Raw genomic sequence first — 57,671 nt, 5'->3', positions numbered from 1 at the left:
ATGGAAAGCCTCGCCCGCATCAACCAGTCGGTCAACGGCGGCGCGGATTCCATCGGCAGCATTCTTGACGGCGGTATCGAGCGCTTTGAGTCTGCCCTGTCGGATCAGTCACTGACACTGGCGACGACCCTCGGCACGACGCAGGACTTCATCGAGCAGACTATCAGCGGCAAGACGGCTGAACTCAGCGATGCCATCGGCAACGCGCATGTCCGCATCGACAGCGTATTGCAGGAACGCTCCGGCAGCCTGATGGGCGCACTGACAGCGGCGCAGGACCGGCTTGAGAACGGCTTCGCCCACCGCGCGATCTCGCTTGAAACAGCCCTCACCGAAAGCCAGCAGCGGCTTGCCGAAACGCTTGACGCCCGGACCAGTGCGATTGCTGCAAGCAACCAGCAGCTTGCTCAAAACCTGGATACGCACACGACCGGCTTCATCGACGGCCTGCAGGCGATCCACGGCCGTATCGAGGAGACACTGACCAACCGCGCCGACGAAATCACCACGTCGATCGCCGCCAGCCAGTTGCGGCTCGACAACACACTGTCCGAGCGCACCGTCGAACTCTCGAGCCTGCTCGCCGCAAGCTCGGAATCCATCGACAGCGCCTTTGAAGGCACCGCAGAGCGGATCGATACCATCCTGTCTCAGCGTACAGGCGCCCTTGCAAACGTCCTGTCCTCTTCGACGGCAGCCATCGACGGCGCATTCGATGGCACGGCAGAACGGATCGACACCATCCTGTCACAGCGCACCGGCGCCCTCGCAGACGTCCTGACCTCCTCGACAGCGGCAATCGACGGCGCATTCGATGGCACGGCAGAACGGATCGACACCATCCTGTCACAGCGTACAGGCGCCCTTGCAAACGTATTGTCGTCGTCGACAACGGCGATCGACGGCGCATTCGATGGCACGGCAGAGCGGCTTGATACCATTTTGTCGCAGCGTACAGGTGCCCTCGCAGACGTCCTGTCTTCATCGACAACGGCCATCGACGGTGCATTTGATGGCACGGCAGAGCGACTTGATACGATCCTGTCTCACCGTACCGGCGCGCTTGCCAACGTTCTGACCTCCTCCGCTGGAGCAATCGAACAGGCCATCGGCGGCACCACCGAGCGCCTGGATAGCTTGATGTCCGAACATGGCCGTGCGCTTGGCGACACCCTCGCTACCCAGACGGCCAGCCTCGACACGCTTCTGTCCGAACGCTCGGCTGAAATCGCCGGCACGATGTCTGCGCGCGCGACCGAAATGACGGATACGCTCAGCAGCCATACAGAAGAAATTGCCGACAGCCTGTCCTACCGGGCCAGCGCCATTGCCGAAACGATGGCCGACCGGGTTGGGGATATCGAAAAACAGCTTTCCGGCCGTGTTGCCGAGATCGCCGAAAATCTGTCCGGCCGTGTCAGCGATATCGCAGGCACCATGACCAGCACATCTGCAGAGATTGCCAGCGCCCTTTCCGGCCATGCTTCCGAACTGGCGCTCGCCATGACCGGCAGGGCCGCCGATATCGAGCAGACACTTGCCGGCCGCGCCGACCAGCTGTCGACATCGCTTGCATCCACGCATGACCAGATCAGGGCAACGCTCGACGACCGGATCAACGCGATCAATGTCGCGGTTGCCCACGGAACCGACCAGCTTTCGGACGTGCTGGCCGAACAGTCGATGTCGATCGCCACGACGCTGGCCACCAGCGCCAGCATGCTGGAAATGACGCTGGACGAGCGCCAGGCGGAACTTGGTGGCACCATAGACAAGAGCGCGCTCGCGCTTGAACAGCGCATGCTTGCCAGCACCAGCCACGTTGCCACTCAGCTTGGCGAGACGGCAGATCAGATCAGCCGCGCCGCCGACACGCTGACGCACCGGATGGACACCTCGCTCACCAATATCAACAGCAGTGTTGACGAGACCGGCGCACGCATCGAAAGCAGCCTCGGCGTGCTGGAAAGCCGCATCCGCGAAAGCGTTGGCGGCGTCAGTGAATTTGTCGACAATGCCGGCCAGAGGATCGCCGATACCCTGTCGGCCAAGGTCTCCGAACTGGATCAGGTCAGCGACCGCGCAGCCGCGCGCATCGCCGACAGCCTTGCCGGCCGCACCGACGAAATTGAACGTATCGGCGGCGTTGCCGCAGCACGTATTGCCGAGACACTGTCTGCCCATACGGCTGAATTCGATCAGATCAGCACGGCAGCAGCTGCCATGATCACCGATAGCCTTGCAGGCCGGACAGAAGAGATCGACCGTGTCGGCAATGCAGCCGCAGCCCGCATCGCCTCGACCCTGTCTGACCATACGACAGAACTCGACCGCGTCAGCACCCTCGCCGCCGACCGGATCGCCGGCAGCCTGACCGGCCGTACAGAAGAGATCGACCGCATCAGTGGCGAAGCAGCAAATCGTATCACCGAGACGCTGACCACCCACACGGCCGAACTCGACCGCGTCACGGCAGCCGCCGCCACACGGATCGAAGCCAGCATCGAAGGCGGTACCGGCCGCATCGAAGAACGTCTCGGCACCATGGACCGCGCCCTTTCGATCGGTCTCGACAATGTCAGCCGCACGATCGAGGGCAAGGCCGCAGGCCTCGTCACCAACCTGCGCGGCGCCGTCGGCGAAGCAGCCCAGGGCATCGATGCGGAAGCGCAGCGCTCTGCCGAACTGCTGGCCAAGGCTGGTGAAGACTTCGCTCAGGCGATGGCTGCACGGCAGGCCGATTTCCAGACGGCCGTGGAACAGACGGCCGCGACCGCAGCCATGCGCAGCGCCGAGCTTGCCCGTTCCGTCGGCGAAGCATCCGATGGCGCAGCGGCCCGAATTGCTCAGACACAATCGCGCGTCGCCGAACAGGCATCGTCGCTGACCCAAAGCCTTACGGACGTCGAGAAGGCCCTGGAGGCCCGTGGCAATACGATCCGCACCACGCTCGACGACAGCACCCGCGAGCTCAACTCGATGCTGGCCGGCCGCTCCGCCGAACTGTCCCGCATCATCGACGAACAGGCCCGCCCGATCATCGATCAGTACGCCGCAACCGGCAAGGAAGCGGCCGATCGGATCAGCGAAGTAGCACAGCAGAGTGCTGACCGCCTGCGCGCCGAAAATGCCACGCTGCTCGACAGCCTGACCGCCCGCACCGGCGAAACGCTGAATGCGATCTCGACCCGCGCCGAGGAGACGGCCAAGGCGATGAAGATGGTTGAAAACCGTCTGCAATCGACGGCGATGGGCCTGATCGACCAGTTGTCGGCAAGCAACAGCTCGATTGCCGGTGTCATCGAGCAGGCCAGCGCCAATCTCGGCGCCATGGATGAGCAGCTGGAATCGACGACTACGCGGTTCTCGGAATCCGCCAACCGCGCCTCCGACATGCTGTCGACCTCGACCCGCCTTCTCGAAGGCAAGGTTGACAAGCTCGCCGACATCTCGGGCTCGACCCTGTCGCAGATCGGCGGCATCGTCGGCCGCTTTGAGGATCACTCCAAGGTTCTCGGCCAGGCATCCGACCTTCTCGCTGCCGCCCAGTCCAATCTGGTCAGCACGCTGGAAGAACGCCAGGATGCGCTGCGCACGCTCTCCATCGGCCTCGTCAGCCGCTCGGAAGAAATCGAAAAGACCATGCACGCGCTTGAAGGCTTCGTCGATGGCGCCTTCCAGCGCGCCGAAGACCGCTCGGCCCAGGTCGCAGGCAACCTGCGCTCGGGCATCCAGTCGTCCTTCAGCGATGTCGGCCGCATTCTGAGCGAAGCCGAACAGCGCGCCGCATCGGCAGCAGAAGCCATGCGCAATGCCGTCGTCAAGGCCGGCGACGAAGCCAGCATGTCGGTGGAATCGGTGTTCGTGCGGGCAGAAGAACGCTCCAACGAGATCGCCAGCAACCTGCGTGCCGGCGTCCAGTCGTCCTTCGCCAATGTCAGCAAGACGCTGTCGGAAGCCGAAGCCCGCGCCGCGTCGGCCAGCGAAGCCATGCGCGCCGCCGTTACCAAGGCTGGTGAAGACGCCAGCCTCTCCGTCGAAGGTGCCTTCGTCCGCGCCGAGGAACGCTCCAAGGAAGTGGCTTCGCGTCTGCGTGGCAGTGTCGGCGCCTCGCTGTCGGACATCGACCGCCTGATGACCGAAACCAGCAAGAAGTCCGACGGTACAGCCGAGCACATGGGTGCAGCCATCCGCCAGGCCGTCGAAGAAGCGGTCAGCCGCTTCAGCGGCGCCACCGACGAGATCCGCCGCTCGGCCCACGAGATCCGCAAGGAACTCGACATGACCCGCGAAGAACTGAAGCGCGGTGCCTTCGACCTGCCGGAAGAAGCCAAGGAAAATGCCTCGGTCATGCGCCGTGCGGTCGCCGAGCAGATCAAGGCCTTGCAGGAGCTTTCCGACATCATCGGCAAGTCTTCCGGCCAGCTCGAGATCGCCCAACCAGTCGTCCGTCAGCAGACAGCGGCGCAGCAGGCGGTTCAACAGGCCGTGGCGCCCGCCCCGGTCCGCGCCGTCACCCAGCAGCCTGCCGTCGAGCAACGCCGCCCGGAGCCTGCCCTTCGCGGTAGCCTCGGCATCGAGCAGCCGCGTCCCGCCGCCCAGCAGCCTGCCGTCCAGCAGCCGGTTGCCCGTCAGCCCGAGCCACAGGCGGCCACCCGTCAGCGGACCGAAGAAGGCAGCGGCTGGATGCGTGACCTGCTGCGCGGCGCCTCGCGCGAAGAGGAGCCTGCAACCGCAGCACCAGTCCAGCAGCGTGCCGCCGAAGCGCAGCCTGCAGCCGCAACCAGATCTGGCGACACCCGCAACCCGCGCCACGTGATGGAATCGCTGAATTCGCTGTCGGTCGACATCGCCCGCGCAATCGACCACGATGCCTCGGTCGATCTGTGGCGCCGCTACCAGCGCGGCGAGCGCGACGTGTTCACACGCCGCCTGTACACGCTGAAGGGCCAGCAGACCTTCGACGAGATCAAGCGCAAGTACGATCGCGAGCCGGAGTTCCGCACGGCAGTCGACCGCTACATCGCCGACTTCGAAAAGCTGCTCGGCGACGTCGCCCGCAATGACCGCGACAAGGTAATGACCCAGACCTACCTCACGTCGGATACCGGCAAGGTCTACACGATGCTGGCACACGCCGCCGGACGCTTCAGCTAAGCCCGGGTACCGGGCCGTAAAAGCCAAAATAAAAACGCCTTCAGGCTGATAACCTGAAGGCGTTTTGCGTTTGTGACCTTAAGCTGATGCAGCGAGTTTATCGTGGTCAGAGGCCGAGAAACTGGAACAGTTTGGCGTCCTTGAACGAAGGGGTCGCGTCGCCCGAATAGGTGTGATCCTGGTTTTCGCCAAGGTCGAGTTTCTTGACCTTGCCAGTCTCGGCAGAAAAATCGATGGTTTTGAGATCGACCCAGAAGGTATTGGGCGTCAGCGCAGATTCGAAGAAGTAGAGTTTGCGCTTGTGATCGACGACAGTACGCCAACGGGTCGAGGAGATATTCGGCTCCTCTGGAGTATTCAGACCATAGGGGACCGAGACGTTGCGGATGACGCTGAAGACGCTGGCGAGCGCCCGGTTTGCGTCCTCCTCCTTGGGAATGGCATCGACATAGAAGGAAGCACGCGCAAACCGGTCCGCCGCGCGGTTGGTTCCGGGCAGCATCACGGTGCCGCCGATCTTTTTCCAGTAGGCATTCAGCGCAAGTTGCTCGTCAAACGTCGGAGAGTTTGTCATCACCTGATACTTACGGTCATGGTGGATGACCTGTTTGCCCTTGATGTACTCGATGATGGCGCTGTCGCCTGTCGCGTCCGACAGCGACAGATGCAGCGTCGTCAGCCGGTTTTCCCCGGGCACATTGTCGGTTACAATCATAAAAGGCTCGCGCTCAAGTGCCTCGACGGCCTCGGCCACGGTGGCGAAATTATCAAGCGCGTACTGTGCCCAGGCGGCAATCGTCAAGCCGGGTTTGCTCTGGCCGTCGAACTTGGGATATTCCGATTCGACCAGCCAAAGAACATTGGCCATCAGCCCCGCATCGTTGACGCCATCGGTTGTCGAAATATCATAGCCGGTCGCAACCACGCTGCCGTATTTCGCCTTCCATTTGATCGAGTTTTCACCGGCCTGCCCGCTTCGTTCGATACCGCGCGGCAAAATCCAGAGATTGGTGGCAACGTCGCTCTTCCAGTCCATGGAACGCGCCGTAATGATATTGCCTTCCGGCCCCAGGTAGACAAGCCGCGTGCAGGCTTCGGCGACGGGCGCCATTGCAAGCGTACCAGCTAGAACGGCAGACAGGATAGTGGTAATCAACGTTGAACGTCCATCGATCATGATCATCTCCGATCGTTATAAAAAACTAGAACTGCATGGAAAGACCGACCACGGGTCCATGCTGGGTAACATTCCAGCGGAAATGATTACCGGTGAAATCGTTGGTTTCGTAATCCTGATAAAGCACGCGATAGCCGGCGCGCAGGATGGTCGGCTGACCGAGCATCATTGTCCGGTAGCCGAGATAGCTCTGGGCATTGACGGTAAATTTCGATCCGACATCGAAACCACCGATATCTGCTTCGGTAAACAGGTTCCAGCGGTCGCTCAGATCGATATTGACCCTCAACCCGACGAACGGATCCCACCAGTCCGACTGCTTTTCCACTTTTCGTCCAAGCGCCTCGACCGTTCCCTTGAGCTGGCTCCAGCGCACACCGATCAGCGGTTCGACCGATAGACGCCGCGGCTGGCCGAACGCCGTATCACCGCCAAGCGCCGCCTCGTAAGCGCGGTAATAGATGCCACCTTCGACGGTGTTCATGGTTATGCCGAGATCCAGCTGTTGCGACTGGAGCTCCTCGCCCTGGCTCGTCTTCACGTGCTGGAGATCGATGAATGCACCCCACGTGCCGTTGGTCACCTCCACATTGCCCATGAAGGCTAAATCGAGGTGATTGAATGTGTCGGAGAATGGAACATCGACATCGGTGTCGAAACCGGCGAGCGAAGCATTGCCCGTGAGCGATGCGGCCCAGACATAGGGGCTGACGATCACCCGCCACTCCTTTTCATCCAGGAAACGCTGCTGGTCGAAATCAGCGGCCGCAAGCGGTGATGCAAGGAATCCTGCCGTGGCGGCGAGCCAGGAAGCGAAACGGAACAGTCGCACCAAAACCTCCTGCATCGGATATGGCCGCCACACTATCGCCGCTGCCCGTCTTTGCAACCTGCAATGCAAACCCGCAACCAAAAAGAAAAGGCCCGGTTCATCGAGTGAACCGGGCCTTTCGATGCAGTGCCGGATGACCGGCCGCCGATCAATGTTCCTTGTTGGCGTAGACCGACTTCTTCGTCAGGTAGATCAAGCCGGTGAAGATCAGCAGGAACACCATGACCATGAAACCGGTACGCTTGCGCGCTTCCAGGTGGGGCTCGGCAGCCCACATCAGGAATGCGGAAATGTCGCGCGAATACTGCTCGACCGTCTGCGGCGAACCATCGTCATAGGTGACTTGATCGTCGGAGATCGGCTTCGCCATGGCGAGCGCTGCGGCGTTGGCGAAGTATGGGTTATAGTGCGTGCCTTCGGAAATCTCGACCCCCTTCGGCGCGTCCTGGTAGCCGGTCAGCAGCGCATGGATGTAATCCGGGCCACCTTCCTGATACTGGGTGAACATGTCGAAGATGAACGTCGGAAAGCCGCGCTCGATGCCGCGTGCCTTGGCGATCAACGAGAAGTCCGGCGGAGCCGCACCGTTGTTGGCCGCGGCAGCTGCCTCGGCGTTCGGGAACGGCGACGGGAAATGGTCCGAAGGCACGGCCTTGCGGGTATACATCTCGCCATCGGCGTTCGGGCCGTCCTGGACTTCGTAGTTGGCGGCAAAGGTCTTCACCTGGGCCGGCGAATAGCCGAGGCCTTCCAGCGTACGGAAGGACACAAGGTTCATCGAGTGGCAGGCGGAACAGACTTCGGTGTAGACCTTCAGGCCGCGCTGCAGCTGGCCCTTGTCATAGTGGCCGAACGGTCCGGCAAAAGACCACTTTTCCTGCTCCGGCTTGTGGATCGGGTAATGTGGCGTAGCGCCAGCGTGCTCTTCCTCGGCGGCAGCACCAGCAGGCTTGGCTTCACCCGTTTCAGCGGCGAACACCATGCCTGCACCAAGTCCGGCGACGACTGCGAGCGAAAGAATGCCTGTAACAAGCTTTTTCATTGTTTTGGGTTCCTTGATCTTCGCAGACATCACGCAGCAACAGGCTTTTTCTTCGCAGCCTGTTTTTCCAGAACCGCCTCGGTAATGGAATTCGGGATGCGCTTCGGTGTCTCGATCAGGCCGAGAACCGGCATAATGACGAGGAAGAAGCCGAAGTAGTAGAGAGTGCCGAGCTGCGACATCACGACATAGAGACCTTCAGCAGGGCGCGAACCCAACCAGCCGAGCAGGATGGCATTGATCACGAAGAGCCAGAAGAACAGCTTGTACCAGGGACGGTAGACGGCGGAGCGAACCTTCGACGTATCGAGCCAGGGCAGGAAGAACAAGATGATGATCGCACCGAACATCACCAGAACGCCACCAAGCTTGGAGTCGATCGGGCCGACATTGAAGGTGATGGCGCGCAGCATCGCGTAGAACGGCAGGTAGTACCATTCAGGGACGATGTGAGCCGGGGTCTTCAACGCGTTAGCCGGAATGTAGTTGTCTGGGTGGCCGAGGAAGTTCGGCATGTAGAAGACGAACCAGGCGTAGAACAGCAGGAACACGGATACACCGAGTGCGTCCTTGAGGGTCGCATAAGGCGTGAAGGCAACCGTGTCCGTCTTGGTCTTGACTTCGACACCGGTCGGGTTCGTCTGGCCAACGACATGCAGCGCCCAGATATGCAGGACAACGACACCGGCGATCATGAACGGCAAGAGGTAATGCAGCGCAAAGAAGCGGTTGAGCGTCGGATTATCGACGGCAAAGCCACCGAGCAGGAACTGCTGGATCCATTCGCCGACAAGCGGGAAGGCCGAGAAGAAGCCGGTGATAACCGTGGCGCCCCAGAAGGACATCTGACCCCAGGGCAGAACGTAGCCCATGAAGCCGGCAGCCATCATCAGAAGGTAGATGACAACGCCGAGGATCCAGAGGATTTCGCGCGGAGCCTTGTACGAGCCGTAATAGAGACCACGGCCGATATGCAGATATACGGCGATGAAGAAGAACGACGCACCGTTGGCATGCATGTAGCGCAAGAGCCAACCCTGATTGACGTCACGCATGATCTTTTCGACGGAGTTGAAGGCAACCGTCGTTTCTGCGGCATAATGCATGGCGAGAACAACGCCGGTCAGGATCTGGATGATCAGCATGACCGAAAGCATGGCGCCGAATGTGTAGGCGTAGTTCAGATTGCGCGGAACCGGATAGGAAACGAAGCTGTCATGCACGAGCCGCGGCAGCGGCAGGCGCGAATCCACCCATTTCTCGATACCGGACGTCGGCGTATAGGTTGAATGATCACCACTCATAATCAGTATTCCCCTCAACCGATCTTGATGACTGTGTCGGTAGCGAACGCAAAGGTCGGTACGGCGAGGTTCTGCGGTGCCGGGCCCTTACGGATACGGCCGGCCGTATCGTAGTGAGAGCCATGGCAGGGACAGAACCAGCCGCCAAAATCGCCAGCCTGGCCGAGCGGAACGCAACCGAGATGCGTGCAGGAGCCGATCATGACGATCCAGTTTTCTTTTTCCTTGCCGGCGGAGCGATCAAGGTCTGTCGCAGTCGCATCGGCCGGGAGGTTGGCATTGCGCGCAACCGGGTCTTTCAGGTCGGCCAGCGCAACAGCATTGGCTTCCTCGACTTCCTTGTCGGTACGGTTGCGGATGAACACCGGCTTGCCGCGCCATTTCACCGTCAGCGACATCCCCGGCTGAAGGCTGGCAACATCGACTTCGATCGAAGCGAGTGCCAAGGTCGAGGCGTCAGGGCGCATCTGGTCGATGAACGGCCATGCAACGGCTGCCGCACCGACCGCACCGGCCATGCCGGTGGTCAAGTACAGGAAATCGCGGCGAGTGGGCTCGCCCGAGGTTTCGCTTGATATCTCGTGTTCGCTCACGGCTAAACCATCCTCTCACGCAATGTATGCGGAAACCGCACTGTCCCCGGCGTCGATCCGCGCCCCGTGCTGACACTTGAGCGAAAGAACAGCGCCAAATCAATAAGCCTCTATGCACGATTCGAAGAAAACTTTCGCCTTCCGCGCTCATGCACCAAAACCGGGCAAACCTTGCCCATCCCAAAAAACGGCAGATTCCCCCGGCATTCCGGCGCGTTCTATGCTTGATCGTTGGGGATGTCTAGCCTTGAGCGCAAGAGGTGAGCCACATTGTCGCGGGAAAACCGAAGCCAATGTTCGCAAACCGCTTTTCGCCGCCCGGCATGATCAAAACACGGCATCACAAGGCCGTCTGGCGACACCTGGGTGCGTTATTCGGCCGCAGCCTCGCGGGCGAGAAATCCGCCGGATTGCCGCAGCCAGAGATCGGCATAGAGACCGCCTGCCGCGATGAGCTGCTCATGGGTACCGTCTTCGACGATCCGGCCCTGATCCATGACTATCAGGCGGTCGAGTGCGGCGATGGTGGAGAGCCGGTGGGCGATCGCCAGCACGGTCTTGCCATGCATCAAACGGTCAAGATTGGACTGGATGGCAGCCTCGACCTCCGAATCGAGTGCCGAGGTCGCTTCATCAAGCACCAGGATCGGCGCATCCTTCAGCATCACCCGCGCAATCGCCACGCGCTGCCGCTGTCCGCCCGACAGCTTGACGCCGCGCTCGCCGACATGGGCGTCAAATCCCCAGCGGCCGCGCTGGTCTTGCAATCTCTCAATGAAATCCAGAGCTTCGGCCTTTTCGGCCGCCTCGCGCAGGCCGTGTTCGTCGGCATCCGGACGGCCGAAGAGGATATTGTCTCGGATCGATCGATGCAGCAGCGATGTATCCTGGCTGACGACACCGATCTGCATGCGAAGCGTTTCCTGCCGCACCATCGAGATGTCCTGCCCATCGATCAGAATACGGCCGGCTTCCAGGTCGTAAAAGCGTAGAAGCAGATTGACGAGTGTCGTCTTGCCAGCCCCTGAGCGGCCGACAATACCGATTTTTTCACCCGGCTTGACGGTCAGCGACAGGTTATCGATGACGCCCTGCCCTTTGCCGTAATGGAACCGGATATTGTCAAAACGGATCGCCGGGCTGTTGACGACGAGGCTTGGCGCATCCGGCTGATCGACAAGCTGCACCGGCTGGGAAATCATTTCGGCGGCGTTCTGGATCGTGCCGATATTGCGCATGATGCCGTTGAACTGCACCATCATCCGGCTCAACAGAAAATTCAGCCGTAGGATCAGCGCCATTGTGAACGCGACGGCACCCGAGCTGATCGCGCCGGACAGCCACAGGTCGATGCTCATCGCCGCCATGGTAACGATCATGATCCCCGACAGAAGCGCCATCGAGGCACGCACGCCGGTAATGAACCGGGTGAAGCGGATGATCGTATCTTGGAAGATATCGAAGCCCTGCCGCATGTAGCGGTCGTTTTCCTCGTCGCGGGCAAACAGTTTGAGCGTCTGCATGTTGCTGTAGGCGTCGACCATACGGCCGCTGAGCATCGAGGACGCTTCGGCCGTCTCCTTGGAGTGCTGACGGATACGCGGCACGAAATAGCGGGCAAGGAAGCCAAAGCCGACCAGCCAGAAGAACACGACAACCGCGAGCGACAGGTCAAGTTGACCAACCAGCACCAGTGTCGAGACCGAATAGATGCCGACGAACCAGACGCTTTCCATCAATGACGTGACGACATCGCCGACCGCCTGCCCGCCCGACCAGACCTTGGTGACGATGCGGCCGGAAAAATCGTTCTGGAAGAAAGACAACGATTGCCGCGACACATGCAAATAGGACTGCCAGCGCACCAGATTGTAGAAACCCGGCGTGATCACCTGCTGATCGACCAGGGACATCAGCAGCGATACGACGAAGCGGACGACACCGATCAGGACGAGCATGCCGAACAGCTCGGTGCCGTGTGCCGCAAGCAGCCCGCTCCAGCCGTCGCCAGGTTTGACGGTTGCAAGAATATCGACGACGCGGCCGACGAACCAGAACAGTGTCGCCTCGATCGCCGCCGTCATGCCGCCGAGAACCAGCATGGCAATGAACGGTGCCTTGGCCTGCCTGATATAGAACCAGATATACGGGATCAGCCGTTCAGGCGGCTGCAGGCTGTCGCGCGCTGCGAAAGGCTGTATCCAGTTTTCGAAAGTGGCAAACAGGGCGCGCAAGAACATATGTCCGATATAGGCGGTTTCGCGCGTACGGCAATCGCTAATCGGCCGCAGGCGCCGGTGATTTCGATTACAAATCCGTCATGTTCCCAAGGTGGGATTGAGGTCTGATTTTCCGTCGTCATCGTGGTCTGCACAAGGATAAAGGCAAAATTCGACTTCATAGCCAAGCGCTGAAACCAGCGCCATGGTCGAGGGTTTGAGGCCAAGGCACAAGGGCGGCACCGTCATACTGTCAAAATACACAGCGATGCGAATAGCGTGGCCATGTCCGAGAGCCCGCAGTGCCGAAATCTGGGCCGCATAGGCATCGACATGCAGCGCCACATACGTACGCGCACACGGCTCGCCGGTGGCCAGTTGCGGCGGTTCGGCGAGGAACCCGCCGTTCTTTCCGTAGCGGCATCCCCAGTCCGGATTGGCAGCGGCGAAGGCATCGAAAGCCTCCGTTCGCTCACCCTGGATCAGGATGTCAAATTCAAAACCGATATCGCTCACGCCGATCGTTCCGGGAGATACCATGTGGAAAGTTCGAAGGCGGCCTATTCGGCCGCCTCCTCCTTCTGGTTTGCCGCATCCCCATCCTCGGCGAGGAAGCCACCGGACTGCCGCGACCAGAGATCGGCATAAAGACCGCTATGGCTGACCAGCTCGGCATGGCTGCCGGTCTCGACGATCTTGCCGGCCTCAAGAATGACCAGCCGGTCCATCTCCGTCAGCGTCGACAGGCGGTGAGCGATCGCGATCACCGTCTTGCCCTTCATCAGGGCAAACAGGTTTTCCTGGATCGCGGCTTCCACTTCCGAATCGAGCGCCGAGGTCGCCTCATCGAGGATCAGGATCGGCGCGTCCTTCAGGAAGACACGAGCAATCGCGATCCGCTGGCGCTGGCCGCCCGAGAGCTTGACGCCGCGTTCGCCGACCTGCGCATCGAGCCCCCTGCGGCCCTGGTTATCCTCGAGCAACTCGATGAAGTCCCAGGCATTGGCCCGCTTGGCGGCGGCGATGATGGCTGCATCGTCGGCTTCCGGATGACCATAGGCAATGTTGTCACGGATGGACCGGTGCAGCAGCGACGTATCCTGCGTCACCACGCCGATCTGCGCGCGCAGGCTGTCCTGCGTTGCCTTGGAAATGTCCTGCCCGTCGATGCGGATCGTGCCGGATTCAAGATCGTAGAAGCGTAACAGCACGTTCATCAGCGTCGTCTTGCCGGCGCCTGAGCGTCCGACCAGACCGATCTTCTCACCCGGCTTGATAGCGAGCGAGAGGTTTTCGATCACGCCCTTGTTCTTGCCGTAGTGGAAACCGATGTTTTCGAACGCGATGGCCCCCTGCGGCGCCTTCAGCACTTTGGCATCGTCATTGTCGACGATGTCATGCGCCTTGGTCATCATGCTCATGCCATCATAGACGGTGCCGATGTTTTCAAACAGCGCCGAGACTTCCCACATGATCCACTGCGACATGCCGTTGATACGCATGGCGAGCGACACGGCAATGGCGATCGAGCCGACCGACATGCCGCTGGTCATCCAAAAATAGATGCCAAGCGCCGAGATCGCAAACAGCGCGATGCAGTTGTTCGTATAGACGAGAACGTGGAACAGCGTCACCTTGCGCATCTGCCGATGTACAGTCTGCAGGAACGCATCCATGCTTTCTTTGGCATACACCTCTTCGCGGCCGGCATGCGAGAACAGCTTGACGGTGGCGATATTGGTATAGCTGTCGACGACGCGGCCGGTCATCATCGAGCGCGCATCCGCCTGATCCTTGGAGATCTTGCGCAGGCGCGGCACGAAGTACGTGACGATGCAGACGTAGATGATGATCCAGATGACCAGAGGCGCAAGCAGCCGCCAGTCGGCCGCCGCAACGACAACAAGCATTGAGATGAAATAGGCAACGACATAAACGAAGACGTCGAGGATCTTCATCACCGTTTCGCGCACGGCAAGCGACGTCTGCATCACCTTGGTGGCGACACGGCCGGCAAACTCGTTGGCAAAGAAGGTCATGCCCTGCCGCAGCAGATAACGATGCATCTGCCAGCGCGCGATCATCGGATAATTGCCGAGCAGAATCTGGTGCATGATGACGGAATCGATGGCGACAACCGTCGGCAGGCCGATCAGGATGAGCGCGCCCATCCAGATCAGTTTGGTGCCTTCGCTTTGCAGGAACGTATCCTGCTTGGCCGATGACAACCAATCGACGACATTGCCGAGAAACTGGAACAGCGCCACTTCGCCGATCGCGATCAGCATGGTGCAAACCGACATGGTCAGCAACCAGGGGGCCGCCGGCTTGGTATAGTGCCAGCAGAATGCAAATAGCCCCTGAGGCGGAACCGTAGGCTCCTCGACGGGATAGGGATTGAGGCGGGATTCAAACCAGCCGAACATTATAAGCTCCTTCAGGAATCCAGTGAAGGAAGGCGGGAAGACCCGCATTCATCGATCAGAAATTAAAAACCGGAAAACAGCTCAATCTTGCACACGAGACGTGTTCGTCCGGAAAGCGGGCGGTCGTGCGCAATAGTGCAAAAAAGGAAAAGCGCGAAACCGGTCAGTCCAAGAGGACTGGAGGCACAGCCTGGAGGCTGTTGGTCATTCGAATATCCATGTAAGCCTCCTATGGTTCGCGTTGCAGATGCAGCAAGACATAGAGTGATTTGCGCCTGTACGCCAGATTGCCGCTGGCGTTTTTTTCGTCATTTTTGTCTCAATCAGGATTCTGTTGCCATTACGGCACAGATTGATTACGGCCATTGATGAACCCCATAAGACTTGTTGATATGTCGCCACATTCGCTCCGCATCGCCCTTTACCAGCCCGATATTCCCGGCAATACCGGGACGATCCTGCGCCTTGCCGCATGCCTGGGACTAGCCGTCGATATCATCGAGCCCGCGGGCTTTGATCTCTCGGACAAGAACCTCAAGCGCGCCGGCATGGACTATATCGCCGCGGTTACGCTGACACGCCACGTCAACTGGGAGCGGTTCGAAGCTGAGAGGCTCGCGCAGGGCCGTCGATTGGTGCTCGCCTCCACCAAGGCCGCCGAGCGCTACACCCGCTTTGCGTTCCAGCCGAACGATACCCTGCTTTTCGGCCGCGAAAGCGCAGGCGTACCGGATCACGTTCACGACAAGGCCGATGGACGCATTATCGTGCCGATGGTCGAGGGGCAGCGGTCGCTGAATGTCGCCATGTCGGTGGCAATGATCGCCGGTGAAGCGATCCGGCAGGTCAACGGTTAGACTTGCCGGCCTGACATCACGCCGCCACTCCGCTATAGGTGTTTTCGGCCCGGGCAGTCTTCAGCGCCCTCGCCCACCATTTCAGCCGCCGCAGCATCACCATCAGTCCGGCCTTGGCTTCCGCCGCCTTGAAGGGATTGCCGGCCGAATCAAACTGCGCCCAGACATTGGAAAAACTGACCGTGTCGCGGATGGTGACCGTATGCAATTCGGCAAAGACCTGGCGCAACTGCTCGACGGCCCGCAGCCCACCCGAGACGCCACCATAGGAAATGAAACCGACCGGCTTTGCGTGCCAGGGCTCATAGCAACTGTCGATCAACTCCTTGAGCGGAGCCGGATAGCCGTGATTGTATTCCGGCGTGACAATGATGAACGCATCGGCCTCGGCGATCTTTTCCTCGAGCGCTTCGGCGTTCAGCGCCGCATCCCCGGCCGTTCCCTTGAGCTCAAGAGGGTCGATGAGCGTGATGCGAAAACCGCTTTCGGCCCACAATTCCGTCAAGGTCCAGTTGACGACCGTGTCGCAGAAGCGGCCTTGCCGTGCACTGCCATAGACGACGGCGATGGTCATTTTCTCGTTCATGTCTGCGAAAGCTCCGTTGTAGATGCGATGGAGCACATGGTATAGAACCTCAACTAAAGTTGAGGTCAATAGACATGCCGGAAAAAAATCGTACCGATCTGCCGCGCCGCGAACTGACTGTGGGAGAGGTCGCCACACGCAGCGGCGTCGCCGTTTCGACGCTGCATTTCTATGAGGCCAAAGGTTTGATTCAGAGCATGCGCAGCCGGGGAAACCAGCGCCGCTATCCCCGCAGCGTCCTACGCCGCATCGCCGTCATCAAGATCGCCCAACGCACCGGTATTCCGTTGGCAGACATTCAAAAGGAGCTTTCCGCCCTGCCGAACGACCGGCAATTGCTGGCGAGCGACTGGGAGCACCTATCGCAACATTGGAAGACCGATCTGAACGAGCGCATCGCCAAGCTCACCGCGTTACGCGACCAGCTGACGTCCTGCATCGGTTGCGGCTGCCTGTCGATGCGCGACTGTCCGCTGCGCAACCCCTATGACGAACTGTCTGAAAAAGGTACCGGCGCCTATCTCATCGAGCATGCAGGCGAGGAGCAGGACGAAGCGGCGGCCTGCATCAAGGGATCACCAGACTGAGACGTCAATCGGCACTCGGCAGACGCCGCATAGTGAATTCGATCTGGCCGCCATCGAGTTGGCGCCAGCTCTCCACTTCGGTCCAATAGGCGGCCTTCGGCCAGGCATCGAACCATTCCTGCGCCTTCTGGCGCGCATCGGTGCGATCGAGCCTGAATGTCTCGCGGACAAACAGCCCGTCATTTCCGCGCGGATTGCCGCTGCGATGCCGGTCGATCTGACGTTTCAGGCCGTCGAGCGGCGGGCCTGCCGGGATCCTTGCCATGAGCTCACCTTTCACCAGTCGAGCCTCTATGATCAAGATAGGGAGATATTCCTGCTTTTGCGAGTCGGAATCACAACAGGGGCATCTGCGGCAGACTGCCCCGCTTATCTCTGCGCCGTTGCAGCCGTGGCAAAAATATGAACTGTCGGACAATATGCGAATCGGCGCGCTCTTTGCCGCTTCAGGCTCCGCCAAACAGGATTACTTTCATGGAACGACCCAACCTGCCGCAGGGATTGCCCGCGGATATCGAAGACAAGAAAGCCAGAGCCACCGCCTGGTTCCAATCCTTGCGCGATACCATCTGCACCGCGTTCGAAACCATCGAGGACGAGTTGACCGGCCCGCTCTCCGATCGCGAGCCAGGCCGTTTTATCGGCAAGGACTGGGTGCGCGACCAGGGTGCGGGCGGCGGCGGCCGCATGTCGATGATGGAAGGCCGCGTCTTCGAAAAGGTCGGCGTCCATACGTCGACCGTCTACGGCGAATTCTCGCCGGAATTCCGCAGCCAGATTCCCGGTGCCGAACAGGACCCCACCTTCTGGGCCTCCGGCATCTCGCTGATCGCCCACCCGGTCAATCCGAACGTCCCGGCCGTGCATATGAATACCCGCATGGTCGTCACCACTAGCCACTGGTTCGGCGGCGGTGCGGACCTGACACCTGTGCTCGACAGCCGCCGGACACAGACCGATCCGGATACGATGCTGTTCCACAAGGGCATGGAGATTGCGTGCAAGCGGCACCCGGTTGCCGACCACACCCGCTTCAAGCAATGGTGCGACGAGTATTTCTTCCTGAAGCACCGTAACGAACCACGCGGCACCGGTGGTATCTTTTACGATTGGCTGCATTCTGACGAGGAAAAGGGCGGCTGGGAGGCTGACTTGGCCTTCACCCAGGACGTCGGCAAGGCGTTCAGCCTGATCTATCCAAAGATCGTGCGCGCCAATTTCAACAAACCCTGGACCGAGGAAGACCGCGACGAACAGCTGGTCCGCCGCGGCCGCTACGTCGAGTTCAACCTGCTCTACGACCGCGGCACGATCTTTGGCCTGAAAACCGGCGGAAACGTCGATTCGATCCTGTCGTCGCTGCCGCCCGTGGTCCGCTGGCCCTGAGAGCAATATCCCTGCACAAACAAAAATCCGGCCGCGTAAACGGCCGGATTTTTTGTGTCTGGTGCGTGGGTGTCAGTCGCAGATCTTGATGCGGCGGATATGCAGGTTGCCCCACTTGTCCCAGCGCTTCACCTTCTTGATGTAGCAGGACGGTTCGTAATAACCGCCGCCGTAATAGCCACCACCGCCATAATAGCCGGTGTTGTAGAAGCCGATTGAAAAACCGCCGTGATGATGGCCGTGATGGCCGCCGGCCTGCGACGGTGCGGCAAACGAGACGGCGGCGAGGACTGCGACGGCGGCGGAGATGATGAGCTTGCGCATATTGATGTTCCCTCTGTTGGCTCCTGATGAGTTCGTCTCATCCAGTGACCCAACGATCTCACGCACCGCTTATCCGCGCTGTTTCGAATGGAACAGAGCTGAACAAAAGCGTTTCCGCTGCGTTATCGGCCAGTAGACGGATCGGAGAACGCAGCCATGGTTTTCAAGGAGCGCACTTTTTTCGGAAAAACCCCGGAGGAATTTTTCGAGGGAGATCAGGCAGACCTCGAAACACGGGTCGCCAATTGCCTGGCCACGGTGGACGGGCTCGATGCCTCGGATGTTGTGGTGGTCTCGAAAGGAAATACAATTGTGCTGAGCGGCGCTGTCGCCAGCATCGAGGAAGCCGAGCGCGCGGAAGAAGCGGCGCGAACGGTCGAAGGCGTGGCCGAAATCGTCAACCGGATCGCGGTTGCCTGATCAGATCGCCTTCAGCGTCCAGCCGACGATTTCGCCGGCAACCTGCGCAAATGCGCCATCAAGGGCAGCGACAAATGCCGGCGCTCCGCTACCACGAACAGGAACAGTCGCGCGGAACGCCTTCTGCGCGCCGACGGTGCCGTTGCGGTCGTTGAGGATTTTGGCGAAAATCTCGACAACGGCGGTATCCGCACCTGCTGTCGATATTTCGAAAGACCGGATTTCGGTGATCACCTGGTAGTCGATAGCAAGCCCCTCGCCCGGCTTTCCGACGCCACCGATCTTGCCAGTGTTCTCGAAAGCCTGGACAAGCTTTGCCTGCACCATCTTCGGCAGGCGGTCGCTCCATTGCGATTTGGCGAGATACTGGATTTCCGAACCTGATAGCCGGATCACCACCTGATCGCTGTCGAGCGCTTTCAGCGCGGTCGGCTCTGGAACAAGGATTTGCTTGCGGCTTGACGACGGACCTTCGATAACAGGCGACGTTGACAGGCTATAGGTGTCGTTGTTGGCCTTGCCGGCGCAGGCGGAAAGCGCGGCGAGGAGAAGGAATGCAAAACAGGCCCGGACCAAACCTGCCTTTCGACCAAACGACACACCGGGAAAATTCATTTCAAACACTATCCTTCGCCAATCAGCAGCAACGTAGAGGCTGACCCGGTCAAAACAAGCCAAAAAAGCAGTCACGCCAGCGCAGACACGGCAAAAAACCGCCCAGGCTTGCAGCCTTGCCACGCAAACATCATGCCAATGGAAGCAATACCCGATTCGCCAGCACCGGCAGCAGCAATTCCTGCTTCGGCTAACCGCGCCGCAGCTTTGATTTAGCGGCGCGTGCGTCCGTCATACTGTTTGACCGTTTCTCCACCGAACAACAGCCGCTGTGGATCCTTGTCGAAGGTCGAGATCGTCGTATCAAGCGTATTGACCGTCCGGCGCGTATCGCTGACCAAAGCCTCGATATCACGCAGGCCCGAGCCGGAGAAGCGCTTCAGGTTTTCGGCGATCGGGCCTATCTGGGCATTCAGGTTGTCGGCAACCTTGCGGAAGGATTCGAGCGTCGCGCGGGCATCAGCCGACAGGGACGGCGCATCGGCATCGCCGAGGAAACCGTCGAGCTTGACGAGAATCCCGTCGACGCGGCTGGACGCGGCATTCAGCTTGCTGGCCATCTGGGTGACGTCGGTGATGGTCTGATCGATATCATTCTGGCGGCCCTTGATCCGCTCGGCGAAATCGGCAACCGAAGCAACCGCCTTGCGAGCATCGGCGCTAGCGGCAGAAACGTCATTGACGACGCCGGTCACCTTTTGCGGGTCGATGGAAGCGATCAACGTATCGACTCGGTCGAGAGAAGCCGTTGCTTTTTCACCGAACCGCTCATAGGTTTCCGCCGTCTTCTTGAACGAGGCAATTGTATCGGCCACGCCCGTGGACGCAGCACTCAAGTCATTACTCATCTTTTCGACATTGCTGACGATATGGTCGATCTTCTTCGGATCGACCGATTTCACCAGAATATCTGCCGCGGACAGCGTCGAATCAAGCTTACCGGCCGCAGCTGTGATCGAAGTCGACAGCGCGCTGACGCTCTTCAGGAACTGATCGATTCCTTCGGAATTATCGGCCAGCGACTTGGTGAAACGGTCGGCATTGGAAATCGTATTGGTCAACGGCCCGCGAACATCCTTGACGAACCCCTGGATGTCGCCGATCGCATCATTGGCGCGGTCCAGAATCTTGTCGGCGGTGGCCAGAAGGCTGGTAACGCTGGATTGGTCGGCGGTCAGTTGTGCTGACGTTCCGGTGTCCAGTGCCTTGCGCAGAATATTCTCTTCACCCTTGTTGCCGCCGCTGAGTTCGATATAGGCGGCGCCGGTCAACCCCTGGATTTCCAGGGTCGCCGTCGTCGATTTCAACACCGGTGCATCAGCAGACACTTCGGTCACGGCAACCGAATAGCGTGGATCGTTGGAATTGATGGCCAGGCTGCGTACCGAACCGACGGGAATACCGTTGAAACGCACCGGAGACCCGACGCTCAAGCCATTGGCTGAACCCGGAATGCTGATGACAAGTTCCGCCATTTCGCCGCTGCGGCCATATTGGGACATCCAATAGACAAAGCCGAAAGCCGCGAAAATGACGGCGACCGTGAAAAACCCGACGATGGCGTAATTGGCTTTTGTTTCCATTGCTACCGGTACCCTTGGGGGACGCCGCCAACGCGGCTCCTTGCTTCAATCAAATTTTTCGTGCAGCGGCTGAGTGACTGAGCGCTGTCAGGAAACCAACTTTTCGTCGTCGCGAACGATGGAACGCGCACGCTTGCCCTGGAAGTAGGACGTCACCCACTCGTCGTCGCAGGCCAGCATGTCCGCGATCGTGCCTTCGACCAGAACCTTCTTCTTGCCGAGCACTGCAATCCGGTCACAGACCGAAAACAGGCTGTCGAGGTCGTGAGTCACCATATACACGGTCAATCCCAGGGTGTCGCGCAGTTTGGCGATCAGGTTATCGAACTCCGCCGCCCCGATCGGATCGAGCCCGGAGGTTGGTTCATCGAGGAAGACGAGGTCTGGATCAAGCGCCAGCGCACGCGCCAGAGCCGCCCTCTTGATCATGCCGCCGGACAATTCGGAAGGGAACTTGTCAGCCGCTTCCGGCGCCAGTCCCACCATGTCGATCTTCAGCCGCGCCAGTTCATCCATCAGTTCCTGCGGCAGGTTCAGATATTCCCGCATCGGCACCTGGATGTTTTCCTTGACCGTCAAAGAGGAAAACAGCGCGCCGTGCTGGAACAAGACACCGAGACGCATGTCGAGCGCCATACGCTCCTCTTCGCTGACCGCATCATATTCGACCCCAAGAATCTGGATCGAACCCGACCGGCGTGGCAACAGTCGCAACACGGTTCGCATCAGCACGGATTTTCCGGTGCCGGACGCGCCGACGAAACCGAGAATTTCGCCGCGATAGATATCGAGATTCAGCTTGTCGAGAACGATGTTCGACCCAAAACCGACGGTCAGATCCTTCACCGACAGGATGACTTCCGTGCCGTTTTCACCGGTTCCGCCCGCTGTCATGTCTTCCCTCGGATTCACCGGCAAAACCTCTTCCATCAGAAATTGATCGCCGCATAGAAGATCGCGAACAGGCCATCGACAAGAATGACCACGAAGATCGATTTCACCACAGACTGCGTCACTTGCTTGCCGAGCGATTCGGCGCTGCCACCCACCTTCAAGCCTTCGACGGCAGCGACGACGCCGATAATCAGCGCCATGAACGGCGCCTTGATCATACCGGCGAGAACGGACGAAAAATCTACCGCCTCCTGAAGACGCGCGAGGAAGGTGGAGAAGGTAATGCCGGAATAGCTCCAGGCCACCACGGCGGCTCCACTCAAGGCAGCAAAATTGGCGATGATGGTCAGAAGCGGCAATGCCACGGTCAGCGCCACCAGCCTTGGAAACACCAGCACGCCGATCGGGCTCAACCCCATTACCTTCAGTGCATCGATTTCCTCGCGCATCTTCATCGAGCCGATCTCGGCCGTGATCGCACTGCCGGAACGGCCAGCAATCATGATCGCGGTCAAGAGCACGCCGATTTCACGCAATTGAAGAATGCCGACCAGATCGACGACGAAGAGCTCCGCGCCGAAATAGCGCAGTTGGAACGCACCCTGCTGGGCAATGATCGCACCGATGAGGAACGACATCAAAAGGATGATCGGCACCGCCTGGACGCCCATGCGATCGATCTGGTTGACGATCGCCGCCGGCGACACGCCGCTATGGCGGCCAAGCTTCAGCTGCGCGCCGCGAACGGCGGACCCGAGAATGAACATGGCCGCGACAGTGTCTTCCCAGGCGGAGACGACCGAATTGCCGACAGGCGTAAAAATGCGCACGAAAAGCGAACCGGATTTCTTCTTGTCGGCCGCCGGTTCGGGCAGTTTCTCCGGCAATGCGTTCATCAATTCGAGATAGCGTGGCTTGTCGCTTGTCAGCTTCACATTGCCGACCTGCGTCATGAAACGCCGGATGACCCAGGCGCCCGCCGTATCCATGGCGGTGACCTCGCTCAGATCGACCTCGCCCGCTTCGCCACCCTTGGCTGCGAACGCATCCAGCTTCGGCGTCGCCAGATGAATGGATACACTGCGCCAATCGCCGCTGAACCGATAAGCCCGGGTGCTGCCATCGTCAGCTTCCGCGAGCTGCACGTCGGTTTCGGTTTTCACTTGGGAACGCGTCACGTCTGTTTGGTCTTCCGGAGATGGCTGCATTTGATAAAACGTCAGCGACTCATAGCCGCTAGAGCCCGGTCTGTCACCGATTGAAACGTTTCCGGATCAAACGGTTGGCTGCTGAGATATGGAAGCCACAGGAGAAAGCCATGACCCGCCAAATGAAAACCGTCGCCGAACATTTCCCGATCGCCGGCAGCTTTACGATTTCGCGCGGCAGCAAGACCACCGCCTCCGTGGTCACCTGCCAAATTTCGGACGGTGCCTTCTCCGGCATGGGCGAATGTGTCCCCTATGGGCGCTATGGCGAGACCATCGACAGCGTGCTCGCTGAGATCGAGACGATCCGGCCGCAGATCGAGGCTGGCATTGACCGCGAAAAACTGCGGCAAACCATGAAGGCCGGTGCGGCGCGCAACGCCGTTGATTGTGCGCTCTGGGATCTGGATGCGAAAAAATCCGGTAGCCGCGCCTTTGCGCTGGCCGGACTTGCCGAACCGGCGCCGCTCACCACCGCCTACACGATTTCGCTGGGCGAACCGGAGGCGATGGCCGCGCAGACAGCACAATATGCCCATCGGGCGCTGCTGAAAATCAAGGTCGGAACGCCCGACGACGCTTCGCGCATCCGTGCGGTGCGGGCAGCCGCCCCGAACAGCGCCATCATTCTGGATGCCAATGAAGGCTGGAGCGAAGCCAATCTGACTTATCACTTTGATGTCTGCGCCGAATCGGGTGTCGCCCTGATCGAACAGCCCTTGCCCGGCGGGCAGGACGCCCTGCTCGCCTCGGTCCATCGCCCGGTTCCCGTCTGCGCCGATGAAAGCGTCCACAAGACCGAAGACCTGCCAAATCTTGCGGGCCTCTACGATGCGGTCAACATCAAGCTCGACAAGACCGGCGGTCTGACCGAAGCCCTGAGCATGCGCGACGCGGCCCGGACGCTCAACCTCAAGATCATGGTCGGCTGCATGGTCGGCACTTCGCTCGGCATGGCACCGGCGGTGCTTCTGGCGCAAGGTGCCGATTTCGTCGATCTAGACGGCCCGCTGCTTTTGGCCCGAGACCGCGAGCCCGGCCTGCGCTACGCCGATTCGCTGGTCTTTCCGCCTCTGCCCGCCCTCTGGGGCTGAAGATGCCACGCAGCAAAGGCGGAACAGCAGCCAATGAAGGCAACGACGGACATCGAATAGAAGCCGTGAACACCGAACCAGGTGTAGAAATAGCCGGATGTGAAGGTGAAGATCGCCGAGAACACGCCAGTGTAGAAGAAATACAGCCCCTGCGCCGAGGATTCCTGCTCTTCCGGAACCCGCTGCACCAGAATGTTCTGCATGCCCGTATGCATGATGGCATAGGTGAAGGCGTGGAAACACTGCAGGGCGAAATAGCCGCCGAAGCCGAGATCCATCGGAAAGATGATCCAGCGCACGACCGCAAGGACGCAGCCCGAAAAGATCATCGTCCACAGGCTGAAGCGCCGGATGATCATCTTGGCGCAGAAGAACATCGCGACTTCAGCAGCGACACCGGCGCTCCAGAGAAGACCGATCTCGGTGCCGGTAAACCCGATATGCTGCCAGTAGATCGCCGAGAAGGCGAACAGCATCGCGTGGCTGCCGTTGACCAGCGTCACACCGATCAAAAGCAGTTGCAGATCGAGTTTGCGCAGGGCCTTCGGCGGCGCTTCTGTCAGCGTCGTCAGCGTCGAGGGCCGGCGCGGCTTGCCGACGCGCGGCGCGATGAAGGTCAGAGCAATCATCAGCAGGAAGCCGCCAGCCATCGCCGGCAGCACCATCGAGCCACCATAGAGGCCGATCATCACCCCGCCCAGCATCGTCGCCCCGATAAAGGCGACAGAGCCCCAGACACGCATGGTGGCATAATCATAGCCCCACCGCCGCACACCAGTTAGCGCGATGGCCTCGACGATTGGCACGTAGGGCGCATAGACGCCGCCCTGGATGGCATAGATGATCAGCACGAACCAGAAACTGTGGGAGACGAACAGCGCCAGCGCCGTCAGCAAGGACAGCACCGCCGACCAGATCAGCACTTCCGCCCGCTCGCCGATCCTGTCCGCCAGCAACCCGACCAGCGGTGCCGTGATGACGCGCACGAACATCGGCACGGCAAGGATGATGCCGATTTCGAAATCGCTCAGTGACAGAGTGCTCAGCCAGACCGGAAAATACGGCATGGCAAACCCGTTAACGACGAGCGGCGCGCAGAAGAGCAAGGCGATACGCGGCACGAAATAGCGCGGCGCTTCCTCGCGAAAGGGAGGCGGAGATGACGGAATCATGGAAGGACCTGACAGTTGCGTCCATGATTTATCACGGCAGCCAAGAGCAGCGCCAGCCGCTAGTTTTCCCTACACTCTTCAACCCCTGCGGTATTATGCCGCCTGTTGCGAAAGAGCCCGCGCCATCAACATTTCCACTTCGGCCGTGTCTTCGCGCACCGCAGGTACGTTGCTCAGTTCCCGCCAGGTAATCAGTTCCATCGTGCCATCGTGATGCTCGGCAATTGCCGTGCAGCTTTCCACCCAATCGCCGGTATTGATGTAGCGTATGCCGCCGATGTCTTCCATCACAGCGTGATGGATATGACCGCAGATGACCCCATCGGCATTTTCCCGGCGAGCTTCGTCAGCTACCACCCGCTGGAATTCGCCGATGAAGTTCACCGCATGCTTGACCTGCAGCTTCGCCCAGGCAGAAAACGACCAATAAGGCATTCCAAGACGGCGGCGGATGGCGGCCAGTCCGATATTGATGACGATCGCGGTATCGTAGGCCCAGTCGCCGAGATAGGCGAGCAGGCGCGCGTTGCGCACCACGACATCGAATTCGTCACCATGCAGCACCAGGTATTTGCGGCCGTCGGCTGCCTCGTGCATATGGCGCTGGGCCACCTCGATACCGCCGAAATGGACGCCCGGAAAGTCACGCATGAACTCGTCATGGTTGCCGGGGATGTAGATGATGCGGCTGCCCTTGCGCGCCTTGCGCAACAGCTTTTGGACCACGTCGTTGCAGGCTTGCGGCCAGTACCAGCTGCGCTTCAACCGCCATCCATCGATGATATCGCCGACGAGGATGATCGTCTCCGCTTCGCTCACCCGCAGGAAATCGAGGAGATAATCGGTCTTTGCGGCCTTTGATCCCAGATGAACGTCAGAAATGAACAGGGTCCTGAAACGCCGGGGTTCTTGCTCTTTCTCGGTCATGCTGCCTCGCAACGGTCTATCGCGCCTCTCTTATGTGCTTTCAAGAACAGACTCTTGTTTCAGGAGAATGACAGCCTGTGGAACCACCCGGCACGCTGGATAAACACCTGTTCCTGAAAACCGGAGGTATACGGCCGTTTCCAAACTGTACGGAGCCATCGTTTCATGCAAAAAGAGCCGCGACGAATAAGTAGGGATTTACGAATATGAGCACCGGCGACAAAGCCAAGACCCCAGCGGTTCCAGCAAGCGGCGACCTTGATGAACAGGCGCTGTTCTTCCACCGCTATCCACGCCCCGGCAAGCTCGAGATCCAGCCGACCAAGCCACTCGGCAACCAGCGCGACCTGGCGCTCGCTTATTCTCCGGGTGTTGCCGCCCCCTGCCTTGCCATCCGTGACGATTCATCGACCGCCGCCGACTATACCGCGCGCGCCAATCTGGTCGCGGTTGTCTCAAATGGCACGGCAGTTCTCGGTCTTGGCAATATCGGCCCACTCGCCTCTAAGCCGGTGATGGAAGGCAAGGCCGTCCTGTTCAAGAAATTCGCCGGCATCGACGTCTTCGACATCGAGATCGATGCGCCCGAAATCGACCAGATGGTCAATGTCATCTCGGCTCTGGAACCGACCTTCGGCGGCATCAATCTTGAAGACATCAAGGCGCCCGAATGTTTCGAGGTTGAACGCCGGTTGCGCGAGAAGATGGATATCCCGGTCTTCCATGACGATCAGCATGGAACCGCGATCATCGTTGCCGCCGCCATCCTCAACGGCCTGGAACTGGCCGGCAAGGACATTGCCAATGCCAAGATCGTCACGTCAGGCGCCGGCGCTGCGGCGCTCGCCTGCCTCAATCTGCTGGTGACGCTTGGTGCAAAGCGTGAAAATATCTGGGTGCACGACCTCGAAGGCCTCGTTTATCTCGGCCGCGAAGTGCTGATGGATGAGTGGAAGTCCGTTTATGCGCAGGACAGCGCCAACCGGATCCTCGCCGACAGCATTGCCGGTGCCGACGTCTTCCTGGGGCTTTCAGCCGCAGGCGTCCTGAAGCCTGAACTGCTGGTCCAGATGGCGGAAAAGCCGCTGATCATGGCGCTCGCCAACCCCAATCCCGAGATCATGCCGGAAGTGGCGCGCGCCGCCCGTCCCGACGCGATGATCTGCACCGGCCGGTCGGATTTCCCCAACCAGGTCAACAACGTCCTGTGTTTCCCCTACATCTTCCGCGGAGCGCTTGATTGCGGCGCCCGCACGATCAATGAGGACATGAAGATGGCGGCGGTGCGCGCCATCGCAGCGCTTGCCCGTGAAGAGCCGTCTGACGTCGCAGCTCGCGCCTATTCCGGCGAAACGCCGGTCTTCGGCCCGGACTACCTGATCCCCTCGCCGTTCGACCAGCGGCTGATCCTGCGCATCGCACCGGCTGTTGCCAAGGCAGCTGCCGATAGCGGCGTCGCCAACCGGCCGATCACCGATTTCGATGCCTATTTCGACCAGCTGAACCGCTTCGTCTTCCGCTCCGGCTTCATCATGAAGCCGATCTTTGCCGCCGCAAAGAATGCCCAGAAAAACCGGGTGATCTTTTCCGAAGGCGAGGACGAGCGCGTCCTGCGGGCCGCCCAGGTACTGCTGGAGGACGGCACAGCCCGCCCGATCCTGATCGGCCGTCCGAATATCATCGAGACGCGCCTGAAGCGCTACGGCCTGCGCATCCGGCCGGACGTCGATTTTGAAGTGGTCAATCCGGAAGGCGATCCGCGGTTCCGCGATTATGTCGACGACTATTTTGCGCTTGTCGGCCGTCTCGGCGTCATTCCGGAAGCAGCCCGGACAATCGTTCGTACCAACCAGACCGTGATCGGCGCGCTTGCCGTCCGGCGCGGCGAAGCCGATGCGCTGATCTGCGGCGTCGAAGGCCGCTACAGCGCCCATCTTCGGGCTGTCTCCCAGATCATCGGCAAGCGCGAGGGTGTGCTGGATTTCTCGGCCCTCAGCCTGCTGATCTCGCAGCGCGGTGCCACCTTCCTCACCGACACCTACGTGACCTTCGATCCGACGGCAGAGGAAATCGCCCAGAAGACGGTGATGGCCGCCCAGGAAATTCGCCGCTTCGGCATTACCCCGCGCGCAGCGTTGGTTTCGCATTCGAATTTCGGCTCGCGGGATTCGGAAAGCGCCTTCAAGATGCGCAAGGCCATGCAGATCGTCCGCGAACTCGCGCCCGATCTCGAAGCTGACGGTGAAATGCACGGCGATTCCGCCATTTCGGAAGCCTTGCGCCGCCGCGTCATGCCCAACAGCACACTGGCGGGTGAAGCCAACCTGCTGGTCTTCCCGAACCTCGATGCCGCCAACATCACGCTGGGCGTCGTCAAGACGATGACCGACAGCCTGCATGTCGGACCGATTTTGCTCGGAACGGCCCTGCCTGCACATATCCTGTCGCCATCGGTAACGTCGCGCGGCGTCGTCAACATGGCCGCACTGGCGGTTGTGGAAGCCTCATACCCCGCCTAGTAGAAGTATAGATTGAGCCGGCTCACAGCCGGCTCAATCCAAATATAAAAGTGATTTTAATTACAGCTTATAGTTTAGATTTGTAAAAACACACGGATAACCAAAGATTGCACTAGACAAAGACTTAAACCGTTATCATGCTGCCCCCATCAAATAACAGGGTTTTGCAGCATGGCTGACCAACAGGCATTCTTTGACCTGCTGGACATTATGGAAAACGAGGAAATCGTTGAACCAAAACGGTTTTTCGACCTGATGCGCAGCACTTTCAGTATCGCAAATCTGCTTTATCTCGACGTCGACATCCTGACCGCGGGTTTTGTTATCCACAGGCTGCACCACACTTTCAGCGCACGCAGTCTCACAACCTATGTTGACAAGCGCTATCAGCGCATCGATCCGATCCTGCGCATGACCTTGGGTGGCGTCAGGCCGGTGGATTGGGCGACGGCCCGCAAACTTCATCCCGATAGCGAGCCGCTTTTTTCCGCAGCGACACAACTCGGCCTTGGTCTCGACGGCATCACCCTGCCTCTCGCGACCCCCACTCGGCGGCTGGCTTTCCTGGCAATCCAGGCTGATGTTCCGTCCGACGAATGGCCTGCCTACCGGCGTTGCCATCTGCGTGATTTCCAATTGCTCGCCAATCTTTTCCACGCGTCTCTGCTGGAAAGCGACAGCAGAATAGAGCTTACGGACTGCGCCAAGACACTGACCCATCGGGAAACCGAAGTGCTCAGCTGGGCCGCCGCGGGTAAAAGCTATTGGGAGATCGGCACGATCCTGGGCATTTCAGAACGCACCGTCCGCTTCTTCATGACCAATGCCCGGCGCAAGCTGAACGTCGTTTCCAATACCCAGGCGGTCGCGCAAGCCGTCCGGCGCGATCTCATCCCGGCCTTTTGATCATTTCCCGCTCCCCTTCTCTCCCGTGAATGCAATGGACTCGGACGTCCTTCCGGACGTCCGAGTCCATTGCATATCGGCGTGCATTAGAAACCTGTCACTACCGACAGTTATGCCCGCCGCCGATACCTGACAGCATTTGCTCTCCGCATTCATACACAGGAGCAAACGATGATCAGGATTTTCAACCGCAACACCGGCAAGCAACATCCGGACGCTATCGACGCCATGTTCCAGTTGCGAAAGCGTGTCTTTCACGACTTGCTGAAATGGGATGTGTCGGTCCGCGGCAACTGGGAAATCGACAATTACGACGACGTCAATCCGCTCTATGTGCTGTCTTACTCGGATGAAACAGGCAAATTGCGCGGCTCGCTGCGCCTCCTGCCGACGCTTGGGCCGAACATGCTGGATGATACGTTTCCGATCCTGCTTGGCGACAACCCACAGGTGCGCAGCGCGTCCGTCTGGGAATCCAGCCGCTTCTGCATCGATCCGGCCATCTCGCAGGATCGCGGTTCCAACCAGGTAACCATCGCCGCCGCCGAACTGATGTGTGGCGTCGGCGAGCTTGGGCTGTCGTCCGGTCTCAGCCATATCGTCACAGTCACCGACGTTTTTCTGGAGCGGATGTTCCGGCGGATGGGATGCCCCGGTGAACGGATTGGCGAGCCACAGCGGATCGGCTCCGTCTATGCTGTCGCCGTTGCCTGGGAAGTCACAGCCGGCCTTCTGGACAGGATGAAGGCGGTCGCCGAAATCGCCGGTTCCGTGCTGGAGCGGCCGATGTCGCTTGAAATGGCCAGGGCTGCTTAAACTATCCAGCCTGGCGGGAGTTCGGCCGATTGTGGCTCTCCCGCCTCGCCCGGCATGTTTCTCCCGCCGCCCGTTAACGCTGCTATGCGGAGTGCGTTGCAGCCCCGTCGAATGACGGTATGATAAGGGCAAAGTCAGAGTGCGCGGGATGTTCCTTCGCACCCGGCGCGGTGCCGGTATGCTCAGGCGAGAGAAACACGTGATCTTCCGTTCCATATCCCTTGCGGCGCGAGCAGTTCCGCTTCTTCTGGTCATGACGGCCACGGCCGACGCCTCGGCGGTGTGTGAACGCCTGAATCCCCATCTTGCCGGCCTGCCGAAGATCGTCGCCTCCAATGCCAATCTGCGCGACTATACAGGGGCGATATCCCGCCAGAATCTGGACCTGCGGCAGGCACGCAGTGATCTGAGGCGCATGGGATGCAGCACGGGCAGCGTCATCATTGTCGGCGGCCCGAATGAAGAGGTCTGCCAAAGCCTGAGCAGCGAAATTTCACAGATGCAAATGGATCTGGAAACCCTGAAAGCCCGCCGGCAAAGCCTGCTGGACGGCAACGATAGCGATATTGCCCGGCGGCGTATTAACGCCGCGCTTGCCGCCAATCGCTGCAACGAGGAGGAGAGTGACGTCCTCAGTGCCGCGGTCGAAGAACCGGAAACCCACCGCAATATCCTCAATGACCTGCCGCCGATCAGCGAGGGGTATTCGGATCCGTACGGCAACGCCGGCTTCGCCACGCCGGAAGACGGATTTGGCCCGAGCGCAGAATATCCCGGCAGCTTGCGCACCATGTGCGTAAGAACCTGCGATGGGGCATTCTTCCCAATCTCGTCGAACTCATCGCCGGCCGATTTCCAGCGCGATGCCGAAACCTGCCAACGGCGCTGCCCCGGGACAGAAACGGCGCTCTATTATCATGCGATGGCGACAGAAGAGACAAACCAGATGGTCTCCGCCGCCACCGGCGAACCCTATGCCGACCTGCCCTCGGCTTTCGCCTACAAGACCCGGGACCTCAGCCAGCCCGGTCAATGCGGCTGCTCTCCAGCCGGACGCACGGCGACGCAACAAAGCACGCACGACAACGGCAAGGGCGTCCTTGAGATTCTCACCCGCAAGAAGGCGGACCCGGTCGAAGTGAAAAGCGCCGTCGCGGACAGGCCATACAATCCTCAGGACAACAAGGTCCGCGTCGTCGGCCCAAGCTATCTGCCGTCGCAGGAAACCTCGATCGACCTGAGGCATCCGGCAGGCCCCGGATACCAGCCGCAGCAGACCAATTGATCAATCATCCGGCCTGATGCCCCACGCATCCGCGAACACCAGATCTTCAAGCGGCAAACGCTGGCGCCAGCCTTTGACGGCCAGTTCCGGTTCGGCATAGAGCGTATCGACATAACCAAGGCACAGCCAGGCGATGATCTCGATATGATCGGGAATACCAAGCACATCCTTGATTTCGCGCTCGTGAAAAATGCTGACCCAGCCGACGCCGACACCTTCGGCCCGCGCCGCAAGCCACAGGTTCTGCACCGCACAGACGGTGGAAAACGCATCCATGCGCGGATTGTGCGTCCGGCCGAGGACGACCTTGCCCGCACGCGCCGGATCACAGGTGACACAGATGCTGACGGGCGCCTTGCGGATGCCCTCCAGCTTCAGCGACCGGTATTTGTCCCGCGTCTCGCCCTCAAACATCAGCGCTGCCTCTTCATTGGCCCGCTGAAAAGCCTCAAAGACACGCGCCCGCCTCTCCTCGTCGCGAACGACGATGAAATTCCACGGCTGCATGAAGCCGACGGAGGGTGCGCTGTGGGCGGCGGCAAGAAGCCGCGCTATGACATCATCCGGCAAAGGTGCGGGCAGGAATTGATCGCGCACGTCGCGGCGGGTTTCGATGGCGCGGTAGACGGCGGCGCGCTCGTCCGGTGAAAATGCGTCCGCCCTCACAAGGCGGTCTTGCGGTTCAGCTTGCATCGTTTGATCCCCAACAATGCGAAACCTCCCGCCGTCCGCGCGGGGCTGGTCTATCTCGTCAGGCCGGTCTTCTGACTGCGGATCAACCGATTTTGCCGCCTTCCCGGATCACATGAAAATCCAGTGGCAGAATTCTGAAAGAATTCAGAAATTCATCAATGCAAAATCGTCCCCGTCACAGCGTTGGGCACGTCCCGGACTTTCACCGGGTTCCCGATTCTCCCGTTTTCACGGGCACCTGAGCAGGACCGATATGGGCATGGCGGGCCGCCAAATGCAAGATGGCCCGCCTGATCTCCTTACATCGCAGCGACCGGATGCGGCGAACCGTCATAGGCGCCCCAGATCGACTGATCGAAGCAGATCACCGAACCGGTCATCAAGCCGGACTCCCTCGACGACAGATAGGCGCAGGCACGCGCCACTTCGGCCGGATCGACCAGACGGCCGAAAGGCTGGCTTGCCGCTGCCTTTTCCAGCCAGTCGCTGGCGGCGCCATGAAATTCGCGCTGGATGCGATCCTCGCCTTCCGAGGCCATCCAGCCGATGTTCAGGCCGTTGACCCGGATCCGGTTGCGCAGCAAAGCATAGGCGGTGTTCTTCGTCAGGGTTTCCAATGCCCCCTTGGAAGCACAATAGGCCGCAATGAACGGCTGGCCGGCCTTGGCCGACATCGAGCCGATATTGACGATGGTCCCCTCGATCTTTTCCCGGCGCATGACGTTGATCGCTTCCTGCATCAGGAAGAACGGCGCACGCACATTGACGGCGAACATCCGGTCGAACAGTTCCGGGCTGGTGTCGAGGATCGTACCACGATCGGTAATCGCAGCCGCATTGACCAGCGCATCGACACGGCCAAACGCCTTGTCGCAGGCGTCTATCACCTTGCGCGCATCCTCCACCTGTTCCAGATCGGCCTGTACGTAGACGACCTTGGTGCCGGTCGCCTTGCCGATCTCGGCGGCCTTGGCTTCGCCCTTGGCGGCATTGCGGCCGCAGATAACGATGCCTGCGGCGCCGCGCGCGGCAAACAGCGTTGCGATCGTGGCGCCTAGCCCTTGCGTGCCACCGGTGACGATCGCGATCTTGCCGTCGAGACGGCCATAGTCATTGCTCATTGTTTTTCCTCCATTTTCGATATCGCTGATGCCAAAAAACTCCCGCCCGGCATTCGGGCAGGAGTTCAAATTGCAAGGAATATTTCCGTTAGCTGAGCTTCTTCTCCGACTGAGCCGCAAGCGCCGCTGCAAATGCGGCTTCCTCCCAGCCACCCGAAAGCGCTTCGTGCATCAACTGCGCCTGCGTTTTCGGCGCAAGCCCGCCGACTGGCGGATCCCGGTCGAGATTGGTCGGGAAGGAATATCCTTCGGCGCAGGACGCAATCGCACAAGCGGCTTCCGCAGAAGTCAAACGGCCATCGGTAAGCATTGCCTTCAAGGCTGGATAGAGAACGGCACTCATGCGCTCCCGGTTGACCGTTTCCATCGCGCGTCCAAACGCCGAGGACACTTGCAGGAGGTTTGCCACCCGCTTGATACCCTCGGAACGATTGGTGCCCGCAGCATGGAAAAGGGCCGGATTGAAGAAGACCAGGTCGCCCTTCGACAGCGGCAACTGCACATGGTGGCGATCGAAATAATCGCGAAACTCCTGACGTTTCAGCGCCAGATAGCCCGGAACATAGGTTTGGCTATAAGGAAGGAACAAGGTCGGTCCGCTTTCCAGCGGCATGTCGCAATGAGCAACCGCCCCCTGCAGCGTCAGGACCGGCGACAGGCGATGGACATGTGCCGGAAACTGCTCGATGACGGATGAGGTCTGAAAACCAAGATGGTAATCCCGGTGCGCCGATTGCGCTGCCCCGCCCGGATTGACCCGGTTGACCTGCGCCGTCATCTGATAGCTCGGTCCGAGCCAGGCTTCGCTGACCAGCGCGATCAGGGCATTGCCATAGTAGGCGGCGAAATTACGCGGATCACGCAGGCAGTGCTTTTCAAGTGAATTCCAGATGCGGTCATTGGCGCCCGGCTTGGCAAAATGGTCGCCGCCACCGCTATTGGTCCGGTGCTGTTCATTGATGATATCGTCGAAAATGCCGCTCGCCGCATCGATGACAGCCGTATCCTCGAATGCCCGCTTCAGCACGACGACGCCCGGCCCGGTCGCAAAGGCTTCGCAGATTTCAGCCAGCACCGCCCGGCGTCCTTCGCCGGTCTGAGCCGCCTTCAGCACATTTGCGCTGTCATAAATCAGAACATTCTTCTCGACGGCCGCCGCATGCGGATAGTCGGCAAGCGATGTCGTGCACTCCACCTCAGCGCGAAAATCCTCAAGATCGCAGGCAGCTTCCGTCAGCCAGACCCGGTCAGCTCGCTGTTTTAGAATATTGTCGGTCTTCATCCCGTTTTCCTCCCGCCGGATGTCTGTCGATGACCGCACTATACGCGGAGGGAAAAGCTGATATAGAGCAGAAACACCTCAAAAAACCATCAGAACGGACCCACGATGGCCCACGAATTTCTGGTCAAGGACATCGCTTTTCAGGCAGGCCTCAGCATCGCCACCGTCGACCGCGTTCTCAACAATCGCCCCGGCGTACGCAAACAGACGGAACTGCGTGTCCACGCCGCCATCCGCGAACTGGAAAAACAGCAGGCCGGAATCGAAATACAGGGCCGCAAATTTGCCATCGACATCATCATGGAAGCGCCAGACCGCTTCACCGATACCGTGCGCGATGCCTTCGAAAGCGAGAGCCTGACATTTCTGCCGACAATCTTCCGCTCCCGTTTCCATTTCGCCGAATCGATGCGGCCGCAGGAGATCGTCCAACTGCTTGACCGGGTGCGCCTGCGTGGCACCGATGGCGTCGTCCTGAAGGCGCCGGATGTCCCCGAGATCAGTTCCGCCGTCACGCGCCTCGAACAATCCGGCATTCCCGTTGTGACGCTGGTCACCGACCTGCCCAATGCACCCCGCACGGCTTATGCCGGAGCGGACAACAGGGCAGCCGGCGAAACCGCCGCCTACCTGATCGGCGAACGCTTTGCCGGTCAGCCGGCAACGGTACTGGCGACCCTGTCGAGTAGCCGTTTCCGTGGGGAAGAAGAGCGGGAAATCGGCTTTCGACGCATATTGCGTAACCGCTATCCATCAATTGGTATCGTCGAAATCAGCGAGGGTCTTGGCCGCGATGATCCAACCGGGGCTTTAGCTGCGGCCGCCCTTTCAAACAATCCGGGCATCAACGCCGTCTATTCAATCGGCGGCGGCAATCGCGCCGTGGTGGCTGCCTTTGCCGCGGCCGAGCGAACGTGTGCGATATTCGTGGCACACGATCTCGATGCCGGGAATCTCGATCTTCTCCGGATGGGTAAAATCCATTTCGTCCTGCATCACGATCTGAAGGCCGATGTGCGCACCGTGTTTAGGGCGATCATGAGCCGCCGCGGTGCCTTGGCCGCACCGGGTATCGCGCGCCTCTCCGCGGTGGAAGTCATCACGCCCTACAACATCCCGTTATCGCTTCGATGAACTACGCCGCCTGGCCGGTGTTCGGGATACATCACCAAGTCAGCCAGGATACGGTTTCACGCGCCATCTCCCTACGCTCGACCGGAAATCACCCCTGAAAGGCCGCCGACGACGCACAACAACTGTCTTTCAGTCGGACGCTTCGTTCAACGAACTTGGTTGGCAATCCGATCATTGCCCGTGGCCGGCTGGTAGCGCACGAAGGCGAATTCCCGGCCATCCGGCGACCAGTTGGGAACGTTGATGGTGCCCTGCCCGCCAAACAGCGCAAACAGGGTTCGGGCATTGCCGCCATCCGGGTCCATCAGCCGCAACCGCACATCGAGATCGCGCGGATGATCGAAGACATCCCCGTCATAGGAGATGACCAGCAGGTGCTTGCCGTCGGGAGACGGATGCGGAAACCAGTCGCCATACTCGCTGTCGGTAATACGGGTCACATCCGAACCATCCGGGCGGACACGCCAGATCTGCATCCGGCCTGTACGGCTGGAATTGAAATAGATCCATTCGCCGTCCGGGCTGTAGTCCGGGCCATCGTTACGCCCCTCGCCGAAGGTCAGCCGCGTTTCCTCGCCGCCGTTCACGGGGATGGTGTAGATATCGAAGACCTGACCGCGGATGCCGCAATAGGCCAGCGTCCTTCCGTCCGGCGACCAGCCATGCCAGTAGGACGGCCGGTTCTGCGTCACCTGCTTGGGCAGTCCGCCATCGGCCGGAAGCGTATAAATCGTTGATGCGCCATACTCGGTCTTGTCGCTGATGACGATGGTCCTGCCATCAGGCGAGATGCCATGGTCGTTGTTGCACGTGCGAGCAAAGCCCGTATCGATCAAACGCGGCTCGCCGCCCGGCAATGGCAGGCGGTATAACAGGCCGTCGCCATTGATCACCAGCGACTGCCCGTCCGGCGACCAGTTCGGTGCCTCCACCAGCTGTTCCGTCTGCCAGACGATGCGGGTTTCGCCTGTGGCGACCGTGTAGATTTCGACCGAACTGCGCATGCCGTCGTCTCCAGTTGCAAGTCTACCGGTCGCGGAACCGGTTGGTGATTGGATAGCGACGGTCGCGGCCAAAGTTCTTCTTGGTAATCTTCACGCCCGGGGCCGATTGGCGACGCTTGTATTCGGCGATGTAGAGCAGGTGCTCGATCCGGTGCACCGTCGCCTCGTCATGACCGCGCGCGACGATCTCCTCGGTCCCCATTTCCTTCTCGACCAGGCATTCGAGGATATCGTCAAGCACCGGATAGGGGGGCAGCGAATCCTGGTCCGTCTGGTTCGGGCGAAGCTCGGCCGACGGTGCCTTGTCAATAATGTTCTTCGGGATTACTTCGCCTGACGGACCGAGCGCACCGGGCGGCACCGTCGTGTTGCGCCAGCGCGACAGCCCGTAGACCTGCATCTTGTAGAGGTCCTTGATCGGATTGAAGCCGCCGTTCATGTCGCCATAGAGCGTCGCATAACCAACCGACATTTCCGACTTGTTGCCGGTGGTCACCACCATCGAGCCGAACTTGTTGGACAGCGCCATCAGGATCGTGCCGCGCGTCCGGCTCTGCAGGTTTTCTTCGGTAATACCGGATTCCGTTCCCTCGAACATATCGGAAAGGGCGTTGAGGAAGCCCTGCACCGGCTCCTCGATCGGCACGACGTCATAGCGGCACCCGAGCGCTTTGGCGCAATCCTCGGCATCCTTGAACGAGTCCGACGATGTGTAGCGATAAGGCAGCATCACGGTGCGGACGCGTTCTTCGCCGAGCGCATCGACCGCAAGTGCGGCACAAATCGCCGAATCGATACCGCCGGAAAGGCCAAGCACGACATTCTTGAAGCCGTTCTTGTTGACGTAATCGCGAAAGCCCAGCACGCAGGCGCGGTAGTCGGCTTCCTCCTGCTGTGGCAGGCGCGACATCATCCCCTGCTGACAAACCCAGCCCTCGCCGTTCTTGCGCCACTCAGAGATGGAAATGCTCTCTTCGAACTGGCTCATCTGGAAAGCCAGTTGCTTGTCGGCATTGAAGGCGAAGCTGGCGCCGTCGAACACCAGTTCGTCCTGGCCGCCGAGCTGGTTGGCAAACACCATCGGCAGACCGGTCTCGATCACCTGGCGCAGCACCACCTGGTGGCGCACATCGATCTTGCCGCGATAATAGGGAGAACCATTGGGCACCAGCAGGATTTCGGCGCCGCTTTCCGCCAGCGTCTCGCAAACGCCCATGTCATTCCAAATTTCCTCGCAGATCGGGATACCGAGCCGCACACCGCGGAAATTGACCGGTCCAGGCATCGCGCCCTCGGTGAAAACACGTTTTTCGTCGAACTCGCCGTAGTTCGGCAGATCGACCTTATCGCGAATGACCAGAACCTGACCGCCATCCAGAACAGCAACCGAATTATGGCGTCCCGTTTCCCCTTGCCGCGGATAACCGACGATGACCCCCGGACCGCCATCCGCGGTATCGGCGGCAAGCGCATCGACAGCCTTTTGGCAGGCCTTCAGAAATGCCGGTTTCAGGACCAGATCCTCTGGCGGATAGCCTGAAATGAACAATTCGGTCAGAAGAAGAAGGTCGGCGCCGCCGCGTGCCGCATCAGCGCGGGCTTCGCGTGCCTTGGCGAGGTTACCGGCAATGTCGCCGACGGTGGGATTGAGCTGGGCAACAGCGATACGGAACGTCGTGGAAATGGTCTTTTGCGCGGTCATGAACAGGCCTGTGCTTGATCTTGCTATCGCGGATGCGAGGCATCCAAGGATGCTGTTTATCGCATTCCGCACCAAAATACCCCGTGCTTGCGATGAAGTTGGAAAAAAATACGCCCTGCCCGTCAGATGGCTTGCGCACTGCCACCCGCAACCCCGCCTTTCAGGCCATGTCGGATCGGCAACAGGTGCCGAAAAAGTCGGTGGAGAACACCACTTGAATTATTCATCCTCCGTTCAAGATGACGTCTGTATGACATTAGGACGACAGTTTTATGAAATCGGAGACGGCCTTGGCCATTTTTGAATCGGCAGCAATCGCTGCCACCGCTTCTAGGGCCTATGGCCCGCAAATCGGTTTCGGCGCACGCCATGCCAAGGCGCTTTCGGTTGCACGGCATCTCTCGCTGTCATTGCTTCTGTCGATCACATTGATTTTCTTCGTCGAATGGATTGCCCGCAATTCCGCAATGGAATCTGCACTGTTCTTCCTCGACCCGGCGCGCCCCGCATGGACGACCGCTGGCGTATTCTTCCTGCTTTTCCTTGCAATCGACGCCCTCTTCGCACGCGAAAATTTGGGGGTCATCCTGATCGCGCCGCTGGCGCTCATCCCGGCGCTCGTCAGCCGGCAGAAGCAGATTTTCCTCTCCGATCCGCTTTACCCGACGGATTTTCTGTTCGGCCGCCAGATCATGGAGCTGATGCCGGTTCTGGTCCGCGACCGCCCGTGGACAGCCGTTGGCATCGTCGCCGGTATCGTTTTGGCGGTGGCCGCGCTGGTTTGGCTTGTCCGTTTCGCTTGGCGGCGCTTTCCGGCCCTCACCCGGCGCCAGCGCCTGGCGCGGTTCGCCGTCGCCCTGCCGTTGCTCGGCGCATTCTATCACCTGATGGACTACAACAATTTCTCATGGGTGCGTGACCGCCTGCAGGTCATTCCGATCATGTGGGACCAGACCGAAAACTACCGTCACAACGGTTTCACCATGGCGTTTGCGCTCAACCTGCCAATGGCGAACGTGACGGCACCGGCGGGCTATATGTCCGATGCGATCGACAAGATTCCAACCAAGCCGATGCCGGCTGGTACATCCCATCGCAGCAAACCTGACGTTATCGTTCTGATGAGCGAATCCTTCTGGGATCCGACCCGTCTGCCCAACGTCAAACTGTCGCCCGATCCGATGCCGACGATCCGCGAAATGCAGTCCGGCAACGTCTTCTCGCCGGAGTTCGGCGGCATGACGGCCAATGTCGAATTCGAGGCGCTGACCGGTTTCTCCAACGCCTTCCTACCCTATGGCAGCATCCCGTATCAGCAGTATATCCGTAATCCCATTCCTTCGCTTGCCACCTTCTTCCGTGGCGAGGGCTATGTGTCGCGCGCCGTGCACCCCTTCCAGAAGTGGTTCTGGAACCGCAGCGCCGTGTACAAGGCATTCGGCTTTGACCAGTTCAAGTCGGAAGAGAACCTGCCGGTAATGCAGAAGCGTGGCATCTTCGCCTCGGACGAGTCGCTCACCAAGGAAATCATCCGCCAGGCTGACCAGCTGCGTGATCCGTTCTTCTTTTTCACGGTTACCTTGCAGGGTCATGGCCCCTATGAAGCCAACCGCTATGCCAAGAACACCATCAAGGTCGAAGGCAACCTTCCCGCTGCCGACAAGCAAGTTCTTGAAACCTATGCACAGGGCATCAAGGAAGCGGATGACAGCCTGAAGATGCTGATGGACTGGGCCAAGGAACGTGACCGCGAAACCATCATCGTGCTGTTCGGTGACCATCTGCCGCCGCTCAACACCGTCTATCCGAACACCGGCTTCATGAACGACGTCACCGCTTCGCGCAAAGGCTCGCTCGAGCAGATGAAGGCACAGCACGAAACGCCTCTGGTCGTCTGGTCCAACAAGACCGGCCCGGTCAAGGATATCGGCACGATCAGCCCGGCCTTCCTGTCCTACCAGATCCTCAAGCAGGGCGGCTTCGAGCATCCCTATTATACGGGCTTCCTCGGCAATATCTTCGACAAGTACCGTATCATCGACCGCTACATGCTCGTCGACACAAAGGGCAAGGAAACAGCCTCCTGGGGACGCCAGAAGACAATCCCGCCGCTCATTCGCGACTATCGTTTCCTGCAGCACGACATGATGTTCGGCCAGCGCTTCAGCACCGAACGGTTCTTCGAGAGCCACGCCGATCTCTTTGCCGGCGCCATGTAAAAAGAAGCGGGGATGCCGGGTTCCGGCATTTCCGCAAATCACCGGGGTAGGCTAGAACAGGGCAGCGTTTTCTGACGGAGCCTGCCCATGTCGCACCTTGACGAAATCTCCCACATCCTTTTCGGCAAATCGAGCAGTGAACTTGGCGCTATAGAGCGTCAGGTTCTCCACCGCGCCAAAGAACGCAAGATCGTGTCGCAGGACACCAACGCTGCCTTCGTTGCTGGACAGAGCTATGGTGACCGGATGGCAGACAGCATCGCCCGTGTCGGCGGCTCCTGGGGCTTTATCATCGCTTTCCTGATCTTCCTTGCCGCATGGGCCATCGCCAACACGGTGCTTTTGACGCGAGATGCGTTCGACCCCTACCCTTTCATCTTCCTCAACTTGCTGTTGTCGATGATCGCCGCCATCCAGGCGCCGATCATCATGATGTCGCAGAACCGGCAAGCCATGAAGGATCGCTTCGATGCCTCGAAGGACTATGAGGTCAATCTCAAATCCGAGCTGGAACTGATCTCGCTGCACAACAAGATCGACACGGTGCTATTGCGGGAAATCGCCGAACTGCGTGCCGATGTCGGCCGGTTGCAGGGACAGCTCGCGCAATACAAGGATGCGGGAAATCCGCAAGCCTGACTTCGCCTGTCCCATTCCGGTGCGGGAGTCCACTGCGCAAACACAACCAACCAGAAATGGCACAACTTAAAATCGATTATTCGCAGTAATTAGCGGTAAAAACGTAAAAGACGATTTATTAGCGTACGGAAAAATTAACAAATGAAGCACACGATATAGGTGTAACTGGATCGCCATATCGACCAGATACAAACCTGGAGGTGTGTTCCATGTCTCTCATATCGCAGATGCGTAGAGATATTGACGGGGCGGCCGCATTGGAATTTGCGATTGTAGCCCCCCTGTTCTTCCTGACGATTTTCACCATGATCGGCTACGGCATCTATCTGAGCGCGACGCATGCAGTTCAGCAGATCGCCGCTGACGCAGCGCGCACCGCTGTGGCGGGACTGTCCTCGACCGAACGAAAGAGCCTGGCCCAATCGTTCATCCAGTCATCGACGCTGGATTACGCCTTCATCAACAAGGCGAAGCTCACGGTGGACGTCGCCGATGACGTCAAGAACCTCAATCAATTCACCGTCACCATCGTCTACGATGCACGCGATTTGCCGATCTGGAATCTATTTTCCTTCGCGCTGCCCGACGAAGAAATCAAACGTTACGCAACCATCCGGCTGGGAGGTATCTGATATGGTCCGCGAAACGCTGAAACGCCGCAATATTCTGGCCAATACTTCAGGTAATATCGGCATCTCCACAGCCATTGTTCTGCCTCTTGTCGTATTGTCGCTTGGGCTTGGCATCGATTTCGGTTACCTCACGCTGCAGAAACGGGAAATGCAGGGCATCGCCGACCTGACCGCCATCGTCGCCGCATCCGATCTGCCGAATGTCGAGTCTGCTGCGCGCAATCACTTCAAGATCAATGGCCTTCCTCTCGCGCTTGCAACCAAGGGCGGCTTGATCAATCCGGATGGAAAGGTCATCCCGGAAGATAGTGTCGCCATGAAGAATGGCATCGTCACGATCGTCAAGGGACGCTATGTCCCCGATCCCGCACTAGCGACCGGTCAACGTTTCATCCCGAACGCCACGCCGGCGGATGCAGCCCAGGTCTCGATCGAGAAGGAAGGCGCGCTTCATCTCGCCGCCATATTCAGCGCACCGCCAACGATGAGTGCAGTGGGCACCGCTGCAAGCACCAAGCTCGCGTCCTTCTCCGTCGGTTCACGGCTCGCAAGCCTCAATGACGGCATCCTCAATCAGCTACTGGGCCAGATGCTGGGCACGACGATTTCCCTGAAAGTCATGGATTACCGGGCGCTGGTGGATGCGGATATCGACGTCCAGCCCTTCCTTAAGGGCGTGTCCACCCGCCTGAACCTGACGGCGGCGAGTTATGAAGACGTGCTGAAGGCAAACCTCACCATGCCACAGCTGCTTGCCTCCATGCAGGCCGTTCACGGGATTTCCGCCACGGCCAATTCGGCGCTGAAGGCGCTTGAAACGGCCACCAAACAAAACAAGAAGACCTTCACCTTGTCGCAGATCCTCAACATCGATCCCAAAAAAGGATTGAGTGTCGATGCCGGGTCCAACTGGGCGATGAAGATCAGCGCGCTCGATATCGTGTCAGCAGCTGCTGCCCTTGCCAACGGGACCAACCAGATATCGCTTGCCACCGTGGCCGGCCTGCCCGGCATTGCCTCGGCCAGCGTGAAGCTTGCTGTTGGTGAGCCGCCCGTCACCACGCCGGCCCATCGGTTGGGCAGTCCAGGTTCGGCGGTGCGCACCGCGCAGACCCGGCTTGCAATTGAGGTCAACATCGATGGGCTGTCCCTGCTTGCCGGTTTGCGGATCAAACTGCCGATCTATGTCGAGGTTGCCTACGCGGAAGCCAAGCTCGCCGACATTCGCTGCTATGGTGGTTCAAACACCAATGCCAGCGTCTCGGTCGATACCGTTCCGGGCGTCGCGGAGATTGCGATCGGTACCGTAAATCCCGCTATTCTGTCAGACTTCAGCGATGAGGCACGGGTTGAAAAAGCGAGGATCCTCGACTCGTTGCTGGTCAGGATCGATGGCATCGCCCATGTCGAAGCCAAGAACCTTCAGCCGCAAAGGCTAACGTTCAGCCCGTCCGAGGTCGCGGCCAACTCTATCAAGAGTGTTTCGACCAAAGACATTCTGACCTCGGCAACGCAGACACTGCTCAACAACCTCGATGTCGATATCCAGGTACTGTTTCTGACGCTCGGCAGCCCCAAGCTCGTTCAGGCAGCGCTCGCCCAGACGCTGGGAGCCGTTACACCGGCGATCGATAGCCTGATCTACAATCTTCTTCTGGTGGTCGGCGTCCGGGTCGGTGAAGCTGATGTCCGCGTCACCGGCGTCAACTGCTTGCAGCCAGTCCTCGTACAATAAACGTCACAATCACCCCTCTCATTCGTAGACCGGATGGCAATCTTGCCGTCCGGTTTTTTTTTCGAATAGATCAGTGGCACGAACCGTCCTGTTATTTGCAGCCTTTGGTGAAACAATTGATGGACTTATACCGTTTTGCAACAGACATGCCTTAACAATAACCATTCAGCCGATTCCCGGCCCGACATAGTACCCGTATGGACTTTCGCCAAAACCATGAACGGCAAACATCCGCCTGCGATCGATACGACAGAAGCCGGTTTCTCCGCCGAGGTTGATCGGTTTGCGGCGAATCCTGCCTTGTTCCCGGTCCTGCAACAGGCGGCGCGGCATATGATCGAGCTTTACGATCACTTTCCGCGGATTGCCCGTCTGGTTGCCGCCCAGCAGAAATGGCTGCTGACGCAGGCCGCCTACGCACTGCATTTGCAGCGCGACCCCACGGATCCGCTCTCCGGCATCACTGCGGCCAGACTTCTTGAAGTTATCGCAGCCACAGGCCTTTCGAGCCGCAACACCGCCACAGCGTTTCTGGCGGAGTTGCGCGCCTACAAGCTTGTCCGCGATGTCGCAGGGTCAACGAGCAAACGCAGCCGCCCGCTGGAGCCGACCGAAACCAGTCATGAAGCAATGACGTTGTGGTTCCGTGGCCAGATGCGCAGCCTCGATCTGATCGATCGGAGTAATCGGGTGGCGCAGCTGGAGGCAAATCCGGACATATTCCGCCACGCCCAGCCGCTCGCCGCCAAACGGCTGATCGCCGATCCGGCATGGCGCGAACCGCCGCTGAGCATCTCCTGCTTCGTCTGGACAGAATATGGCGGGCTGATCCTTGATGATTTCGTCTCACGGATTGCCAATGCCGAACCGGAGGACGGCCGCCACTGGGTCGAGAACCTGCGCTTTTCCGAACTCTCCAGCCACTACTCTCTCTCGCGCACGCATGTCCGCCGCCTTTTTGCCCGTGCCGAAGCGCAGGGCTGGTTGGGCTGGCAGGATCGCAACGGCAGCCGGAACAGGATCTGGGCCACGGCTTCGTTCGTGGACGACTACAAGCGCTGGCAATCCATCAAGTTCTGTGCGCTGGAACGGGCTTATAAAGAAGCAGTACTTTTGACCGGCCCAGACGTCTTCTGAGGCAGATACAGGGCCTCCTGCCACACCCATCAGGCGCTTGACTGCGCAAATTGCGGCAGATCATCATTGATCTCGTAGAAGTCGCCCTTGTCGGCACAGAAGATGTGAACGCCGAAGGACAGGCCGGTCGGGGTATCGAACGCTCCGGCCATGATCGATGTATAGTCCAGACTGTCCATCTTCCAGAACAAAGCCGAACCACAGGTCTTGCAGAAACCCCGGCGGGCCTGCGGGCTCGAGCGATACCAGGTGATACTCTCCGCCCCTTCAAGCGCAAGTTCACTGTCGAGAACATTGGTCGCGGCATAGTATAGACCGGTCTGCTTGCGGCATTGGGAACAATGACACGCGATCACTTCGCGCAGTGTCCCGCGTGTACGGAAACGGACAGATCCACAATTGCACGATCCGGTATTTTCTTCTGCCATGAATATCCCCTCAAGCGACTTGTAGTCCGGCCCCCGCGGACAACAAAAAACCGGGCCAGCTTCGTCAGCCGGCCCGGCTCTGTCAAATTCAATGTGCTCAAGGTTTTGATCAGCAGCGCTGATCAGCCGTTGACGACCATCCGCTTTTCGTCGCGGCCGCCCTTCATGCGCTCGGCAAGAAGGAAGGCCAGTTCCAGCGCCTGGTCGGCGTTGAGGCGCGGGTCGCAATGGGTATGGTAACGATCGGCAAGATCGGCACCCGACAGCGCACGGGCGCCACCGGTGCATTCCGTCACGTCATTGCCGGTCATCTCGATGTGGATGCCGCCCGGATGCGTGCCTTCGGCGCGGTGGATCTGGAAGAAGCTTTCGACTTCCGACAGGATGCGCTCGAAAGGACGGGTCTTGTAGTTGTTGAGCGTGATCGTGTTGCCATGCATCGGATCGCAGGACCAGACGACCTTGCGGCCTTCCTTTTCGACCGCACGGATAAGGCGCGGCAGGTTTTCGGCAACCTTGTCATGACCGAAACGGCAGATCAACGTCAGGCGGCCGGCTTCGTTCTGCGGGTTGAGCAGGTCGATCAGCTCGATCAGGCCATCAGCCGTCAGCGACGGACCACACTTGAGACCAAGCGGGTTCTTGATACCGCGGCAATACTCGATATGCGCGTGATCGGCCTGGCGCGTGCGGTCGCCGATCCAGATCATATGGCCGGATGTGGCGTACCAGTCGCCCGACGTCGAATCGACACGGGTCAGCGCCTGCTCGTAGCCGAGCAGCAGTGCCTCATGGCTGGTGAAGAAATCGGTCTCGCGCAGGCTCGGATTGCTTTCCGGCGTAATGCCGATCGCCTTCATGAAATCCATGGTTTCGGAGATGCGGTCGGCAAGCTTGCGGTAACGCTCGGCCTGCGGGCTTTCCTTGACAAAACCGAGCATCCACTGGTGCACGTTGTCGAGGTTGGCATAGCCGCCCATCGCGAAGGCGCGCAGAAGGTTCAGCGTCGCAGCCGACTGGCGGTACGCCATGATCTGGCGTTCCGGGTCCGGAATACGAGCCTTCTCGGTGAATTCGATGCCGTTGATGATGTCACCGCGATAGCTCGGCAGCTCGACGTCACCCTGCTTCTCGATATTCGAGGAGCGCGGCTTGGCGAACTGACCGGCAATACGGCCAACCTTGACGACCGGTTGCTGGGCGCCGAACGTCAGGACGACAGCCATCTGCAGGAACGCGCGGAAGAAGTCGCGGATGGTGTCCGCGCCATGTTCGGCAAAGCTCTCGGCGCAATCGCCGCCCTGCAGCAGGAAGCCCTTGCCTTCCGAAACATTGGCAAGCTGGCTCTTCAGACGGCGCGCTTCACCGGCAAATACCAGCGGCGGATAGGTCGCGAGCTGCGCTTCTGCGGCCGCGAGTGCTGCCATATCCGGAAAATCCGGCACCTGCTGGATGGGCTTCTGCCGCCAGCTGTTCGGGGTCCAATTCTCTACCATGTCGATCACCTGTTCTCTTGCGCAAGGTCCGCCGCAGCAGCAGTTGCATCGCCGGATCCACACCCTAGCAATGCCGCCTGAAACCGGTTTTGAACCGTGTATCAACGGAACAATTCCTGAACCGTAGCCTTCCCTCGGGGGAAAACGGCGATTTTGCGGATGCGGGCTTATAAACGTTAACATAGGGATTGCAAAGCCATTGTGCCAGCAAAGTGCGCGCAGCCCCGGCGCGCCCTACCCTGCGTTGCCAAGTGTTTGGCGCAACACCTTACCGGCTCATACGGTCCGCTCGCCGTTCCTGATCCGGTAGCTCGGACTATACATCGTCACCAGCTCTTCCGATGCGGTTGGATGCACCGCCATCGTCCGGTCGAAATCGTCCTTGGTGCAGCCGGCTTTCAGCGTAATTCCAAGCAATTGCGCCATTTCGCCGGCCTCGTGGCCAAGAATATGGGCGCCCAGGACCTTGCGGTCGGCAGCATTGACGATCAGCTTCATGATGGTCTTCTCCGCCCGCCCCGAAAGCGTCGCCTTCATCGGCCGGAACTCGGCCCGGTAGATTTCCAGATCGGCAAATTTCTTCGCGGCTTCCTCTTCCGAGAGGCCGACCGTACCGATTTCCGGCTGGGAGAACACTGCGGTGGCAATCAGCTCATGATCCGGGGATGTCGGGTTACCCTTATACTCTGTCTCGATGAAGCACATCGCCTCATGGATCGCCACCGGCGTCAGTTGCACCCGGTCGGTCACGTCGCCCAGCGCATAGATACCGGGCGCGCTGGTGCGCGAGAATGCATCGATGATAACAGCACCGCGCTCGTTGACGGCAACGCCAGCTGCCTCGAGACCAAGCCCCGTGGTATTCGGCACGCGGCCAAGCGCCAGCATCACCTGATCGGCGGTCAAGGCACCATGCTTCTTCGTTTCCACTGTCAGCCTGCCATCGGCATTTTTGCTGACGGACTGGATCAGGTCCTCGCACAGGATGCGGATACCCTTTTGCTCCATCGCCGCATGCAACCCACGCCGCATGTCCTGATCGAAGCGCGACAGGATTTCCTTGCCGCGGTAGATCAGCGTCGTCTCGACACCGAGACCATGGAAGATGTTGGCAAACTCAACCGCGATGTAGCCGCCGCCGGCAATCACGATCGATTTCGGCAGCTCCGGAAGGTCAAAGGCCTCATTCGAGCTGATGCAGAGCTCGTGACCCGGCAGCGCATCGTGCGGCGTCGGATGACCACCGACGGCGATGACGATCCGTTCGGCCGTGACGGTCCTGCCGCTATTCTTCAGCTTGATCGTGTTTGGGCCGGTCAGCTCGGCCCGCTCATGCAGGATTTCCGCGCCGGCATTGGCCAGCCCTTTTTGATAGAGCCCCTCCAGCCGGGTGATTTCCTTGTCCTTGGCGGCAACCAGCTTTTTCCAATCGAAAGTGCTTTCGCCGACGGTCCAGCCAAACCCCTCAGAATCCTCGAAATGCTCGGCAAACTGCGAGGCATAGACATAGAGCTTCTTGGGAACGCAGCCGCGGATCACGCAGGTGCCACCGTAGCGGAACTCCTCGGCGATCGCCACCTTCTTGCCCATCGCCGCAGCAAGCCGGCCACTGCGCACGCCGCCGGAACCGCCGCCAATAACGAAGAGGTCATAATCGAAAGAAGCCATGATGAAATACTCCCGGCAGGGTCATATGCGAAGGGAAGCGGGACGCGGGGGGTAAGGCTGCGGCCGCAAACAGCGGTACAGCGCCTCACCGGCGATTCCGCCGTGTGATGGTGATATAGGGTGGCAGGATGCAAAATGAAAAGCCCGGAATGACCCGGGCTTCAGCAAATCGGCGTGAATGTGCTGCCAGGAACCGGCAGGCGCTCCTTATTGGGCAGGCGTCACGGGAGCCGTGCCATCGACCGGCTGCTGACCGGCGGTCAGGGTCGCGCTCAAATCCTTGGTTGCAGCCGCATTCAGATCGCGGGAGATACCAGCGGCCCAGATGTCGGCGGCCTTGACCAGTTCGCGCGAAGCGATCGGGCCGTCGTTCAAAAGCTTCTTGCCAGCTTCGGACGTGTAGAAGGTCGCAATCGCGTTCAGCTGCTCGACGGTGAAGGTCTTGGCATAGATCGTTGCCGCTTCACGCTCCAGGTCGGCGCGGCGCGCAGCCAGTTCGAGCGCCTTGGCATCGACCGTCTTGGAAATCAGGTCTTCGTAGTTCGGCGAGGACTGGATGAGGGTCGTCTTCAGGCGTTCAGCCAGATTCGGCAGGATATTGTCAAAGCCGTTCGTGGCGTTGATGGCAGCGATTGCGGCCCGTGCGGCCTTGATCTGCTCGTCCGTTACATCCTGCGCCCGCAGTGTCGGAACCATGACGGCGGAAAGGATGATGGCCGTTGCAGCCATTGTACGGCCGAGACCTGCGAATTTGATCATGTCTGTAACGCTCCTGTCAGTTGATGCCGGATTGCGCGCATGCCTTGCATCTGCGAACCCCTGCATAATTCAATTTCAAAGCTGCCGCCACCTGCATCGGGCAATCCCGACCGGCGGCGGCGCTATAGCAATCCGGCGCGGCAATTTCGGCCGCAACCGGTCAAACCGTCATCACCCTTGCCCCCGCCGGACCGGCGATGATGGCAAGAGATGCGATGCCGATGAATAGTCCATGTTCGACCACGCCGGGAATGGCGTTCAGTTCGCGTGCAAGCGCATCTGCATCAGGAATGCGGCCAAAAGATGCGTCCAGAATCAGATGTCCACCATCGGTCATGAACGGCCCGTCGCCGGAAGCCCGCACGGCGATTTCGCCGGAAAGCCCATGCCGGGCGGCAAGCTTTTCAACGGCGATACGCGTGGCGCCGAGCCCAAAGGAATTGACTTCGATCGGCAGCTTGAAAGCGCCGAGCGTCTCAACCACCTTGGTTTCGTCGGCAATCACAATCATCCGAGCCGAGGCGCACGCAACGATCTTTTCACGCAACAGCGCGCCGCCGCCGCCCTTGATCAGGCGCAGCATCGGGTCCACTTCGTCCGCACCGTCAATGGTCAGGTCAAGTTCTGGAAGCTCTTCGAGCGATTTCAGGGGCACACCGAGTTCCAGGCAAAGCCGTGCCGTGCGTTCCGATGTCGGCACGCCCTCGATACGAAAGCCCGCCGCCACTTTTTCGGCCAGCAAGCGAACGAACTCTTCCGCCGTCGAACCTGTGCCGATCCCAAGTCTCATACCATCTTCGACATAGTCGAGCGCTGCCGCTGCAGCCTTGATCTTCATCTGACGGGCGTCCATGCGCCACAATCTCCTCAAAACTCACCGATGGGGCCACGGCAAAACATCGCGTCCCTTCGTTCCGTTGAGACGTTTACACGGCTGCAACGGCAAACAAAAGCCCCAATAGCGGCCAGAATGCAAAAGCAAACCAGCGCTTCCGCGTAAAGTTACGATTGCTTTTCTCGCCCGCTTCCCCTACCCGGATGGCAACATTTCCAGCAAGTTTCAAGAGGTTCCAGTGTCCGCATCCGTTGTCGTCTTTGATCTTGATGGAACCCTCGTCGATACAGCGCCCGACCTGGTGGCAAGCCTCAACCATGCAGTTACGCAGGCCGGCCTAGCGCCAGTGACCTATGACGACCTGACACATCTCGTTGGCCATGGCGCCAAGGCGATGATCGAGCGCACGTTCACGCTGCGCGGTCAGGCGCTTTCCGATAAGGACCTCGACTGGCAGATGAAGGAATTCATCGATTTCTACCATGGTTCGATGCCGGGTGATTCTTTCCCCTATCCCGGCGTCATCACTGCGATGGATCGCCTGTCTGCCGCCGGCTTTACGCTCGCCGTCTGCACCAACAAGCTGGAAATGCTGGCCAGAAGCCTGTTGGAGGGCCTTGGCCTGACATCCCGTTTCGCAGCGATCACCGGCGGCGACACGTTTTCCGTGCGCAAGCCCGATGCCGAGCATTTGTTGTCGACCATCCGGCTTGCCGGCGGATCGCCGGAAAAATCGGTAATGGTCGGCGATAGCCTCAACGACATTCTCGTCGCAAAGAACGCCTCGGTTCGCTCGATCGGTGTTCCCTTCGGTTATTCCGACGTGCCCGTCGAAAGCCTTCAGCCGGACATCGTCGTCCGCCATTTCGACGAACTGACCCCCGATCTGATCGAGCGCCTTATCGCCCGGGCATAAAAGCCATGCGGACATGAAAAAGGCGGCTCGAAGCCGCCTTTTTCATGGACTGGTCCAGTCGACGATTGTCACCCTTCGGCGCGGCGCGCAAGACGCGTCGCTTCAAGTGCGCGGTCCATATACATGTCGCGATCATAGACGTCGTGGAAATATTCCACCGTGCCATCCTTGTTCGGCCATGCGGTGAAATAGGCGACGTAGACCGGGATTTTTTGCGGTACGGACACGCCCTTGTTGCGGCCGCCGGCAATCTGCTTGCCGATATCCTCGACCGACGTGCCGAGCACGGCAGCCGCCATCCTGCGCGGATCGGCAAGGCGCACGCAGCCGTGGCTGAGCGCGCGATCATCCTTCTTGAAGAAGCTCTTCGACGGCGTGTCGTGCATGTAGATGGCATGCGTATTCGGGAACAGGATCTTCAGTTCACCCAGCGCGTTGTCGCTACTTGGCGGCTGGCGCACGGCGACGCCAGCCGTCGAACCGTTCCAGTTGACAGAGGAGGAGGACACCGGCCGCCCCTTGAGCTCAACCTGATAGCCGAGACGATCGAGGTAACCCGGATCGTTGCGCAGCTTGGGCAGCATCTCGTTGATGATGATCGACTGCGGGACGCCCCAATAGGGGTTGAACTCCACCGTCTGGATCTCATCCTGGAAGAAGAATGTCTGGTGGGCCTTGGAACCAACGACAACCCGCATTGAGAACTGCTCGGCACCCTGTTCGTGATAGTAGACCATATAGGCGGGCTGGTTGATGAAGACATAGCGGCTGCCGAGATCGGCGGGCAGCCAGCGTGCCTGCTCCATAGCGATTCGTACCTTGGCGGCCTTGCTTTCGGTCGTGTCCCCACCCGTCAGGATGCGGATCGATGCCTTGCCGACGACGCCGTCCGGCGTCAGGCCGTGTTCCTTCTGGAAGCCTTCGACCAGCGCTACCAGTTCCGGCGTATAATCCGGCGTCCCCTGGTATGCTGATAGCGTCAGCGCATGTTCCACCTTCAGCGCATCGGAACCCTTGACGCGGATAGCCGCGACCACATTGGCCAATTCCGGATTGCTGATACCCGGTTTCAGAAGCGTGCCCGGTGCAATCGTGATCCGCGGCGCATCGCCGGTCCGCGCCTGCAGCGCCGCCAGTTCCCGCTTCAACGCCAGGAATTCAACGCCGGAAGGCGTCTGGGAATTCAGATAGGCCGCAACATCGTGACTTCTGGCGATATTGCCCAGCTTGCCGGTCAGATTGACGTCCTTGCGCTTGAAATCGTGATAACCGGAAATCTTGTTCGGATCGATGCGCCCGCGCACGGTGTCGGCGATATAGGTCAGCGTTGCGGCCGACAGCTGGATCTCGAACTCGACGAGGGATTTTTCACGCGCAGCCATGTCGTTGCGGTCGAACGTATCGGACGGAACGGTGACGGCATAGTCCTGCGGATCAAGACCGACGCTCGCCGCCTGCCCCAGGACCGTCAGAGCCGCCTTGGCGGCTGCGTTCGGGGCATCGCCGTCAATCCAGACGAACCCATCGCGGCCGGTATAGAAAGTCTCGATCGCCTTGGCGACATCGGCCGGCGCATAGGCCGTGACATCGGGAAGAAACTGGCGTGCATCGGCGAGCGCAGCGGCTGGCGCCGGCGGCAGGACGTCAGCGCGGACGGAACCGGTCACAACCGGGTCGACGAGCTTTGCGGTGGCGATCCGGCGCAACGGCTCGGCCTTGTACGTATAGTATTGCGGTGAACTCACCTTCGGCAGCGGACGAGCGGCCTGCTTCTGCACGGGCTGCACCTGCTCGACGCCTGGCAGCGGCTGAACTTCCTCAACCACCGGCTTCTTCTTGCGAAAAAGATCCAGGAGGTTCAGCGCCTCCGCGCGCTGCACACCGAGAGAGGCGAACGCGCACCCGGTCATCAGTGTCACGATCGCAGCAGTCTTCATCAACTTCATAGGTTCACTCGTCCCCGTATCGCATTGCCGCCATCAGCGGTTCGCGCCTGATGCTCCGTCATGTCACCAGGCTTTCGTACTTATAAGAAAGGATGGTGAATGAAAAGGAAACGCGCGCCCCGAAAGGCCCGGACAGCCCGTCACAAATCCGTGACGGCACCTGCATGAGGAAGACGGATCAGAACATCCAAAAATTTGAATTCCCTGCATTATTTTTTCACTGCGAAAGAAAATCGGCTTTCCCCGCAAAAACCGCGGAAAACACCGGCCAAACTATCCACCCGCTTGTGTCTGAAAAGGCACAGGCCAACCGGCGCCAGGACACGCGAACGATCATCACGGCCAGCAATCACAGGAAACATCGAACGGGCGGTATTTTAAACGATTGTAGCACGGCACCCACCCGCGCAACCTCTTTACAAGCACCGGCCACCTGGGCCAGAGAGAACCGCATCACAGCTTCGGTCCGTCGCAGCGCGGCGGCCTCACTCACCTTCCGGTGCCGTACCGCCCGGCCTTGAAACCGCCCCGGTCCAACACCGCATGACGAAAGCAGGGATTACGATGACAGCAACGCGCACGGAAACAGATACGTTCGGCCCGATCGAAGTCGCCAACGACCGCTATTGGGGCGCACAGGCACAACGCTCGCTCGGCAATTTCAAGATCGGCTGGGAAAAGCAGCCGCTGTCGATCGTGCGCGCGCTGGGCATCGTCAAGCAAGCTGCCGCCCGCGCCAACATGGAATTGCAGGGCCTTGACCCGACCGTCGGCAACGCAATCATTGCCGCAGCCCAGGAAGTCATCGACGGCAAGCTCAACGAGCACTTTCCGCTCGTCGTCTGGCAGACCGGCTCCGGCACGCAGTCGAACATGAACGCCAACGAAGTCATTTCCAACCGTGCGATCGAAATGCTCGGCGGCGTCATGGGCTCAAAGAAGCCTGTCCACCCGAACGACCACGTCAACATGAGCCAGTCGTCGAACGACACCTATCCGACGGCCATGCATATCGCCTGCGCCGAGCGCGTCGTCCACGATCTCCTGCCGGCGCTGAAGCACCTGCATGCAGCCCTCGTCGCCAAGGTGAAGGCCTTCGATCATATCATCAAGATCGGCCGCACGCACACGCAGGACGCTACCCCCCTGACGCTCGGCCAGGAATTTTCCGGTTACGCCGCCCAGGTCGCCTCCTCGATCAAGCGCATCGAAATGACCCTGCCGGGTCTCTGCGAACTTGCGCAGGGCGGCACGGCCGTCGGAACCGGGCTCAACGCGCCGATCGGCTTTGCCGAAAAGGTTGCCGATGAGATCGCCAAGATCACCGGTATCGCCTTCGTCACCGCGCCGAACAAGTTCGAGGCGCTGGCCGCCCACGATTCGATGGTATTCAGCCACGGCGCCATCAACTCGGCAGCCGCTGCACTCTTCAAGATCGCCAACGATATCCGCTTCCTCGGCTCCGGCCCGCGCTCGGGCCTTGGCGAACTGTCGCTGCCGGAAAATGAGCCGGGCTCGTCGATCATGCCGGGCAAGGTCAATCCGACCCAGTGCGAAGCGCTGACGCAGGTCTGCGTCCAGGTCTTCGGCAACAACGCGGCACTGACCTTTGCCGGCAGCCAGGGTCATTTCGAACTCAACGTCTACAATCCGTTGATGGCCTATAACTTCCTGCAGTCGGTTCAACTCCTGTCCGACGCCGTGATCTCCTTTACCGACAATTGCGTTGTCGGCATCGAGGCCCGCGAAGACAATATCAAGGCGGCGCTCGACCGCTCGTTGATGCTGGTCACGGCGCTGGCCCCCAAGATCGGCTATGACAACGCCGCAAAGATCGCCAAGACCGCGCACAAGAATGGCACGACCCTTCGCGAAGAAGCTGTTGGCGGCGGCTACGTCACCGACGCGGAGTTCGATGCGGCGGTTCGCCCCGAAACGATGATCAGCCCTTCCTGATACGTCACCGCACAATCTCCGGTAGATCATACGGGCGGCCATCACGGCTGCCCGTTTCTATTTGGCAGGGCCGGACACCTTATTTCGGTGCAATCTAATTGACTAAATTTGCCAAACGTTAAGGCTTCCAAAATCTTTGATGCCTAAAACTAGCGGCCCGAGACAACAAAACAGGAGCTTGCCATGCAAGCGGCTTCGAACAAGGTACAGATGCCGGATATCGCAGCGCAGGTAACCTATGCGATGCGGATCATGGGTATTTCACCCCTACCGCGCAACTATGAGCTTTATTATGAAGCCTATATCGGCTCCAACCCCAAGCTGACGAAGGAACTGGCTGCGCTCGGCAGCCGGGCAACCCAGGAAGAACTGGACGAGATCGGCGCCCGCTATTTCAGCCATGTCCACCATGCCGCAGGCATCGACCGGGCCCACAACCACCTGACGAGCGAGCTTGTCGAACTTCTCAAGCTGCTGAAGGACGAACAATTCGCGCTCGAGAACTATAACAAGCTGCTGGACGAGACGTATCAGAACATTACCGGCAAAAGCAGCTCCAGCGCCGAAATCCTGCGCCAATGCGTCAGCCTCCTGACCGAGGCAACGGCGGACACGATGAACCAGGGCAAGGAACGCGCCGAAAACGTATCGCTGAAATCCTTCGAGATGGAAGTCATCCGCCAGGAACTCGACGAATACAAACGCATCGCCAACACGGATTCGCTGACGCGCCTCGCCAACCGCCGGGCATTCGACGAAAAACTCGCCGCGATCTACAACTCCGAACAGCAGCGCAGCTTTACCGGCCTTCTGATCGCCGATATCGATCATTTCAAGAAGGTCAATGACAGCTACGGCCACCCCGTCGGCGACAAGATACTGGCGACTGTCGGTACGGTCATCCGCGCCAACCTGCGCCGCGATGCCTTTGTGGCGCGCACAGGCGGTGAGGAATTTGCCATCATTCTGGGCGATAGCAGCCTGGAAGAAAGCCTGCAGGTCGCAGAGCGCATCCGCAATGCCTTGGCGACCACGCCCTTCAAAAACTCCAAGACCGGCGTCAACTATGGTCCGATCACACTGTCCGTCGGTGTCTGCCAGGCATCGCATGCCGATGACCCGACCGACCTCTACAACAAGGCCGACATCGCGCTCTATTGCGCCAAGAACGCCGGCCGCAACAGGACGATCCTGTTTGAAGAGGGTATGAAGAAGGATACCGGCAAAAACTGGCTGATTTACCGCAAGTAGGCGGCAATCCCATTGTTGGACCATGGCGCCCTAGTGGCGCCCTTTGTCATTCTTGGGCTGCCGGAAACAGCGACACGACCTGCAGGCCGAAACATCGGCCGCCTTGCCGATAGCGATCAGTTCGGGACGGTACTCGAAATGCATGGTGTCGTAAGGTCTGCGCACTACCACATGGTTTTTGCGGCGCGTTCGGGCCATTCGCGGTCATAGGTTTCCTTGTCGAAATCCGCTTTGGCGGCCTTCAGCAGCGTGCCGGGCGTCGGCAGGGACTGCGGATCGACAAAGCGATCCGGGTTCCAAATCTGAGAGCGGATCAATGCTCTCGCGCACTGGAAATAGACTTCGCCGATGGTGACGACGATGACGCTGCGCGGGTGTTTACCGTCGACCTCGAACGATCCGGTCAACTCGGGATCGACGCTGACCACGGCCGTGCCGTTGATCCGCATCGTCGTGGCGGAGCCGGGTACAAGAAACATCAACGCCACCCGCGGATCACGCACGATATTGGCAAGCGAATCGACCCGGTTATTGCCGCGCCAGTCCGGCATCAGCACCGTCTTGTCGTCGGCAATCCGAACAACACAGGCATCATCACCACGCGGCGAACAGTCGAGCCCTTCCGGTCCCACCGTGGCAAGCGCTGCAAACGGGGCCGCCTCGATCATCCTGGCATAGTCCGGTGTCAGCCGGCTGGTGACCTTCACCAGCGAGGCTTCGCTTGCGCCGCCGTAAAGCGCGTTCAGTTCTTCCACCGTGCGAATGATCGTCATGCCGTTCTCCACCGGATCCCGCTCCATCGAGCGTGGCGATCCTTTCGATGGATAGCATGACGCCTTCATGACACCATACGCAATTTTCGCTCAGTTGCGGCTTCCGGTGCATGGATAAAGGCATTGATCCGCTCGATCACCGGCGCAGCAGACACGATACGGCGATGGCCAAACCCATTGGCCCAATGGAGTTCGACATTAGATCCCGCCGCTGCATAGCGGCGCGCATGTTCGGCGGAAACCTCCTTGTCGTCTTCGGCATGAATCACCAGCACCGGCGCGGTCACCATGCCGACAATACGGGCCGCATCAAACTCTTCCAGCCGCCGGCCGGACAAGCGAACGACCATGCCCGCAAGCGCCGTCTGCGCTCCCGGAGACAGGCGAAGAACCTTTCCAAACCCTTTGAAAAGCCA

General features: G+C 59.7%; 50 protein-coding genes and 1 riboswitch (2 of these 51 only partly in view). Of the genes, 20 read left to right on the top strand and 30 right to left on the bottom strand.

The features are described 5' to 3' along the window. Nucleotides 1-5,157, top strand: partial view of a kinesin gene (locus tag ASD36_RS14580; protein ID WP_060511012.1) — the 3' portion only. 1,545 nt of this gene lie to the left of the window's left edge; only the last 5,157 of its 6,702 coding nucleotides appear in the window; its start codon lies off the left edge, out of view; its stop codon occupies nucleotides 5,155-5,157. Nucleotides 5,158-5,263: 106 nt separating this feature from the next. On the opposite strand, the gene ASD36_RS14575 is transcribed toward ASD36_RS14580, so the two are convergent. From ASD36_RS14575 to ASD36_RS14540, 8 genes are all read right to left on the bottom strand, one after another. Then, nucleotides 5,264-6,334 carry a linear amide C-N hydrolase gene (locus ASD36_RS14575; RefSeq protein ID WP_060511010.1) on the bottom strand — a complete coding sequence of 357 codons (1,071 nt, stop codon included), beginning with the start codon at nucleotides 6,332-6,334 and terminating at the stop codon, nucleotides 5,264-5,266. 25 nt (nucleotides 6,335-6,359) lie between these two features. Beyond that, complete coding sequence (locus ASD36_RS14570) at nucleotides 6,360-7,166, bottom strand: hypothetical protein (RefSeq protein ID WP_244489843.1); 807 nt, start codon at nucleotides 7,164-7,166, stop codon at nucleotides 6,360-6,362. Between the two features lie 148 nt (nucleotides 7,167-7,314). Next, entirely contained in the window at nucleotides 7,315-8,208 is an 894-nt protein-coding gene (locus ASD36_RS14565) for a cytochrome c1 (RefSeq protein WP_060505650.1), read from the bottom strand. Nucleotides 8,209-8,237: 29 nt separating this feature from the next. Continuing rightward, on the bottom strand, nucleotides 8,238-9,512 hold the full coding sequence (locus tag ASD36_RS14560; protein ID WP_060505562.1) for a cytochrome b N-terminal domain-containing protein: 1,275 nt from the start codon (nucleotides 9,510-9,512) through the stop codon (nucleotides 8,238-8,240). A 14-nt stretch (nucleotides 9,513-9,526) separates the two neighbouring features. After that, entirely contained in the window at nucleotides 9,527-10,105 is a 579-nt protein-coding gene (petA, locus tag ASD36_RS14555; RefSeq protein WP_037095693.1) for a ubiquinol-cytochrome c reductase iron-sulfur subunit, read from the bottom strand. Nucleotides 10,106-10,476: 371 nt separating this feature from the next. Continuing rightward, nucleotides 10,477-12,345, bottom strand: coding sequence for an ABC transporter ATP-binding protein (locus ASD36_RS14550; RefSeq protein ID WP_060505563.1), 1,869 nt, complete (start codon nucleotides 12,343-12,345; stop codon nucleotides 10,477-10,479). A gap of 78 nt (nucleotides 12,346-12,423) precedes the next feature. Next, the gene (locus tag ASD36_RS14545; protein ID WP_156393859.1) at nucleotides 12,424-12,840 is read right to left on the bottom strand and encodes a hypothetical protein; all 417 of its coding nucleotides are present in this window, start codon (nucleotides 12,838-12,840) and stop codon (nucleotides 12,424-12,426) included. A 44-nt stretch (nucleotides 12,841-12,884) separates the two neighbouring features. Next, a complete protein-coding gene (locus ASD36_RS14540; protein WP_060505565.1) occupies nucleotides 12,885-14,750 on the bottom strand; it encodes an ABC transporter ATP-binding protein in 1,866 nt (621 codons plus the stop codon). Between the two features lie 392 nt (nucleotides 14,751-15,142). Here ASD36_RS14540 and ASD36_RS14535 point away from each other — a divergent pair, with 392 nt between their 5' ends. Further along, on the top strand, nucleotides 15,143-15,607 hold the full coding sequence (locus tag ASD36_RS14535; RefSeq protein WP_060505566.1) for a tRNA (cytidine(34)-2'-O)-methyltransferase: 465 nt from the start codon (nucleotides 15,143-15,145) through the stop codon (nucleotides 15,605-15,607). Between the two features lie 16 nt (nucleotides 15,608-15,623). On the opposite strand, the gene ASD36_RS14530 is transcribed toward ASD36_RS14535, so the two are convergent. Then, a complete protein-coding gene (locus ASD36_RS14530; protein WP_060505651.1) occupies nucleotides 15,624-16,193 on the bottom strand; it encodes an NAD(P)H-dependent oxidoreductase in 570 nt (189 codons plus the stop codon). 74 nt (nucleotides 16,194-16,267) lie between these two features. Here ASD36_RS14530 and soxR point away from each other — a divergent pair, with 74 nt between their 5' ends. Next, a complete protein-coding gene (gene soxR / locus ASD36_RS14525) occupies nucleotides 16,268-16,780 on the top strand; it encodes a redox-sensitive transcriptional activator SoxR (RefSeq protein ID WP_060505567.1) in 513 nt (170 codons plus the stop codon). Between the two features lie 4 nt (nucleotides 16,781-16,784). Here soxR and ASD36_RS14520 read toward each other — a convergent pair whose 3' ends face one another. After that, nucleotides 16,785-17,045, bottom strand: a complete 261-nt coding sequence (locus ASD36_RS14520) for a hypothetical protein (RefSeq protein WP_060505568.1) — start codon at nucleotides 17,043-17,045, stop codon at nucleotides 16,785-16,787. Nucleotides 17,046-17,254: 209 nt separating this feature from the next. Here ASD36_RS14520 and hemF point away from each other — a divergent pair, with 209 nt between their 5' ends. Continuing rightward, nucleotides 17,255-18,166 (top strand): oxygen-dependent coproporphyrinogen oxidase, encoded by a 912-nt coding sequence (gene hemF / locus ASD36_RS14515; protein WP_060511005.1) that lies wholly within the window; start codon nucleotides 17,255-17,257, stop codon nucleotides 18,164-18,166. 72 nt (nucleotides 18,167-18,238) lie between these two features. Here hemF and ASD36_RS14510 read toward each other — a convergent pair whose 3' ends face one another. Next, nucleotides 18,239-18,490: a hypothetical protein gene (locus ASD36_RS14510; RefSeq protein WP_060505570.1), complete on the bottom strand. Its 252-nt coding sequence runs from the start codon at nucleotides 18,488-18,490 to the stop codon at nucleotides 18,239-18,241. Nucleotides 18,491-18,646: 156 nt separating this feature from the next. Between ASD36_RS14510 and ASD36_RS14505 the strand changes: the two genes are divergently transcribed. Then, nucleotides 18,647-18,910 carry a BON domain-containing protein gene (locus ASD36_RS14505; RefSeq protein WP_060505571.1) on the top strand — a complete coding sequence of 88 codons (264 nt, stop codon included), beginning with the start codon at nucleotides 18,647-18,649 and terminating at the stop codon, nucleotides 18,908-18,910. Here ASD36_RS14505 and ASD36_RS14500 read toward each other — a convergent pair whose 3' ends face one another. The 4 genes from ASD36_RS14500 to ASD36_RS14485 form a co-directional block, all read right to left on the bottom strand. Continuing rightward, on the bottom strand, nucleotides 18,911-19,525 hold the full coding sequence (locus tag ASD36_RS14500; protein ID WP_060505572.1) for an ABC-type transport auxiliary lipoprotein family protein: 615 nt from the start codon (nucleotides 19,523-19,525) through the stop codon (nucleotides 18,911-18,913). 212 nt (nucleotides 19,526-19,737) lie between these two features. After that, nucleotides 19,738-21,108: an MlaD family protein gene (locus ASD36_RS14495; RefSeq protein WP_060505573.1), complete on the bottom strand. Its 1,371-nt coding sequence runs from the start codon at nucleotides 21,106-21,108 to the stop codon at nucleotides 19,738-19,740. A gap of 87 nt (nucleotides 21,109-21,195) precedes the next feature. Continuing rightward, nucleotides 21,196-22,002, bottom strand: a complete 807-nt coding sequence (locus tag ASD36_RS14490; RefSeq protein ID WP_060505652.1) for an ABC transporter ATP-binding protein — start codon at nucleotides 22,000-22,002, stop codon at nucleotides 21,196-21,198. A gap of 35 nt (nucleotides 22,003-22,037) precedes the next feature. Continuing rightward, complete coding sequence (locus ASD36_RS14485) at nucleotides 22,038-23,180, bottom strand: ABC transporter permease (protein WP_060505574.1); 1,143 nt, start codon at nucleotides 23,178-23,180, stop codon at nucleotides 22,038-22,040. 140 nt (nucleotides 23,181-23,320) lie between these two features. Between ASD36_RS14485 and dgcA the strand changes: the two genes are divergently transcribed. Further along, on the top strand, nucleotides 23,321-24,304 hold the full coding sequence (gene dgcA / locus ASD36_RS14480) for an N-acetyl-D-Glu racemase DgcA (protein ID WP_060505575.1): 984 nt from the start codon (nucleotides 23,321-23,323) through the stop codon (nucleotides 24,302-24,304). Here the strand turns inward: dgcA and ASD36_RS14475 are convergent. Then, the gene (locus ASD36_RS14475) at nucleotides 24,256-25,476 is read right to left on the bottom strand and encodes an MFS transporter (protein ID WP_060505576.1); all 1,221 of its coding nucleotides are present in this window, start codon (nucleotides 25,474-25,476) and stop codon (nucleotides 24,256-24,258) included. The two genes, dgcA and ASD36_RS14475, sit on opposite strands and share 49 nt — an antisense overlap. A gap of 93 nt (nucleotides 25,477-25,569) precedes the next feature. Then, the gene (locus tag ASD36_RS14470; RefSeq protein WP_060505577.1) at nucleotides 25,570-26,403 is read right to left on the bottom strand and encodes a UDP-2,3-diacylglucosamine diphosphatase; all 834 of its coding nucleotides are present in this window, start codon (nucleotides 26,401-26,403) and stop codon (nucleotides 25,570-25,572) included. Between the two features lie 206 nt (nucleotides 26,404-26,609). Here ASD36_RS14470 and ASD36_RS14465 point away from each other — a divergent pair, with 206 nt between their 5' ends. From ASD36_RS14465 to ASD36_RS14450, 4 genes are all read left to right on the top strand, one after another. Next, complete coding sequence (locus ASD36_RS14465; protein ID WP_060505578.1) at nucleotides 26,610-28,922, top strand: NADP-dependent malic enzyme; 2,313 nt, start codon at nucleotides 26,610-26,612, stop codon at nucleotides 28,920-28,922. Between the two features lie 171 nt (nucleotides 28,923-29,093). Continuing rightward, nucleotides 29,094-29,828: a LuxR family transcriptional regulator gene (locus tag ASD36_RS14460; RefSeq protein WP_060505579.1), complete on the top strand. Its 735-nt coding sequence runs from the start codon at nucleotides 29,094-29,096 to the stop codon at nucleotides 29,826-29,828. A 171-nt stretch (nucleotides 29,829-29,999) separates the two neighbouring features. Further along, a complete protein-coding gene (locus ASD36_RS14455) occupies nucleotides 30,000-30,644 on the top strand; it encodes an acyl-homoserine-lactone synthase (RefSeq protein ID WP_060505580.1) in 645 nt (214 codons plus the stop codon). 199 nt (nucleotides 30,645-30,843) lie between these two features. Next, nucleotides 30,844-31,929, top strand: a complete 1,086-nt coding sequence (locus tag ASD36_RS14450) for a DUF2865 domain-containing protein (RefSeq protein WP_112834686.1) — start codon at nucleotides 30,844-30,846, stop codon at nucleotides 31,927-31,929. Here the strand turns inward: ASD36_RS14450 and bluB are convergent, their stop codons facing one another. From bluB to ASD36_RS14435, 3 genes are all read right to left on the bottom strand, one after another. Next, nucleotides 31,930-32,622: a 5,6-dimethylbenzimidazole synthase gene (bluB, locus tag ASD36_RS14445; RefSeq protein ID WP_060505581.1), complete on the bottom strand. Its 693-nt coding sequence runs from the start codon at nucleotides 32,620-32,622 to the stop codon at nucleotides 31,930-31,932. Nucleotides 32,623-32,665: 43 nt separating this feature from the next. After that, nucleotides 32,666-32,879, bottom strand: a riboswitch (cobalamin riboswitch). A gap of 42 nt (nucleotides 32,880-32,921) precedes the next feature. Next, the gene (locus tag ASD36_RS14440) at nucleotides 32,922-33,743 is read right to left on the bottom strand and encodes an SDR family oxidoreductase (protein ID WP_060505654.1); all 822 of its coding nucleotides are present in this window, start codon (nucleotides 33,741-33,743) and stop codon (nucleotides 32,922-32,924) included. 88 nt (nucleotides 33,744-33,831) lie between these two features. Then, the gene (locus ASD36_RS14435; RefSeq protein ID WP_060505582.1) at nucleotides 33,832-35,025 is read right to left on the bottom strand and encodes a phytanoyl-CoA dioxygenase family protein; all 1,194 of its coding nucleotides are present in this window, start codon (nucleotides 35,023-35,025) and stop codon (nucleotides 33,832-33,834) included. 105 nt (nucleotides 35,026-35,130) lie between these two features. Here ASD36_RS14435 and ASD36_RS14430 point away from each other — a divergent pair, with 105 nt between their 5' ends. After that, nucleotides 35,131-36,159: a LacI family DNA-binding transcriptional regulator gene (locus ASD36_RS14430; protein ID WP_060505583.1), complete on the top strand. Its 1,029-nt coding sequence runs from the start codon at nucleotides 35,131-35,133 to the stop codon at nucleotides 36,157-36,159. 146 nt (nucleotides 36,160-36,305) lie between these two features. On the opposite strand, the gene ASD36_RS14425 is transcribed toward ASD36_RS14430, so the two are convergent. Both ASD36_RS14425 and ASD36_RS14420 read right to left on the bottom strand, forming a co-directional pair. Further along, entirely contained in the window at nucleotides 36,306-37,163 is an 858-nt protein-coding gene (locus tag ASD36_RS14425; RefSeq protein WP_060505584.1) for a TolB family protein, read from the bottom strand. 22 nt (nucleotides 37,164-37,185) lie between these two features. Next, the gene (locus ASD36_RS14420) at nucleotides 37,186-38,865 is read right to left on the bottom strand and encodes an NAD+ synthase (RefSeq protein ID WP_060511003.1); all 1,680 of its coding nucleotides are present in this window, start codon (nucleotides 38,863-38,865) and stop codon (nucleotides 37,186-37,188) included. Nucleotides 38,866-39,137: 272 nt separating this feature from the next. Between ASD36_RS14420 and ASD36_RS14415 the strand changes: the two genes are divergently transcribed. The 5 genes from ASD36_RS14415 to ASD36_RS14395 all read left to right on the top strand — a co-directional run bounded on the left by ASD36_RS14415 (nucleotide 39,138) and on the right by ASD36_RS14395 (nucleotide 45,227). Further along, nucleotides 39,138-41,084, top strand: coding sequence for an LTA synthase family protein (locus ASD36_RS14415; protein ID WP_060505586.1), 1,947 nt, complete (start codon nucleotides 39,138-39,140; stop codon nucleotides 41,082-41,084). A gap of 87 nt (nucleotides 41,085-41,171) precedes the next feature. Beyond that, the gene (locus ASD36_RS14410; protein WP_060505587.1) at nucleotides 41,172-41,723 is read left to right on the top strand and encodes a DUF1003 domain-containing protein; all 552 of its coding nucleotides are present in this window, start codon (nucleotides 41,172-41,174) and stop codon (nucleotides 41,721-41,723) included. 209 nt (nucleotides 41,724-41,932) lie between these two features. Further along, a complete protein-coding gene (locus tag ASD36_RS14405; RefSeq protein WP_060505588.1) occupies nucleotides 41,933-42,355 on the top strand; it encodes a TadE/TadG family type IV pilus assembly protein in 423 nt (140 codons plus the stop codon). A 1-nt stretch (nucleotide 42,356) separates the two neighbouring features. Continuing rightward, a complete protein-coding gene (locus ASD36_RS14400; RefSeq protein ID WP_060505589.1) occupies nucleotides 42,357-44,090 on the top strand; it encodes a pilus assembly protein TadG-related protein in 1,734 nt (577 codons plus the stop codon). A gap of 216 nt (nucleotides 44,091-44,306) precedes the next feature. Beyond that, a complete protein-coding gene (locus ASD36_RS14395; protein ID WP_060505590.1) occupies nucleotides 44,307-45,227 on the top strand; it encodes a hypothetical protein in 921 nt (306 codons plus the stop codon). A 29-nt stretch (nucleotides 45,228-45,256) separates the two neighbouring features. Here the strand turns inward: ASD36_RS14395 and ASD36_RS14390 are convergent, their stop codons facing one another. The 5 genes from ASD36_RS14390 to rpiA form a co-directional block, all read right to left on the bottom strand. Next, nucleotides 45,257-45,655, bottom strand: a complete 399-nt coding sequence (locus ASD36_RS14390) for a GFA family protein (RefSeq protein ID WP_060505591.1) — start codon at nucleotides 45,653-45,655, stop codon at nucleotides 45,257-45,259. A 122-nt stretch (nucleotides 45,656-45,777) separates the two neighbouring features. Further along, nucleotides 45,778-47,151, bottom strand: a complete 1,374-nt coding sequence (locus tag ASD36_RS14385) for a 3-deoxy-7-phosphoheptulonate synthase class II (protein WP_060505655.1) — start codon at nucleotides 47,149-47,151, stop codon at nucleotides 45,778-45,780. A 276-nt stretch (nucleotides 47,152-47,427) separates the two neighbouring features. Then, complete coding sequence (gor, locus tag ASD36_RS14380) at nucleotides 47,428-48,819, bottom strand: glutathione-disulfide reductase (RefSeq protein ID WP_060505592.1); 1,392 nt, start codon at nucleotides 48,817-48,819, stop codon at nucleotides 47,428-47,430. Nucleotides 48,820-49,026: 207 nt separating this feature from the next. Then, nucleotides 49,027-49,578 (bottom strand): DUF2059 domain-containing protein, encoded by a 552-nt coding sequence (locus ASD36_RS14375; RefSeq protein WP_060505656.1) that lies wholly within the window; start codon nucleotides 49,576-49,578, stop codon nucleotides 49,027-49,029. Between the two features lie 160 nt (nucleotides 49,579-49,738). Continuing rightward, nucleotides 49,739-50,431 (bottom strand): ribose-5-phosphate isomerase RpiA, encoded by a 693-nt coding sequence (gene rpiA, locus ASD36_RS14370; protein ID WP_060505593.1) that lies wholly within the window; start codon nucleotides 50,429-50,431, stop codon nucleotides 49,739-49,741. Nucleotides 50,432-50,651: 220 nt separating this feature from the next. Here rpiA and ASD36_RS14365 point away from each other — a divergent pair, with 220 nt between their 5' ends. Beyond that, nucleotides 50,652-51,329, top strand: a complete 678-nt coding sequence (locus ASD36_RS14365; RefSeq protein WP_060505594.1) for an HAD family hydrolase — start codon at nucleotides 50,652-50,654, stop codon at nucleotides 51,327-51,329. 68 nt (nucleotides 51,330-51,397) lie between these two features. On the opposite strand, the gene ASD36_RS14360 is transcribed toward ASD36_RS14365, so the two are convergent. After that, nucleotides 51,398-53,275, bottom strand: coding sequence for a murein L,D-transpeptidase (locus tag ASD36_RS14360; RefSeq protein WP_060505595.1), 1,878 nt, complete (start codon nucleotides 53,273-53,275; stop codon nucleotides 51,398-51,400). 92 nt (nucleotides 53,276-53,367) lie between these two features. On the opposite strand from ASD36_RS14360, the gene ASD36_RS30630 reads away from it, so the two are divergent. From ASD36_RS30630 to ASD36_RS14350, 3 genes are all read left to right on the top strand, one after another. Further along, nucleotides 53,368-53,796, top strand: coding sequence for a hypothetical protein (locus ASD36_RS30630; RefSeq protein ID WP_156407478.1), 429 nt, complete (start codon nucleotides 53,368-53,370; stop codon nucleotides 53,794-53,796). Nucleotides 53,797-53,818: 22 nt separating this feature from the next. Then, nucleotides 53,819-55,231 (top strand): class II fumarate hydratase, encoded by a 1,413-nt coding sequence (gene fumC / locus ASD36_RS14355; RefSeq protein ID WP_112834666.1) that lies wholly within the window; start codon nucleotides 53,819-53,821, stop codon nucleotides 55,229-55,231. 183 nt (nucleotides 55,232-55,414) lie between these two features. Next, a complete protein-coding gene (locus ASD36_RS14350) occupies nucleotides 55,415-56,482 on the top strand; it encodes a GGDEF domain-containing protein (protein ID WP_060505596.1) in 1,068 nt (355 codons plus the stop codon). Between the two features lie 164 nt (nucleotides 56,483-56,646). On the opposite strand, the gene ASD36_RS14345 is transcribed toward ASD36_RS14350, so the two are convergent. Together ASD36_RS14345 and ASD36_RS14340 are read right to left on the bottom strand one after the other, a co-directional pair. Further along, entirely contained in the window at nucleotides 56,647-57,255 is a 609-nt protein-coding gene (locus ASD36_RS14345; RefSeq protein WP_060505658.1) for a pyridoxamine 5'-phosphate oxidase family protein, read from the bottom strand. Between the two features lie 65 nt (nucleotides 57,256-57,320). After that, on the bottom strand, nucleotides 57,321-57,671 hold the end of the coding sequence (locus ASD36_RS14340) for an alpha/beta fold hydrolase (protein WP_060505597.1). The gene runs 576 nt beyond the window's last position; the window shows 351 of its 927 coding nt (coding positions 577-927); its start codon lies off the right edge, out of view; its stop codon occupies nucleotides 57,321-57,323.

The sequence above is a fragment of the Rhizobium sp. Root1334 genome (assembly GCF_001426665.1).
GTDB lineage: Bacteria > Pseudomonadota > Alphaproteobacteria > Rhizobiales > Rhizobiaceae > Pararhizobium.
This window is presented reverse-complemented; position numbering and strand designations above follow the sequence as displayed.

Excerpts from the sequence above, each read along its gene's own strand:
- ASD36_RS14575 (WP_060511010.1), bottom strand. The coding sequence starts at position 6,334 with ATGATCGATGGACGTTCAACGTTGATTACCACTATCCTGTCTGCCGTT.
- ASD36_RS14565 (WP_060505650.1), bottom strand. The coding sequence starts at position 8,208 with ATGAAAAAGCTTGTTACAGGCATTCTTTCGCTCGCAGTCGTCGCCGGA.
- ASD36_RS14560 (WP_060505562.1), bottom strand. The coding sequence starts at position 9,512 with ATGAGTGGTGATCATTCAACCTATACGCCGACGTCCGGTATCGAGAAA.
- ASD36_RS14550 (WP_060505563.1), bottom strand. The coding sequence starts at position 12,345 with ATGTTCTTGCGCGCCCTGTTTGCCACTTTCGAAAACTGGATACAGCCT.
- ASD36_RS14540 (WP_060505565.1), bottom strand. The coding sequence starts at position 14,750 with ATGTTCGGCTGGTTTGAATCCCGCCTCAATCCCTATCCCGTCGAGGAG.
- ASD36_RS14535 (WP_060505566.1), top strand. The coding sequence starts at position 15,143 with ATGTCGCCACATTCGCTCCGCATCGCCCTTTACCAGCCCGATATTCCC.
- ASD36_RS14530 (WP_060505651.1), bottom strand. The coding sequence starts at position 16,193 with ATGAACGAGAAAATGACCATCGCCGTCGTCTATGGCAGTGCACGGCAA.
- soxR (WP_060505567.1), top strand. The coding sequence starts at position 16,268 with ATGCCGGAAAAAAATCGTACCGATCTGCCGCGCCGCGAACTGACTGTG.
- ASD36_RS14520 (WP_060505568.1), bottom strand. The coding sequence starts at position 17,045 with ATGGCAAGGATCCCGGCAGGCCCGCCGCTCGACGGCCTGAAACGTCAG.
- hemF (WP_060511005.1), top strand. The coding sequence starts at position 17,255 with ATGGAACGACCCAACCTGCCGCAGGGATTGCCCGCGGATATCGAAGAC.
- ASD36_RS14510 (WP_060505570.1), bottom strand. The coding sequence starts at position 18,490 with ATGCGCAAGCTCATCATCTCCGCCGCCGTCGCAGTCCTCGCCGCCGTC.
- ASD36_RS14505 (WP_060505571.1), top strand. The coding sequence starts at position 18,647 with ATGGTTTTCAAGGAGCGCACTTTTTTCGGAAAAACCCCGGAGGAATTT.
- ASD36_RS14500 (WP_060505572.1), bottom strand. The coding sequence starts at position 19,525 with ATGAATTTTCCCGGTGTGTCGTTTGGTCGAAAGGCAGGTTTGGTCCGG.
- ASD36_RS14495 (WP_060505573.1), bottom strand. The coding sequence starts at position 21,108 with ATGGAAACAAAAGCCAATTACGCCATCGTCGGGTTTTTCACGGTCGCC.
- ASD36_RS14490 (WP_060505652.1), bottom strand. The coding sequence starts at position 22,002 with ATGACAGCGGGCGGAACCGGTGAAAACGGCACGGAAGTCATCCTGTCG.
- dgcA (WP_060505575.1), top strand. The coding sequence starts at position 23,321 with ATGACCCGCCAAATGAAAACCGTCGCCGAACATTTCCCGATCGCCGGC.
- ASD36_RS14475 (WP_060505576.1), bottom strand. The coding sequence starts at position 25,476 with ATGATTCCGTCATCTCCGCCTCCCTTTCGCGAGGAAGCGCCGCGCTAT.
- ASD36_RS14470 (WP_060505577.1), bottom strand. The coding sequence starts at position 26,403 with ATGACCGAGAAAGAGCAAGAACCCCGGCGTTTCAGGACCCTGTTCATT.
- ASD36_RS14465 (WP_060505578.1), top strand. The coding sequence starts at position 26,610 with ATGAGCACCGGCGACAAAGCCAAGACCCCAGCGGTTCCAGCAAGCGGC.
- ASD36_RS14460 (WP_060505579.1), top strand. The coding sequence starts at position 29,094 with ATGGCTGACCAACAGGCATTCTTTGACCTGCTGGACATTATGGAAAAC.
- ASD36_RS14455 (WP_060505580.1), top strand. The coding sequence starts at position 30,000 with ATGATCAGGATTTTCAACCGCAACACCGGCAAGCAACATCCGGACGCT.
- bluB (WP_060505581.1), bottom strand. The coding sequence starts at position 32,622 with ATGCAAGCTGAACCGCAAGACCGCCTTGTGAGGGCGGACGCATTTTCA.
- ASD36_RS14440 (WP_060505654.1), bottom strand. The coding sequence starts at position 33,743 with ATGAGCAATGACTATGGCCGTCTCGACGGCAAGATCGCGATCGTCACC.
- ASD36_RS14435 (WP_060505582.1), bottom strand. The coding sequence starts at position 35,025 with ATGAAGACCGACAATATTCTAAAACAGCGAGCTGACCGGGTCTGGCTG.
- ASD36_RS14430 (WP_060505583.1), top strand. The coding sequence starts at position 35,131 with ATGGCCCACGAATTTCTGGTCAAGGACATCGCTTTTCAGGCAGGCCTC.
- ASD36_RS14425 (WP_060505584.1), bottom strand. The coding sequence starts at position 37,163 with ATGCGCAGTTCGGTCGAAATCTACACGGTCGCCACAGGCGAAACCCGC.
- ASD36_RS14420 (WP_060511003.1), bottom strand. The coding sequence starts at position 38,865 with ATGACCGCGCAAAAGACCATTTCCACGACGTTCCGTATCGCTGTTGCC.
- ASD36_RS14415 (WP_060505586.1), top strand. The coding sequence starts at position 39,138 with ATGAAATCGGAGACGGCCTTGGCCATTTTTGAATCGGCAGCAATCGCT.
- ASD36_RS14410 (WP_060505587.1), top strand. The coding sequence starts at position 41,172 with ATGTCGCACCTTGACGAAATCTCCCACATCCTTTTCGGCAAATCGAGC.
- ASD36_RS14405 (WP_060505588.1), top strand. The coding sequence starts at position 41,933 with ATGTCTCTCATATCGCAGATGCGTAGAGATATTGACGGGGCGGCCGCA.
- ASD36_RS14400 (WP_060505589.1), top strand. The coding sequence starts at position 42,357 with ATGGTCCGCGAAACGCTGAAACGCCGCAATATTCTGGCCAATACTTCA.
- ASD36_RS14395 (WP_060505590.1), top strand. The coding sequence starts at position 44,307 with ATGAACGGCAAACATCCGCCTGCGATCGATACGACAGAAGCCGGTTTC.
- ASD36_RS14390 (WP_060505591.1), bottom strand. The coding sequence starts at position 45,655 with ATGGCAGAAGAAAATACCGGATCGTGCAATTGTGGATCTGTCCGTTTC.
- ASD36_RS14385 (WP_060505655.1), bottom strand. The coding sequence starts at position 47,151 with ATGGTAGAGAATTGGACCCCGAACAGCTGGCGGCAGAAGCCCATCCAG.
- gor (WP_060505592.1), bottom strand. The coding sequence starts at position 48,819 with ATGGCTTCTTTCGATTATGACCTCTTCGTTATTGGCGGCGGTTCCGGC.
- ASD36_RS14375 (WP_060505656.1), bottom strand. The coding sequence starts at position 49,578 with ATGATCAAATTCGCAGGTCTCGGCCGTACAATGGCTGCAACGGCCATC.
- rpiA (WP_060505593.1), bottom strand. The coding sequence starts at position 50,431 with ATGGACGCCCGTCAGATGAAGATCAAGGCTGCAGCGGCAGCGCTCGAC.
- ASD36_RS14360 (WP_060505595.1), bottom strand. The coding sequence starts at position 53,275 with ATGAAGTTGATGAAGACTGCTGCGATCGTGACACTGATGACCGGGTGC.
- ASD36_RS30630 (WP_156407478.1), top strand. The coding sequence starts at position 53,368 with ATGGTGAATGAAAAGGAAACGCGCGCCCCGAAAGGCCCGGACAGCCCG.
- fumC (WP_112834666.1), top strand. The coding sequence starts at position 53,819 with ATGACGAAAGCAGGGATTACGATGACAGCAACGCGCACGGAAACAGAT.
- ASD36_RS14350 (WP_060505596.1), top strand. The coding sequence starts at position 55,415 with ATGCAAGCGGCTTCGAACAAGGTACAGATGCCGGATATCGCAGCGCAG.
- ASD36_RS14345 (WP_060505658.1), bottom strand. The coding sequence starts at position 57,255 with ATGACGATCATTCGCACGGTGGAAGAACTGAACGCGCTTTACGGCGGC.